Source organism: Limimaricola cinnabarinus (assembly GCF_002723615.1).
In the GTDB taxonomy this organism is placed as follows: Bacteria; Pseudomonadota; Alphaproteobacteria; order Rhodobacterales; family Rhodobacteraceae; genus Limimaricola; species Limimaricola cinnabarinus_B.
The window spans coordinates 1-54,449 of sequence record NZ_KZ304966.1; the positions used below are offsets into that span (position 1 = coordinate 1).

Here is a 54,449-nt window from a genome sequence, read left to right on the forward strand (position 1 = left end):
CCGCCGCCGAGCCGCCGCGTCAGGGCGAGGGCGAATGCAGCCGATCCCACCGACATCGCGATCGCCAGCAGGAAGCCGATGGATGCGCCCAGCGACTGCAGCACGAGGGCCAGCGTGATACAGAATACCGCGAGGCTGGACATGCCGAACAGGCTGGCATGCGCGGTGCGTGTGACCGCGATGACGCCGAGGTCGCGGTGTAGCGACAGGCCGATCGTCGCGAACCCGATCGGAAAGGCCAGGAGCGCGCCGGACAACCGGCTGCCGAAGGTCGAGGACAGGATGCTTATCAGCCCGACCAGCAGGCCCGCCGCGAGGCCGCGCAGCAGCAGCAGCAGGAAAGACCGCTGCCCGGCCCGCCCGGCTTGCGGTCGCACGAAACCGCGGCCCAGTCGCCATGCCAGCAGCGTCGCCAGCGCAAAGGACACTCCGCCGGTGGCGATGCCCGGCTCGACCGCGCCGAGCAGCAGAGCGGTCAGGATCCAGACGGTCGCCGCCAGAGCCAGCGTCGACACCGGTGCAAGCCGGGCGGGCGCGATCACGTAGATCAACAGGAACATCTGCGTCGCCGTCAGCGACAGCAGCGACAGCAGCGCGGAGTCCACGACAAAGGCCAGCGGCTGGTCGCGCAGCAGAAAAAAGTATCCCGGTCCCAGCACGATCGGCAGGCCTGCGAATATCCCCCCGAAAGCCGGCCCGGCCCGAGCGGCCAGTTCGACCACCAGAATGACGATGGCGCCGGTCCCCGCGACGCGCACGAGAAATTCGACCACCTGAACCGCATCCATCAGCGCGCCCCCCCGTTCCACTGCCGCGGGCGATCGCGGCCTGTGCCAGATGTCACGCGTCTCATCAGAAAATGTCGGACCGCTCGTACTGCACCGGCCAGTCGACGTTCCGAGCCTTCAGCGCATTGGCCGCCTTGAGGGGCCAGTGCGGATCGGCCAGCAGCCCAAGGCCGATCAGCACCAGCTCCGCCGCGCCATTGGCGACCACCGACTCGACCGGATCGGGGGCATTCAGAAGCCCGACCGCACCGGTGGCGATGCCAGCGGCCCGCCGCACCTCCTGCGCCTGCGGCACCGGCCAGCCGGATGCATAGGCATTTTGCGAAGCAGACAAGGTGGCCCGGCCGCCCTCGACCGACCGAAAGCGGACAGGACGGAACAGGTGCGGATGCGGGTCGCGCCGCAGGATGCGACGCCCATCCTCGCCCGACAGCCTCGCATCTGTTTTCGGTGAATCCTCTTGCATCAAGAGCCTCGAAGTGTTGGGCGGCGTGCCGCCATATATGGTGCAGTGAAACGCTCGATGCCATCAATGAGGCATGTCCGTCGCCAAGCCTGCTATTTGCAAGCAGCCATATGGCTTCCCTGTCGCCCGCCCGCCCGAAACGACTGAAGAGCCCCGCCTTCCGGGCCGCCATGCGCGGCTCAGCCCGGCAGGGGAATGTAGTCGTCGCGGTCGCCATCGGGCAGGTCGAACCGGCCCCGGCCCCAGTTGGCGGCGCGCCATTCCTCCTTGGCGTGCTCGATCTTGTCGCGGCTGGAGGAGACGAAGTTCCACCAGATGTAGCGCGGCCCGTTCAATGTCGCGCCTCCGAGCGCCATCAGCCGCGCGCCCTGCGGCCCGGCCTTCACCGCGATGCGGTCGCCGGGGCGGAACACCATCATGCGCCCGGCTTCGAACGCCTGTCCGGCGATGCTGACCGAGCCTTCGGTGATGTATAGCCCGCGGTCCTCATGATCGTCGGGCAAGGGAAACAGCGCCTCCGGGGCCAGCGTGACGTCGAGGTAGAACGTCTCCGACTGGAGCGTCGCCGGCGCGGTGCGGCCATAGGCAGAGCCGAGGATCAGCCGCGCCCTGACCCCGCCATCCTCGAACTCGGGCAGCGTTTCGGCGCCGTGATGCTCGAAATCGGGCGCCATGTCCTCCCGGTCCTCGGGCAGCGCGATCCAGGTCTGGATGCCGTAGAGCGCGCCGGGGCCCGAGCGCGCCGCGCTGCTGGTGCGCTCGGAATGGGTGACGCCGCGCCCGGCGACCATCCAGTTGACCGCGCCGGGGCGGATGATCTGATCGGTGCCGAGGCTGTCGCGGTGGTGTAAATCGCCCTGGTAGAGATAGGTGACCGTGCCGAGCCCGATATGCGGATGCGGGCGCACGTCGATGCCGTGGCCGGTCAGGAACTCGGCCGGACCGGCCTGGTCGAAGAAGATGAACGGCCCGACCATCTGCCGCCTGGGCGCCGGCAGGGCGCGGCGCACCTCGAAGCCGCCCAAGTCGCGGGCGCGCGGCACGATCAGGGTTTCGATGGCGTCGGCACCGACCTCGTCGGGGCAGACCGGGGCAAGCATGGGGTTCCAGCTCATGAGTGTTTCCTTTCCCCCCTACCCTATGTCGCCTCAAAGCGCCCGGCCACGGCCGAGCGGTTCGCGCTTCGCGAACGCGGGGTTCCGTCGACGCCGCTTTCCGAGCGCCCAAAGCGGCCCTAGCTTTGACCGCGATACAGCTTTGGAGGGCAAGACGATGTCCGGCATCCACCACGTCACGGCGATCACCCGCAAGGTGCAGGCCAATGTCGATTTCTACGCCGGCTTTCTCGGGCTGCGACTGGTCAAGCGCACCGGCGGGTTCGAGGATGCCGAACAGCTGCACCTGTTCTACGGCGATGCCGCAGGCAGCCCCGGCTCGCTGGTGACCTTCCTGGCCTGGGAGGACGGCGCGCCGGGGCGCGTGGGTCACGGACAGGTGGCGGAGATCGCGCTGGCCGTGCCGCGCGATGCGATCGGCAGCTGGTTGACCCGCGCCCTGGAGGCCGGGCTGCCGGTCGAGGGCCCGAGCCGCGAGTTCGGCGAGCCGGTGCTGCGCCTGAAGGACCCCGACCGCATCATCGTCAAGCTGGTGGGCAGCGACGCCCCGGCCACGGCCCCCTTGTCCGACCCCGCCGCGCCGACGCGGCTTCGGGCTGTGACATTGCTGAGCGAGGCGCCCGAGGCCAGCGGCGCCTTCATGGGCCGCTTCGGCTACCGCGAGGTGGCGCGCGAGGGGGGCACACGGCGCTGGGCCTCGGCGCGCGATGCGGTGGACATCCGCGATGCCTCGGGCTTCGTGCCGGGCATCCCCGGCACCGGCATCATCGATCACGTCGCCTTCCGGGCCGAGGATGCCGACGCCCTGCGCCGGATGCGGATCGCGCTGAAGGAGCATGAGGACGCGACGGCGGTGCATGACCGGAAATACTTCCTGTCGCTCTACGTTCGCGACCCCGCCGGCATTCTGATCGAACACGCCACGGACGGCCCCGGCATGGCCGTGGACGAGAACATGGACCATCTCGGAGAGACGCTCTTCGTGCCCGAGGGCGATGCCGCCCGAACCGGGGACCTGCGCGTCATGCTCCCGCAGATCGCCCTTCCGGGCGAGGAAAGGATCGTCATGCGAGACCTGCCCTTCACCCACCGCTTTCACCGGCCGGACCGGCCCAACGGCCATGTCATCCTGGCGCTGCACGGAACCGGCGGCAACGAGACCGACCTGTTCCCGCTCGCCGCGCGCATCGACCCGGAGGCGACGCTCCTCGGCCTGCGCGGCCGCTCCACCGAGGAAGGCGTCACCCGCTTCTTCCGGCGGCTCGACATGACCCGCTTCGACCAGGACGACATCCGCTCCGAGGCGGCGGTGTTCGATGCCTTTCTGGACCAGGCACGGGCAGCCTACGGCATCGACGCCGGGGCGATCACCGTTCTGGGCTATTCCAACGGCGCCAACTTCGCCGCCGCGGTGGCCGGGCTCCATCCCGCTGCAATCCGCCGGGCGATCCTGCTGCGCCCGCTGATGCCGCTGGAGGAGCTGCCGCAGGCCGATCTCTCGGGGTTGAAGCTCCTGACCGTCGCCGGGAGCGAGGACCCTTACGGCCGCCTCGCCCCGCGTCTCAACGACTGGGCCGAGGCCTCGGGGGCTGCGCTCGAGGCGCATATATTGCCGACCGGCCACGATCTCACGCAAGGCGATCTCGACCTTGCCCGCCAATGGCTGAGCCATGCCCACCCCCAAGGAGAGACGGAATGACCGACATCACCATCACCAAGGAAAACATCGACGCGCGCCACGGCCGTTACGTGGCGCGCGTGGCGGGGGTCGAGGGTGAGGGCGAGCTGACCTTCACCCGCCGCTCCGAGACGGTCATCAGCGCCGATCATACCGGCGTGCCCGAAGCCCTGTCGGGGCGCGGCGTGGCGAAGGCGCTCTATGCCTTCCTGCTCGACGATGCCCGCGAGAGCGGCTTTCGCATCATTCCGGTCTGCCCCTTCGTCAGGAAACTGTACGAGCGCCAGCGCCGCGATCCGGCCTCCGATGTCGAGCGCCTCTTCACCACCGCCCGGTCCTGACCCCACGATCAGGGAAGACACAGATGGCCAGGACCGATCCGCAAATAGATCACCTGCTGGCCTCGGAAAACCGCGTCCTGGCGCTGATCGACGACCGGCCCGAGCAATCCGGTCGCGGCTGCGGAACTGGGCGCGGGACTTCGTTCTCCCCGGCATGGGGCCGCCGAAAATCTCCCGGCGGCCCCGTCCCGATCAGTCGATCGGCTTGAGCTTGGCTTCGATGCCGGCGCGCCGGTCTTCGAGGAAGGGCGGCAGCGACAGGCCTTCGCCCATGGTCTCGAACGGCTCGTCGACGGCAAAGCCCGGCCCGTCGGTGGCGATCTCGAACAGGTTTCCGCCCGGCTCGCGGAAGTAGAGCGAGCGGAAATAATAGCGCTCGACCTCGCCCGAGGACGGCACGCGGAACTCCCGGAGCCGCCGGGCCCATTCGTGGATCGAGGCGATGTCCGGGGTGCGGAAGGCGACATGGTGCACCGCACCGGCGCCTTGGCGCGCCAGCGGCAGGCCGGGCTGGACCGCGACATGCAGCTCCGCCGCCGGGCCGCCATCGCCCATCTCGAAGACATGCACCCGACCGGCGCCGTCCGGGCTCGGATAGTCGCGCGCCTCGCGCATGTTCATCACCCGGGTCAGCACCGCCTTGGTGGGGGCAAGCTCCGGCACCGAGATGGTGATCGGCCCGAGGCCACGGATCTGGTGCTCTGCCGGCACCGGGCTTTGCGCCCAAGGGTGGCTTTCGCCGCCCTCATCCGCGGTCAGCCGGAAGCGCTGGCCCTCCGGGTCCTCGAAATCGAGCGTCGCGCGGCCGTCGAGCGTGGCGATCTCGCCCGTCTTCACGCCGCGGTCGCGCAGCCGCCCGGCCCAGTAATCGAGGCTGGCCTCGGTCACGCGAAGCCCGGTGCGGCTGATCGAACGGGTGCCGCGGCGTTCCGCCGGGGCCGGCCAATCGAAGAATGTCAGATCGGTTCCCGGGGAGCCGGCGCCATCGGCGAAGAACAGGTGATAGGCGCTGGTGTCGTCCTGGTTGACCGTCTTCTTGACCCGGCGCAGGCCGAGCGTGTCGGTGTAGAAACGGTTGGTCTGGGCGGCGTCGGCATTGATCGCCGTCAGGTGGTGGATGCCCGTCAGGTCCATGACGTCCTCCTTGTCATTGCGTTGACCGGAATATCGGCGGCGCCCGCGCCCCTTGCCAGACGGCCCTGCCGGATCGCCGCGTTCGGGAATTCCGAACGCCGGCGCGCGGTGCTACTCTCCGGCCATGCGCTATACCCTTGACGAAATGGAAACCTTCCTCGCCGTGATCGAGCTCGGCACGCTGACCGCCGCCGCGGCCCGGCTGAACATCGCGAAATCCGTTGTCAGCAAGCGGGTCTCGGACCTCGAACGCGCGCTCGGCGCGGCGCTGTTCCGCCGGCAGGCGGGGCGCATCACGCCGACCGAGGCCGCCGACCGGCTGGCCGAGCGCCTGCGCCCCGCGCTGGCCGCACTCACCGCCGCCACCGAGTCCGCGGCCTGGGAGATGGACGGCTCCATCCCGCTTCGCGGCATGCTGAAGATCTCGGCGCCGATGACCTTCGGCACGCAGCATCTGAGCACGCTGATCGCGCGCTTCGCCGCGCGTCACCCGGAGCTCGAATTCCGCATCGACTACGACGACCGCTACCATGACCTCGCCCAGGAGGGCTATGATCTGGGCCTGCGTATCGGCGAGGTGCAAGACAGCGCTCTGATCCGCCGAAAGCTTTGCGATGATCGGATGATGGTATGCGCCAGCCCCGCCTATCTCGCGGCGCGCGGCACGCCCGAGACGCCCGGGGACCTCGCCGATCACGGCTGCATCGGCTATGCCCATATGGCGAATGCCCGCTTCTGGCAGTTTTCGGAAGGCGGCCGGACGCTGTCCCCGGTGACGCGGACCCGGCTGACGGTGAACAACGGCGAGGCGATGCGGGAGCTGGCGGCGGGCGGGCTCGGCATCGCCATGTTGCCCGGCTTCATCGCCCAGCCCGCAATCGACCGCGGCGCGCTCGTTCCCCTGCTGTCTGGCTGGGACACCCGGACCCTGCCCATCGCCGCGGTCTGGCCGCCGATCCGGCCGGTGCCGGCAAAGCTGCGCGCTTTCGTCGATTTCCTCGCGGGCGAGCTGAAGGACGGCGCGCCCTGGCGGCCCGCCCCCTCGGCGCGCTGAACACCGCGACGGCGGCTCATGCCGCGCGCGGCAGAGGGCGGCCATGCGCCCGGAAGGGCTGGCGCAGCTTGCGGCAGGCCGGGGTTTGAAACGCCCCATTGACCATTGTACCTGCTAGCCAGCGAAATGAGGGTGGGCATCGTGGATCGGACAAGCTGGCGCGTCATTGTCATCGCATATTCGACAGGCGTACTTGCCGCCGCTCAGGTCGGCCGTGTCGCGCCGGCCGGCACCGCCCTGGTGGCCGAGTTCGATATCGGCCTCACGGTCCTGGGATGGATGGTGTCGCTGATCACGTTCGCTTCGGCCATCGGAGGTCTCGGAGCCGGGTTGATCATTCAAAGAACGGGTGCCCGCCGGATGTTGGTCACCGGAACGGTGCTTCTCGCCGTATCGGTGCTGTTGTCCGCCCTCGCGCCGACCGTATCCGTTCTTCTCTCGATGCGGATCCTGGAGGGTGTCGGGTATCTTTTCGTCACCGTCGCCGCCCCGACACTGATCGCGCATTCCGCGGCGTCCAGGGATATGGCGCCCGCGCTCGCCTTGTGGGGCACGTTCTTCACCTGCGGCATCAGCCTCGCGGCATTCGCCGGGGGGTGGATGTCGGATATCCTTGGCTGGCGCGTCTGGACCGGCCTCAATGGAGTCGCGATTGCCGCCATTCTTCCGGCCATATTGCGGTATGTCCCGGCCTCGCCGATCGCCGTCGAACGCGCCGCCAAGGCCCGGTTCGACTGGTCTTTGCCGAGAGCCATCTGGATTCTGGGCTTCGCGTTCTGGGGCGTCACGTTCACCGCGCTCACGATCCTGAGCATGATGCCTTCCTTCCTGAAGGAAATGCGGGAATTCGCGCCCAGCACCATTGGCAGCATCACGGGATTCGTCGCCATGTCCAGCATTCTGGGAAGCCTCGTCTACAGCTTTTCGACGAAACGCCTCAGGGCCAATACCGTGGTGCTCCTCACGGTCGCCGTCACCGCTCTGGCGATCTTTCCGGCCTTTTCGGCCGATACTCCGCAAATGCGCGGGGTCATGTTTACTGCGCTGGCCGTGGCAGGTACGGGCGTTCTCATCGCGCATGTCTTTGCCTCGGTGCCACGCATGGCGGGGCGGAATACAAGGATCGGGCCGGCGAACGGCCTTGTCGCACAGATCGGAAGCATCGGCTCGCTGCTCGGCCCGCCCGTGATCGGCGGCTTCGTGACCATGGCCGGATGGACCGCATTGCCGTTGCTCGTAGCGCTCAGCGCCCTCGTGTTCCTGGCCCTGGCCTATCTGGCCGAGCGCCACCATGCCGCCGACGAAATGCCCAAGGCGGTCATCTGACCGGATGCCCCGGCCGCCCTTGGCGGGCGATGTCGCGCAGGGCGGCGGAGGCCTGCTTCAGGCGCTCCGTGAACCGCCCATCCGGGACGCTTCAGCCGGTTTCGCCGATCGCCCGGAGGTACTTCGAAAGCTCCCGCTCAAGCTGGTGCTGCAAGATGGGCTTGCCGATGAAGGCGAGCGGCTCCACGACCGACAGGGCCTCGCGCGTCGCGTCGTCGAGATTGCCGCTGATGAAGATGCAGCGCACGCCCAGATCCTCGTAAAGCCAGCGGGAGGCCTCGATACCGGACGCGCCGTTCGCAAGCCGCAGATCCATGAGGGCGAGGTCGGGCGCCTGCGCGCGCGCGGCGCTCTTGCAGCTCTCAATGTCATGCGCCACGCCCGTCACCGCATGGCCCAGCTCCTCCACCTGGTCCTGAAGGTCGAGCGCGATGAAGAACTCGTCCTCCACGATCAGAACGCGCAGGCTCATCGGGGCGGGAGCGGCATCCGGATGACCACCCGGTAGCCGGACGCCGCAGGGTCCGTGCTCATGGAGCCGTCTAGTTGCCTGACAAGGCCGCTGATGATGCGCGTGCCAAGGCCCTTTCCGGCCCCCTCGGCCTTGCCGGTGCCATTGTCGGTCACCTCGAGCACGAAGGTTTCCTCTTCCAGGCGGGTCGCGACCTCGATGATCCCGCCCGCGACGCCGGCCAGCCCGTGCTTGATGGCGTTCGTCGCCAGTTCGTTCACGATCAGCGCGAGGGGGATCGCCTTGTCGGCCGGCAGGGAGATCTCGACCGGCGCGCAGCGGATCTTTACGCCGGCTGTCCCGGCGTCGCCGGCGGCGAGGTTGCCGCACAGCTCGCGCAGATAGGCCCCGAAGGCGACGGTCGACACCTCGTTCGAGCGATAGAGCATCTCATGCACCGAAGTGACCGCCCGGACCCGCGCGGCCACCCGTTCGAGCCGTTCGCGCACTTCGCCCTCCTCGGCCCTGTGCGCGTCGGTGTTGAGGATGCTGGCCACGAGCTGGAGGCTGTTCTTGATGCGGTGGTTCACCTCCGCGAGAAGCGCCTCCTTCTGCGCCAGCAGGCGGTCCCGCTCCTCCAGCGTCTGCGCCAGCTTCTCCTCCCGCTCCTTGGAGGCGGTGATATCGAGACTGACCACCACGAAACGGGGCAGCGCGTCGCGGTGATCCCGCACCAGCTCGCCTTGCACCGACAACCACCGCCGCGCGCCGTCTTCCCGCACCAGCCGGTGCGTGAAGGCCACGGTGGTATGTTCCGGGGCGCTCATTTCCTGTTCGAACGCGGCATGCACGCCGGCCCGGTCATCGGGATGGATCAGGGTGAAGAAGTCGGTCGCCGGCAGGGTGCCCTCCCGCTCCGGCAGGCCCAGCATGGCGGCGAAGGCCCGCGAGACATAGATGGTCTCCGTGCTGGGGTCGTATTCCCAGAAGGCGAGATCGTTGAGCCGCTGGGCCGACCGCAGGCGGATCGCCTCGTCACGGCGGAACAATACCTCTTCGGTGACGTCCCTGACATGATGGATCAGCGCCACGACCTTGCCCTCCCGCAGGACGGGCGTGTTGAGCGGCTTCCAGTAGCGCTCCTCGAAGCCGCCCCCCGCCCCCCGGATCGGGATGTCGTATTTCTGGATGGCCATCGCATGCGGCCGCCGCGTCGCGCGCGCCGTCTCCAGCGAGGCGCGCAGGTTGCGCACGCCATCGGCGGTCGGGTCCTCGGGATTGTCGGGAAACGCCTCGAACAGCCCGATCTCGACCAGATCCTCGCGCCGGGTCCTGGTCAGGTCGAGATACATCTGGTTGACGTCGACGATCCTGAATTGCGGATCGACGACCAGATAGCCATGCGGCGCGGCCGCGAACACCGCGTTGCGCAGAACCTCAGCATCCAGATCCCCTGAAGTTCCTGCCATTTCGGCTCCTTGTGCATGTCGAACCATGGGCAGCAACTTGTAGCCTTCGGGCCGGAAGGCAAGCCCGAGAATCGCGGCCGGGGGCGGGGCGGGGGCGGGGCGCGGTCCTTTTGCCCCGCCATGGCCCCGGCGCAGGGTGCGGCGGCCCTGCGCCGGCTTTCCGCGCCTAGCCGGTCGACACGGCCACGGGGCCGTCATCCGGGGCTTCCCCGTCCCCGCCGGATGGCAGGTGGCGCCGCCCCTTCTTTTCGCCCAGCATCAGCATCGCGGGCGTCACCACCAGCGTCAGAACGGTGGCGACCACGAGGCCGCCGGCAATGGCCGAGGACAGCTCGGTCCACCACTGGGTCGAGGGCGCGCCATAGACGATCTCGCGGGTGAAGAAGTTGATGTTGAGCCCGATCACCATCGGCATCAGCCCGAGCGCCGTGGTGATCGAGGTGAGCACCACCGGCCGCAGGCGCTGCGCGCCGGTGCGGATCGCCGCCTCATAGGGCGACATGCCGGCCTTCTTCAGGTCGTTATAGGTGTCGATCAGCACGATGTTGTTGTTCACCACGATGCCCGCCAGAGCGATCACCCCGATGCCGCCCATCACCACGCCGAAGGGACGCCCGGTGACGATCAGACCGAACAGCACGCCCGCGACCGAAAAGACGATCGCCGACATCACCACGAAGCTCTGGTAGAAGCTGTTGAACTGCGTCACCAGAATCGCGAACATCAGCAGGATCGCCGATATGAAGGCGCCGACGAGGAAGGTCATCGCATCCGCCTGGTCCTGCGCCTCGCCGCCGAAGGACCAATCGACCGTCTCGGGCAGCTTTGCCGCCTCGATCGCGCCGCGCAGCGCGGTGATCTGATCGTTGACCAGAAGCCCCGGCGCGACATTGGCCTCGATCGACACCACCCGGCGCTGGTCGATACGCTTGATCGTGCCGGTGCGCGGGCTCGGCTCGAAGGTGACGAAATTCGAGATCGGCACCAGGCCGGCATTGGTCGGCACGCGCAGCGATTGCAGCTCCTCCAGCGTCCGCGCATCCGAGGGAAAGCGCACGCGGATGTCGACCGAACCATCGGCGTCCGAGGGGCGGTAATCGGCCACGGTGATGCCTTGGGTCAGAAGCTGCACCGCCTGCCCCAGAAGCGACACGTCCGCGCCGAAGCGCGCGGCCTCCGAGCGGTTGACGCGGATGCTCCATTCGACGCCCGGCAGGGGCCGGGTGTCGGTGACGTCGGTGAAGCCGCCGATGCGGTCCATCTCCGCGCGGATCGTCTCGACCGCCGCGGCCTGCGCGGCCGGGTCGGTGCCGCGCACCTTGATGTTGACCGGCTTGCCCGCCGACGGCCCGCTCGACGCGGTCTGCACCTGCACGTCGATGCCCGCGATATCGGCCATCCCGGCCCGGATCTCCTCGCCGATCAGCTCGGCGCTGCGGCGCGTGTCCCATTCGGTCAGCTCGAGCTGGATGGTGCCGATGGTCTCCTCGTCGCCCTGCCCCGACCCGGCGGTGGAGCGGGCATAGACCGAGGCGATCTCGGGGCGGTCGACCAGGCGGCTCTCGACCTCGCGCACCAGCTGGTCGCGCTCATAGATCGAGAAATTGTCCCGCGCGCGGACCTGCACCTGCATGAAATCCGGCTCGACCGACGGAAAGAAGCTGACGCCATTGCCGAACTGGCCATAGGCGCCGAAGGCGGCGAGCAGGAAGGCGAAGGCGAACATCAGCGTCGCCCCGGGCCGCAGGACCGCCTTTTCCAGAAACCGCACATAGCCGCCGATGAAGCCCTTGAGCGCGCGCGGATCGCCGATCTCGGCGGCATGGAGCTTTGCCTTGTCGGCGGCCGATTGCGGCGGCCGCTTGCCGATGATCCCGCCCACGACGGGGATGAAGACCAGCGCCATGAACAGCGATGCGGTGAGCGTCAGGATCACCGTGATCGGCAGGAACTTCATGAATTCGCCCACCGTGCCCGACCAGAACAGCAGCGGAAAGAACACCGACAGCGTCGTCGCGGTCGAGGCGATGATCGGCCAGGCCATGCGCTTGGCCGCCGTGGCATAGGCCTCCTTGGGTGCCGCGCCCTCCTGCAGCTGGCGGTCGGCCAGCTCGGTGGTGACGATCGCGCCGTCGACCAGCATGCCGACCACGAGGATGAGCGAGAACAGCACCACGAGATTCATCGTGAAGCCCATCGCCAGAAGCAGCGTGACGCCCGCCAGAAACGCGCCCGGTATCGACAGCCCGACCAGCAGCGCCGAGCGGATGCCCAGCGCCCAGACGATGACGATCATCACCAGGATCACCGCGGCGATGACGTTGGCTTCGAGATCCGAGAGCATGGTCTTCACCTGCTTGCTCTCGTCCTGCATGTAATTGATGTCGACGCTGTCGGGCCAGCCGGCCCGCGCCTCGGCCACCACCTCCTTCACCTCGGCCACGGTCTCGATGACGTTCGAGCCGATCCGCTTCTTGACCTCGAGCGCCAGCGCCGGCTGGCCGTCGATCCGGGCAAAGCCCGACGGATCGGCAAAGGTGCGGCGGATGGTGGCGACGTCGCCGAAGGTGACGACCGTGTCGCCGCGCACCTTCACCGGAAGCGCCATGACATCCTCGATGTCGGAGATCAGCCCCGGCACCTTGAGCACGATGCGGCCCGCGCCGTTCTCGATCGCGCCTGCGGCGATCAGCCGGTTGTTGCGGCTGATCTGGCCGATCAGCTCCTCGAAGGAGAGGTTGTAGGTCTCGAAGATCGTCGGGTCGATCAGCACCTCCAGAAGCTCGCTGCGCGAGCCCGCGACATCGACCTCGAGCACGCCGCCCAGACCCTCGATCCGGTCCTGCAGATCCTCGGCCAGCTGGTTCAGCGTGCGCTCGGGCACCGGGCCCGACAGGATCGCGGTGAGGATGGGAAAGAGCGCGGTGTTGGTTTCGGTCACGGTGATGTCGTTGGCATCCTCGGGCAGCTCGCCCGCGGCGCGGTCGGCGGCCTCGCGCACGCTATCGAGCGCCTCGTCGGCGTCGAAGCCCGGCTCGAACTCCAGCATCACCGAGGCATGGCCCTCGCTGGCCGAGGCTTCCATCTTCTTGAGACCGGTCAGCGCGCCGAACTCGGTCTCCATCGGCTCGATCAGCAGCCGCTCGCTGTCTTGCGGCGAGATGCCTTCGAGCGTGGTGAAGACATAGACCACCGGGATCGGGATCTCGGGCGAGCTTTCCTTGGGGATCGCGCCATAGGAGAGCGCGCCGACGCTCAGGATCGCGACCAGCGCGAGGATGACGGTGCGGCTGCGGCTGAAGGCCGCGTCGATCAGCCCGTTCATTGCGCCGCGTCCCCGTCGCGGCTTGCCGAGGCGCCGAGGATCATCGCGCCGGGGGCCGCCTGCGCCTCGGGCGCCGCTTCCGCATCGCTGCGCGCATCGACCAGCTCGCCGTCATTCACGAAGCCCTGCCCGACGCTGATGATCCGCGCCCGCTCGGGCAGGCCGCCGATCCAGATGCCGTCGGTCTGCGCCCGGATGATCTCGATCTCCTGAAAGACGACGCGCTCCTCGTCATCGACCGTCTTGATGCCGAGCGTGCCGTCGGTGCCGAGCGACAGGATCGCGGGCGAGACGAAATGCGCGACCTGCTCGCCGGTGGCGATGCGCACCTGCGCGCTGATCCCGGCGGGGATCGCGCCATCGGCATTGGGCACCTCGACCTCGGCGGTGAAGGTGCGGGTCTGGGCATCGGCGCTGCGCCCGACGAAGCGGACCTCGCCCGTCGCGGTCTCTCCGGTGATGAAGGCGACCTGCGCCGCCTGCCCGACCTCGATATCGGCCAGCTGCTGCTGCGGGATCTGGATCGAGATGCTGAGCGGGGTGTTGTCGACGATGCGCGCCACCTGCGCGCCCGCATTGACGAATTCGCCCTCCTCGACCTCGAGCGCCTCGATCCGCCCGTCGAAGGGCGCGCGCACGATTGTGTCGGCCAGCGCCTCCTCGGCCGCCGTCACCGCGGCCTCGGCCGCCGCCAGCGTCGAGCGGGCCTGCGCCACGCGGTCGACGGTCGAGGTGCCGCGCTCCAGCAGCGTCTGCGCGTTGTCGAATTCGCGCTGGGCGCGGTTGCGTTCTTCCTGCGCGCGCTTGAGATCGGCATCGCCCTGCGCCGTCTCGAACCGCGCGATCACCTCGCCCGCCACGACCTCGGCGCCGCGCCGGACCGGCACTTCGGCGATCTGGCCGCCGGTCTCGGCAAGGATCTGCGTGTCGCGCTCGGCCAGCGCCTGGCCTTCGGCCACGAAGACCTGCGCCACCGCCTGCGCGACCGACTCCTGCACCGCGACCGCGACGCGGCGCGGGGCCTGTTCGGCGGGCGCTTCGGCTGTCTCGGGCTCGGAGGGCAGAACGAAGCCGCTGCCCATCCAGCCCAGCAACGCCAGCACCAGCGCGGCCGCCACGAATTTCGACTTCGACGCGCCCTTGTCGCTTTCGAAGCGCAGCGGCGCGCGCTCCGTCCCGGCCTCGGTCTCAGCTTGGGTGGTCATGGTCGATCTCCTGGTGCGTCGCGCCGATCCGCGCGGACGAAATGAAATAGCGGCCTTTCGGCGCGTGTCAGCGGTCGGGCGTCTTTTCCTGTACCGAAGCGATCGCGATGGCGATGCCGCGGTGAAACCGCGCATGGGCTTCGAGCCGGTCCCGCGTTTCGGCCGCCGTCTCGGGCAGGGTCGCGATGATGTCTTCGAACTTCCGGCAAACGGCGATGCGCCGCGCGCGGATCGGTCATCTCGCAGGCCCGGCCGGTCATTTTCGTCCTTTTTGAAACTGTCGTGGAAGCAGGCATCTAGTCACGCCCCCATATGTCGTCCAGAGGCTTCAGAAATTACTGAACGGAAAACCTGCCCGCCCGCGGGGCCGTCCCTTCGTTGCGCGCCGCGGGCGGGCCGGCCTGTGGAGACGCGCTGGACGATCCATGACCGGGGACATAGATCCCGCCCAAAGGAGCGCCCGCATGAAAGAGACGTCCCCCGGCGGCCTTGACGAGGTTCGCAGCGATTTCATCGAGAAGATCGGGCTGATCGCCCAGAACGACGGGCTGCCGCGCATCGCCGGGCGCATCTTCGCGCTGCTGCTCTTCGATGGCGAGATCGTCTCCTTCGGAGAGATCGCCGAACGGCTCCAGGTGAGCCGCGGCAGCGTCAGCTCGGCCACGCGGCTTCTCGAGGATCGCGGGCTGCTCAAGCGGGTCGGCAAGCCCGGTCAGCGGCAGGATTTCTTCCGCCTTGCCGACAACCCCTATCGCAACATGCTCGACAATATCGTGACCGGGCTCGACCGGGCGCGCGACGAGATCGGCGACACGCTGCAACAGCTGCCGCAGGACTGCCCCGAGATCCGCCGCAGGGTGCAGGATTACGCCCGCTTCTACGAGGTGATGGGCCGCGCCATCGACCAGTCGATCAAGACCCTCGAATAGCGCGGCATCCGCTCAGTCGCGGGCCTTTTCAAGAAGCGCGACCATCTCGCGGAACTTGGTGCGCTGCTCCTCGGCATCGCCCGACAGGATCGCCGTTTCGATGCAGTGGTTCGTGTGGTCCTCGATCAGCAGGCGCTCCACCGCCTTGAGCGCGGAGCGCACGGCCGCCGTCTGCACCAGCACGTCGACGCAGTAGCGATCTTCCTCGACCATGCGAGAGATGCCCCTGATCTGTCCCTCGAGCCGCGCCAGCCGCTTCTGGATCGCCGCCTTGTTTTTCTTGTCTTGCATGTCATTCGCCTCCGGCTTCGGGACCTTACGCCCGAATGGCGGCTCCTGCCATACGCGGCAGGGGCATTTTCGCGCCCTGCCCCCCTGTGCAGTTCTCGGGCATCCCCCATGCCGGCGCGGCGCCGATCATCCTGATCGCCGGACAGGACAGGACCGACGGGGCCTTCGGCCAGATCTTCGCGGGCGGCTTCTCGGGGCTTCGGCGCGGCGGGCCGATCGTGGCCCGGACGTCCTGATCCCCCGCCCCCTTCGCGGAGGGCGGATCGAGACCGGTGTGCAGGAATGCGGCACCGCGCAAGCCGATGCGCCGAACGAGGATGCGGGCGGGCGCGCGAGGCTGTAGAGATCCCCGGGCGGGGCGGCCGAAGGGGGGATGGCGCAGATGGGATCGTGGGGCGAGCCGGCGCTGTTCCTGGCGACGATCATCAACCAGCTTCCGATCGTCAGCGTCTTCGTGCCGACCGAGCCCGTCTATGTCTATCTCGGCACGCAGCTGCCGCAGGGCGGCTGGACCTCGCTTCTGATCTGCATGCTGGGCGCCTGGATCGGCGCGCAGGGCTCGTTCTGGCTCGGGCGGACCGCCGGGGCGCGGGTGCTGGCGCGGATGAACGCCGCCCCCGCCGCCATGGCCCGCGCCCGCCGCCTGTTCGAGCGGCGCGGCGCGCCCTTCGTGGTGCTGGCGCAGCTGATCTGGCCGATCGCCACGCTGAGCCAGGTGCTGGCCGGGGCCTGGGGCATGCGCCCGGCCACCTATCTCGCCGTCTCGGCGCTGGGCGCGCCGCTGGCGGTGCTGCAATACGCGGCGATCGGCTATGTCTCGGCCAGCGGGCTCGCGGCGCTCGGGCTGGCACCCGATGAGCCGCTTCTCGTCCTGCTCGGCCCCTACCGGCTGCTGATCGGTCTGGCGCTTTTGCTGCTGATCGGCTGGGCGCTGATCCTGCGCCGCGCCAAGCACGCGCTGCCGCTGCGCATCGCCTATGCGGCGCTGCTGGCGCTGGCGATGTTCGGCGCGGTCAATCTCGGCACGCTGACCGGCCGAACCGATGCGGCGGGGCGGCTCGCGCCGCTGCCGCTCGATCTCGCCTGCCGCGCGCTCGACGAGACGCTGATCGCGCGGGCGGGCGAGACGCCGCTGCACGCGGCGCAGCCGGTGAACCTCGCGCTGGTGGGCTTCGACGCGCCCGCATCATTGCTCGAAGGGCTGGGCTGGCTGCGCAACCGCACCTATGCGGGCGGCGATCTGGAGCCGACCGATATCCTGCGGCTCACCTATGAGGGCCTGCCCCCGGCTTCCTCGGTGCTGCTCGAAGGGATCGCCACCGATCTTGCCTGGCAGAAGGAGCGCGGCGTGGTGCCGCGCATGCAGCTGCGGCTCTGGCCGGTCGCGGTGCCCACGGGCGTGCCGCCGATCTACCTCGCCTCGGTCGGGCGGATCGACGCGGTGACGCTGCGGCTGGGCGGGCGGCTGCCGCTGCCGGTGCTGGCCTATGACCTCTTTCCCTTTACCGACAGCGCCCGCAACCGCGAGGCCGAGGCGATCACCCGCGCCATCCCCGGCGCGGATTGGCGGCTTTTGGGCCCTTCGGCCCTGCCCGGTGAGGAAAGCCAGTTCGAAAGCGACGGCCGCATCGCGGTGCTGCGCGCGCCCGGAGCGCCCGCCCTGCCCGAGATCTGCGGCGGGGCGGCCTCCGCCCGGGCCTCGGCCACGACGCGGGGCTGAGCCGCGGCCGTCGCAGCGCCCGCGCCCGCCCCGACCGCGGCCGGCTCTCAGCGCGTGGCGCGCACCTGTGCCAGCTGCCAGATGCTGCGGGTGAAGATGTCCTCGGTGCGGTACCGCGCCCCGGCATCATAGGGATAGACCACCCAGAAGGGGCCCTTCTCGCGCACCGGCATGGGCTCTCCATCCACCCGCGTCGCGACGATGGGCGAGGTCGGCTCGATCTCGTCGATCGGGATCTCCACCCGGTAGTCATTGAGCGCGACCAGCTCGACCTGCCCGGCTTCGCCACCGTCGAAGCCGACCTGCTCCAACAGCACGGCCAGCGGCACGCCGGAAAAATGCGTGCGCCCGTCGGTCCAGATCGTACCGGTCACGAACTCCGTCTGCGGCAGCGCGTCGAGCGCGTCGAGATCAAAGACCCTGACATTCTGGTCCGGCCCCGTGATGCGCAGCGCCAGCGGCTGTGCCGCGGCCAGGCTGGCGAGCGACGACAGGACGAGGGCCGCACAGGTGGTCTTGATGGTTCCCAGCATCGCGAATCATCTCCAAATCCATGTTTGAGCAGACTGCGCCAGAGACCGGTTTCGGGCCACTTCGCTTCGGAACAGGTTCCTATCCCTTGTGGTAGGCTCCGCTCAACGGGATACAACCGGCGCGCGCCCCGTAGTGACGCTGTGTCACAGGGGCCATCTTGCCCCGGGCGGCCAGGTCTTTGCCACTCGGCAAGACCGATCGGGTAAGGGTGCTGCAGGCCCTTCGGGCCGAAAGAGCAACAGCCGGAGACACCCATGCGCATCCTGATCGCCGACGACCACGACCTCGTGCGCGAGATGATGGCCGCCTTTCTCGAACGGGATGGCAGCATGCAGGTGACGCAATCGGCCAGCCATGACGACGCGATGCGCGAGCTGCACCGAACCGGGCCGTTCGAGCTGGTGCTGCTCGATTACCTGATGCCGGGCATGCGCGGGCTCCAAGGGCTGCGCCAGGCGCTCGCCCGGAGCGGCGGCAACCCGGTGGCGCTGATCTCCGGCACGGCGGGCCGCGGCATCGCCGAGGAGGCGCTCTCGGCCGGGGCGGCGGGATTTCTGCCCAAGACGATGCCGGTCCGCTCGCTGGTCAACGCCGTGAAGTTCATGGTGATGGGCGAGACCTATGTGCCGCACGGCTTCATGAGCGGCCAGGACACGCCGCCCTCGACCCTTTCCGGCCTGACCCCGCGCGAGCGGCAGGTGCTCGAAGGGCTCACATATGGCAAATCGAACAAGGAGATCGCGCTCGATCGCGGCATCAGCGAGGTCACCGTCAAGCTGCATGTCAAGACGCTGTGCCGCAAGCTCGGCGCGCGCAACCGCACGCAGGCGGCGATGATGTCGCGCGACCAGAGCCCGCTCTGACGCGCCGCGCAGGCGGGCGCCCCCCCCGGGCCGCGGCCCATGGCATGCCCCTGTCATCCGACATAGCATGGGTGCCGATTCGGGAACCGGGAGCGATGTCATGACGGTGTTGGAGCGCAACAACGTGAAGCTGGGCGGCCTGCCGGATGGCCCGCCGATGGTCTTCGTGCACGGCTTCGGCTGCGATCAGTCGATGTGGCGCGAGGTGACGCCCGCCTTCGCTGCGACCCGGCGCATCGTCACCTATGACCTGACCGGCATGGGCGGCTCGGAGCTTGCGGCCTATGACCCGCGCCGCCATGCCGATCTTCAGGCCCATGCCGACGAGCTGATCGAGATCCTCGATGCGCTGTCGCTGGGAGAGGTCTGCCTCGTGGGGCATTCGATCGGCGCCACGATCGCGCTTCTGGCGGCGAACCGCGCGCCCGACCGCGTCTCGCGGCTGGTGATGGTCTCGCCCAGCCCCGCCTTTCTGGAGGATGCCGAGGCCGGCTATCGCGGCGGCTTCGCGCGGGAGGAGATCGAGGGGCTGGTGGCGCTTCTCGATGAGAACCATCTCGGCTGGTCGATGCAGATGGCCCCCACCATCGCCGGCCAGCCCGCCGAGGATCCCTCGGCCGTGGAGCTGACGCAGAGCTTCTGCCGGACCGATCCGCAGATCATGAGCCATTTCGGACGGGTCACCTTCTTTGCCGACCGCCGCGCCGATTTCGAGAAGGCCGCCCGCCCGGCGCTGGTGCTGCATTGCGACAAGGACGCGCTGGTGCCGATGGCGGTGGCCGACTGGATGCGCGACAGGATGCCGGGCGCCACGGTCGAGGTGCTCGATGCGACCGGGCACTGCCCGCACATGACCGTGCCGGAAACGGTCGTCGCGGCGATGGGCGCGCATCTCGGGCCTGCCTGATGTCCTACATCGTCGGCGGCGGCTTCGACACGGCGGCAGAGCTGATCGAGGATGCGCCCTGCGGCATCGTCGTGACCGATCCCGACGGCCGGCTGCGCTATGTCAACGCGACGCTGGCGCATTGGCTCGGCCTGCCGCCGGGCGGCGACGCCGCGCGCCCGACGCTGGCCTCGCTGCTCACCGGGCCGGGGCGGATCTTCTACGACACGCATCTGGCGCCGATGATGCGGCTGCAGGGCTTTGCGCGCGAGATCTCCTGCCGGCTCGACACCGCCTCGGGCACGCCCCTGCCGGTGCTGCTGAGCGGCGTATCCCGGCGCGATGCCGAGGGGCGCTGCCTGCGCCATGATTTCACCGTCTTCGACGCCCGCGAGCGGCACGCCTATGAAAAGGCGCTGCAACAGGCCAAGCGCGAGGCCGACGAGCTGGCCGCGATCGTCAGCAGCTCTCCCAATGCCATATTGCGGGTCGATGCGGCGGGCCATGTCCGCAGCTGGAACGCGGGTGCCACGCGGCTGATCGGGCGCTCCGCCGAGGAGGCGGTCGGCCAGCCGGTGGCGCGGATCGTCGCGCTGACCGACCGGCCCGGCTGGTTCGCCGAAGAGATGAAGGGCGCCGGGCGGGGGGCCGAGATCGTCTTCGAGGCCAGCCAGCCCGACGGGCGCGAGCTCGAGGTCACGATGGCGCCGATCGGCACCCATGGCCTGCCCGGCGTCTCGGAGGACTGGTCGGTCATCCTGCGCGACATCACCCGCCGCAAGCATGCCGAGCGCCGGCTGAAGGTGATCCTGGGCGAGATGCGGCACCGCATGAAGAACACGCTGGGCGTGGTCGCGGGGCTGGCCCGGCAGACGCTGCCCAAGCCCCATGCCGAGAGCTTCGTCTCCCGGCTGCAGGCGCTGTCGGCGGCGCATGATGCGCTCGGCGCGGACGGGGCGGAGGACATGTCGGGCGGCGGGACGGCAGCCGATCTGCGCCTGCTGATCGACACCGCCGCGCGCACCGCGGGCGACCCGGCGCGCTTCGAGATCGACGGGCCGGCGGTGCGGCTCACGGCGCGGCAGGCGACATCGCTGTCGATGGCGCTGCACGAGCTGGTCACCAACGCGCTGAAATACGGCGCCCTGTCCTGCGAGTCGGGCCGGGTGCGGATCGACTACCGGCTCGACGAGGCGACGGGGCGGCTTTCGCTGCGCTGGCGCGAACGCGGCGGGCCGACGGTGGTGCCGCCGACCCGGCGCGGCTTCGGCACCAAGATGATCGGCATGGTGCTCAAGGCCGAGCTGGGCGGCGAGATCGATTTCGAATTCGCGCCCGAGGGCTTCAGCTTCGAAGTGGTCTTCCCGACCCGCTGAACCCGCTGACGCCTTCCGTCAGGCCCGCGCCAGCGCCTGCGCGATCTCATCGCGCCCCGCCCCCGCCGCCAGCAGCGCCGAAAGCAGCAGCCGCGCCTTGAGCCCCGGCAGCGTGCCGGTCAGCAGACCGCCCGCCTCGACCAGCGTGGTCGCGCCGCTGTCGCCGCCATAGACCGCGCGGGTGCGCCCTTCCACGCAGCGCGAGGCGATGAGCACCGGCACGCCCGCCGCATTCAGCCGTTGCACCGCCGCGCCGAAGCCGCGCGGCGCGTTGCCGCGCCCGAACCCCTCGATCACCACGCCGCGCACGCCGCGATCGGCGCAGAAATCGAGAAAGGCCGGCGTCGTGCCGAGCGCGAGCCTGAGCAGCTCCACCTCCTCGACCAGCCCCCGATCCGGCACCACCCGGCGCGGGCCGGGGTGGCGGTAGAGATGCACCTCGCCGAGATCGACCTCGCCCAGCTTGCCCAAGCCCGGCGAGCGGAAGGTATCGGTGCGCGATGCATGCATCTTGGTCACGTCGCGCGCGGCGTGGATCTCGCCCTCGAAGACGATCACCGCGCCGATGCCGCGCGCCTGCGGCGCGGCGGCCACGCGGATCGCATCGGCGATGTTGCGCGGCCCGTCGCTGTCGGGATCGCCCGCATGGCGCTGCGCCCCGGTGAAGACCACCGGCTTGTCGCCCGCCACGAGGATGTCGGCGAGATAGGCGCTTTCCTCCATCGTGTCGGTGCCATGGGTCACCACGACACCGGCGCAGCCGGGCTCCTGCAATGCCGCGCGGATCGCGGCGACGAGCCCATGCGCATCCGCCAAAGTGAGCGCGAAGCTGTTGAGTTCACGAAACTCCTCGACCCGGACCTCGATCCCGTCGAGCGGATCGTGCAGCTTTGCCAGAAGCGTGCTCCCGCCCAGCTCGGCGACGACCGCGCCCGCCGCTTCGGAATGCTGCGAGGCAATGGTGCCGCCCGTCGAAATCAGCGTGACCCCGGTCATGATCCGTCCTTCATAGCTGTCGGTTCTGGTGCCCGTGGCCGGACTCGAACCGGCACGCCCCAAGGAGCAGGAGATTTTAAGTCTCGTGTGTCTACCATTCCACCACACGGGCACGGGCGCAGGCTTACGACGCCGCGCGCGAGGGGTAAAGCCGTGGCCTGCGCATCGGCCCATGGCGGTCGCCCCGATCATGCGCCATGCTGCGCCTGCGCCGCGGGCGCACCACCAACCCCGAGGCCCCGATGTTCCCGATCCGCGACCACAACCCCTCGACCGGCACGCCCTATGTCACCTGGGCCCTGATCGCGATCAACATCGCGATCTACCTGTGGATGGTGGTCGCGCTCGACACGGGCGACGACCTGGCGCGGCTTTATTACGACTGGGCGATGATCCCGGTGCGGGTCTCGGCCGGCGAGAACCCGGTCTCGCTGCTCAGCTCGATCTTCCTGCATGGCGGGCTCTTTCACCTCGCGGGCAATATGCTGTTCCTGTTCATCTTCGGCGACAACATGGAGGAGCAGCTCGGCCATGGCGGCTTTGCGGCCTTCTATGCGGGCTCCGGCGTCGCGGCCAATCTCGTGCAGTTCGCGGCGGAGCCCTTCTCGCCCATTCCGACCATCGGCGCCTCCGGCGCGATCGCGGGCGTGATGGGCGGCTATCTGCTGCTGTTTCCGCGCGCGCGGATCGACATCCTGATCTTCCTGATCGTGTTCATCCGGCTGGTGCCGGTGCCCGCCTGGCTGGTGCTGGCGGTCTGGTTCGGGCTGCAGGTGCTGGGCGGGATCGGCATGGACGCGGCCACGGGCGGCGTGGCCTACTGGGCCCATGCGGGCGGCTTCGCGGTGGGGCTGGTGCTGGTGCTGCCGCTCTGGCTCAGGCGCGGCGGCCCGGCCTTCTGGAGCCGCACCCATGGCGCGCCGCCGCACGCCCCCGCCCCGCCCTTGGGGCGCAGCAACATTCCTGTCGTGAGGAGACGCAGATGACCATCCCCGAACCGCATCACCGTCTGAGCTGCCATTGCGGCGCGGTCGAGCTGCGCCTGCATCTTGCCGACGGGCTGAACACCGCGCGGCGTTGCGACTGTTCGTTCTGCCGCAGGCGCGGGGCGATCGCCGCCACGGTGCGGCTCGGTGAGCTGGAGGTGGTGCGCGGGGCCGAGAACCTCACGCTCTACCAATGGGGCACGAAGACCGCGCAGCATTGGTTCTGCGCCACCTGCGGGATCTATACCCATCACCGCAGGCGGTCGAACCCGAACGAATACGGCGTCAATGTCGGCGCGCTGGAGGGGGTGAACCCCTCCGAGCTTGGCGAGATCGCGTGGTCGGACGGGGTGAACCACCCCTCCGACCGCTAGCGGGTTCAGGCCGCGCGGGCGCGGACCAGCTTGGCGAATTTCTCGAAGATGTCGGCATTGGCGGCGACCACGTCGCCATGCTCGAGCGGATCGTGGCCCTCGCGGATCGCGCCGACGAAGCCGCCCGCCTCGGTGAGGATGATCATGCCCGCCGCGATGTCCCAGATCCTGGTCTCGCGCTCCCAGTAGCCCTCGGTGCGGCCCGCGGCCACATAGGCCATGTTGAGCGCCGAGGAGCCGTATTGCCGCAGCCCCGAGACCTCGGGGGCGATGCGGGCGAGATCCTGGATCATCGCGGGCAGCGTGCGCCGCCCGGCGCAGGGCACGCCGGTCGAGAAGATCGATTCGACGAGGCGATGGCGCGAGGAAACGCGCAGGCGGCCCTCGTTGAGCCATGCGCCCTCGCCCTTTTCGGCGTGGAACATCTCGTCCTTCACCGGGTCATAGATCACGCCGGCGACGATTCGGCCCTTGTGCTCCAGCGCGATCGAGATCGCCCAATGCGGCATGCCGTGCAGGAAGTTGGTGGTGCCGTCGATCGGATCGACGATCCAGCGGCGGGTCGGGTCCTCGCCCTCGATGGGGCCGCCCTCTTCGCCAAGGAAGCCATAGGAGGGCCGCGCCTCCATCAGCGCCTCGCGGATGGTCTGCTCGGCCTGACGGTCGGCGCGGGTGACGAAGTCGCCCGGTCCCTTGGTCGAGACCTGCAGCTGCTCGACCTCGGCGAAATCCTTGAGCAGCGCGCGACCGGCGCGGCGGGCGGTCTTCATCATCACGTTGAGATTGGCGGAACGGGCCATCGGGGCCTCCTCGGGCTTAGGGCTGTCAGGCCCACGGGGCCTTGAGATGTCACGGATCAAGGGGCCATAGCGGCTCCGCGCCATCCCGGCAAGGGGTCAGGCGGCGCCCTGCCTAGCCCCTTTGCAGCTTCACCGCCTCCTGCCGCGCCAGACGGGTGAAATGCGCGATATAGGGCCGCGAGGTGTCATCCGCGCGCGTCGCGGCAAAGAGCCTGCGCGTCTTGCCCTGCGCGGTGAGCGGCCGGGTCACGTAATCCGAATTGCTGCGCAGCTGTCGCACCACCCAGTCGGGCAGCACCGCGACGCCGCGGTTCGAGGCGACCAGAAGCAGGATCACCGCCGTCAGCTCGACCTGCCGGATCGCCGCGGGCTCCACCCGCGCGGGGATCAGAAGCTCGGTGAAGACGTCGAGCCGCGTGCGCTCCACCGGGTAGGTGATGAGCGTCTGATCGGCGAAATCCTCGGCCTCGATATGGGGCCTCTCGGCCAGCGGGTTCATCGACGAGGCGACGAAGACCGGCTCGTAGTCGAAGAGCGGCGTGAAATCGGTCTCGGGCAGCGGCTCGGGATCGGAGGAGATCACGAGGTCCACCATCTCGCGCCTGAGCGCGGGCAGCGCGTCGAAGGCCAGACCGGGGCGGATGTCGACATCGACCTCGGGCCAAGCCTTGCGGAACTGCTCCAGCACCGGCAGCAGCCACTCGAAGCAGGCGTGGCATTCGATCGCGATGTGCATCCGCCCCGACTTGCCCGCGATCAGCCCGGCGAACTCGGCCTCGAGATCGGCGACGCGCGGCAGGATGTCCTCGGCGGCGGCCAGGAGCTTCAGCCCGGCGGCCGAGAGCTTGAGCGGCTTGGAGCGGCGCACGAAAAGCTCGACCCCGGCCTGATCCTCGATGCCCTTGATCTGATGCGACAGCGCCGATTGTGTTATGTTCAGCAGGTCGGCCGCCCGCGCCAGCCCGCCGGTGTCGTGGATCGCCTTGATGGTGCGCAGATGGCGGAACTCGATATGCAAGTGAAACTCATGATCGTGGTGAGGGTTATGAATTTGTCTCACGTCCCCCCATCTGCGACAAGCTCCGCATCCCACAGGAGACCCGACATGACCCGCCCTGCCGTCAGTTTCGAATTCTTTCCGCCGAAGAACATCGAAGGCTCGTTCCGTCTTTGGGACACGGTGCAGGCGCTGGCTCCGATGGAGCCTGAATTCGTCTCGGTCACCTATGGCGCGGGCGGCACGACCCGCAAGCTGACCCACGAGGCGGTGGACGCGATCCACAAGAAGGCGGGGCTGCGGGTCGCCGCGCATCTGACCTGCGTCGAGGCCACGCGGGCCGAGACGATGGAGATCGTCGACGGCTACGCCAAGGCGGGCGTCGAGGAGATCGTGGCGCTCAGGGGAGACCCGCCGAAAGGCTCGGGCGGGTTTCGCGCCCACCCGGAGGGCTTCGCCGGTTCGGTCGAGCTGATCGAGGCGCTGGCCGCGCGCGGCAATTTCCGCATCCGTGTCGGCGCCTATCCCGAACGGCACCCCGACGCGGCGCATGAGCTCGCGGATGTCGAGCATCTCAAGCGCAAGTTCGACGCGGGCGCGCATAGCGCGATCACCCAGTTCTTCTTCGAGGCGGACACCTTCTTCCGCTTCCGCGACGCCTGCGTGAAGGCGGGGATCGAGGGGCCGATCATTCCCGGCATCCTGCCGATCGAGAACTGGAAGGGCGCGAAGAAATTCGCCGGCATGTGCGGCACCTCGATCCCGCAGGTCGTGGCCGACGGTTTCGAGCATGCGAAGGATCAGGCCGAGGCCGACCTGCTGGCCACGGCGCTGGCCACCGAGCTGTGCGACACGCTGATCGCGGGCGGGGCCGAGCACCTGCATTTCTACACGCTCAACAAGCCGGACCTGACGCGCGACGTCTGCCACGCGCTGGGCATCACGCCGAAAGCCGCGCTGAGCGAGGTGGCCTGAGCGCGACGGGGGGCCCGCCCGCACCCTGCCATTGAGGGCTCCGCCCACCGGTCTGCTATTGGGGGCTCCGCCCCCGGGCCTTCGGCCCTCCCCCGGCGTATTTGGAGAAAGATGAACCAGGGGAGCGCATCGCCCTCGTTCATCTTTCCATAAATACGCCCTACCCGGCCCGGACCCCGGCGCTACCCTCGGGATCATGGCCGATCTTCTGACCTTCACCGACCGGGGCATCTACTGCGAAGCGGGCGATTTTCATATCGACCCGTGGCTGCCCGTCGACCGCGCGCTCGTCACCCATGGCCATGCCGATCACGCGCATGAGGGCATGAACCGCTACCTCGCCACCGACATCGCCGCGCCGGTCATGCGGCACCGCTTGGGCGACATCTCTCTCGACACGATCCGCTATGGCGAGACGCGCACCATCGGCGACGTCACCGTGTCGTTTCATCCGGCGGGCCACGTCCCCGGCTCGGCCCAGATCCGGGTCGAGCGCAAGGGCGAGGTCTGGGTCGCCTCGGGCGATTACAAGACCATCGACGACGGCCTCTCCACCCCGTTCGAGCCGGTGCGCTGCGACGCCTTCATCACCGAATCCACCTTCGGCCTGCCGGTGTTCAAATGGACGCCGCAGGACGAGCTGGCGCGCGACCTCAACGCATGGTGGGCCGCCAACGCCGCCGAGGGGCGGTTTTCGCTGATCGGCTCCTATGCCTTGGGCAAGGCGCAGCGCATCCTGTCTCTGGCCGACACCTCGATCGGCCCGATCCTGACCCATGGCGCGGTCGAGAACACCAACGAGGTGCTGCGCGCCCAAGGCATCAAGCTCCCCGACACGATCCGCGTGACGCCCGAGACCGACCTGAAATCGCTGGCGGGCGGGCTTGTCGTGGCCACGCCCTCGGGGCTGGGCGGGCCGTGGTCGCGCCGCTTCAACCTGCCGGGCAAGCCCGCCTCCACCGCCTTTGCCAGCGGCTGGATGGCGCTCAGGGGCGTCCGGCGCAGGCGGGCGGCGGATCGCGGCTTCATCATGTCGGACCATGCCGACTGGCCGGGGCTCAATTCCGCGATCCGCGAAACCGGGGCCTCCCGCATCTTCGTCACCCATGGCTATACGAGCGTCTTTCGCCGCTGGCTGGAGAGCGAGGGCTATGACGCCCATGTCGTCTCGACCGAGTATTCCGGCGAACGCATCGATGCCGAGGACGAAAGCGGCGCCGAAGGCGAGGCGGCATGAAGCGCTTTGCCGAGCTGTTCCGCGCCGTCGACCAGACCACCCGCACCACCAGGAAGGTCGCGGCGATGGCCGAGTATTTCCGCGACGCGCCCGACGCCGACAAGCTCTGGACCGTCGCGCTCTTTTCGGGCCGCCGCCCGCGCCGCACCATCACCGCGACCGTGCTGCGCGAATGGGCGGCCGAGCGGGCGGGCATTCCGCTATGGCTGTTCGAGGAAGCCTATCCCATCGTCGGCGATCTCGCCGAGACGATCTCCCTCGTCCTGCCGCCCGCCGAGGCCGAAGAGGACCGCCCGCTCAGCCACTGGATCGGCGAGATCCGCCGCCTGTCCAAGGAGGACGAGCCCGCGCGCAAGGCGGGCATCCTCGCGGCATGGGACGCGCTGGGGCCGACCGAGCGGCTTCTCTTCACCAAGCTGCTGACGGGCAGCTTCCGCGTCGGCGTCAGCCAGAAGCTGATGACCCGTGCGCTGGCGCAGGCCACCGGGATCGACGAGGCGGAACTCACGCACCGGCTGATGGGGTCGTGGACGCCCGATGACATCTCGTGGCACGCGCTCGTCCACGAGCCCGACCCGACGGCGAGCCTGTCGCGCCCCTACCCCTTCTACCTCGCCTACCAGCTTGATGACCTGAAGGACCTCGGCGATCCCGGCGACTGGATGGCCGAGCGCAAATGGGACGGCATCCGCGGCCAGCTGATCCTGCGCGGCGGCGATCATCACCTCTGGTCGCGCGGCGAAGAGCTGATGACCGACCGCTTTCCCGAACTCGCGCGCATAAAGGATTTCCTGCCCATGGGCACGGTGATCGACGGCGAGGTGCTGGGCTGGGGCGACGAAGCGCCGCTCTCCTTCAACGCGCTGCAAAAGCGGATCGGGCGCAAGACCGTGCCGAAGAAGCTCCTGACCGAGGCGCCGGTGATCCTCATGGGCTACGACCTTCTGGAACAGGATGGCGAGGACATCCGCGCCCTGCCCTTTGCCGAGCGGCGCGCAAGGCTCGACGCGCTGGGGGCTGACCTGCCGCCCGAGGCGCCGTTCCGGCTGTCGCCGCTCGTGCCGGTCGAAAGCCTCGATCAGCTGGCCCAGGAGCGCGCGAAGTCGCGCGAGCTGATGGCCGAGGGGCTGATGCTCAAGCGCGCGGGCAGCCCCTATCTCGCGGGCCGCAAGAAGGGCGACTGGTGGAAGTGGAAGGTCGATCCGCTGACCATCGACGCGGTCATGGTCTATGCGCAGGCCGGATCGGGGCGGCGGGCCAACATGTTCACCGACTTCACCTTCGCGGTAAAGGACGGCAACGCGCTCGTCCCCTTCACCAAGGCCTATAGCGGGCTGACCGATGCCGAGTTCCGCAAGATCACCGCATGGGTGCGCAAAAACACGCTCGAACGCTACGGGCCGGTGCGGCATGTCAAACCGGAACATGTTTTCGAGATCGGCTTCGAAGGCATCCAGCCCAGCCCGCGCCACAAATCCGGCGTCAGCTTGCGCTTTCCGCGCATGCTGCGCTGGCGCCATGACAAGCCGCTCGACGAGATCAACACGCTGGGCGACCTGAAGGACATGCTCGCCGCCTATGGAGGGAACACCACCGCATGAGACAGGCCATCGCCGTGATCGCGGGCATCCTGCTCGCCTTGCTCTGCATCGCATCGCTGCTGCCGCTGGTGGAGACCGACACCTGGTGGATCCGCTATCTCGATTTCCCGCGCATGCAGTTCGCCGCCGGGATCGTGCTGGCCTGGGTCATCATGGCCGCTCTCGGCGGCATCGGCCACGGCGCGGCGCGCTGGCTCACCGTGCTGGCCATCGCCGCGCTGGCCTATCATGGCTGGCGGCTCTGGCCCTACCAGCCCATGGCCGCGAAGATGGACCCCGGCACCGCCACATGCGCGCCCGAAGACCGGATCAGCGTGCTTGTCGCCAATGTGCAGCGCTCCAACCGGCAGGCCGATGAAGTCATCGCGCTGGCCCGCGCGCAGGACCCGGACCTGTTCCTGGTGCTGGAAACCAATGGCTGGTGGGACGAGGCGCTGCAGGCGCTCGATGCCGATTACGCCCATCACATCCAGGACATCCCCTCCGACGCGACCTATTACGGCATGCATGTCTTCTCGCGCCATCCCTTCGCCAGCAGCGAGATGCGCTATCCCTTCGGCGCCGACACGCCGCTCTTCGACGGGGTGCTCGATCATCCCGCCGGGCAGATCCGCGTCTTCGGCCTGCATCCGCGCCCGCCGCATTACTTCCAGCCCTCCACCCTGCGCGACGCGACCATGCTGCAAGCCGCGATCGAGGCGCGCGACGAGACGCGGCCGACGCTGCTCGCCGGCGATTTCAACGCCGCCCCCTGGGAGCGCACCGCCCGCCGCACCCTGCGGCTGGGAGAGCTGATCGACCCGCGCGCCGGGCGCGGGCCGATGGTCAGCTTCGACGCCAATTCCTGGTGGATGAAATGGCCGCTCGACCAGATCCTCTGGACCCGGGGGCTGGCCATGGCCGATTTCGCCGTGCTGCCCGGCATCGGCTCGGATCATTACCCGCTGCGCGCCGATCTGTGCCTCGCGCAGGCGCCCGGGCAGCGGCTCGTGCCCGCGCGCGAGGACGATCCCGCCGAGGCGGAGGCCACGCTGGAGAAGGCCCGCGCCATGCGCGACGACGCCTTTGACGGCTGAGCGCGCCGCGACGGGTTGAGCCGCCCCGCCACCGACCATATCTTTTGCCTCCGTGATACCCGAACAGAAGGCTCATCCATGACCCAGACCCCCCGCTTCGACGCCGCGACCGAGACCGGGGGCCGCCCCTTGGGCAACCTGCCGGAATGGGACCTGACCGATCTCTACCCCGCGCCTGATTCAGCCGAGATCAAGAACGACATCGACTGGCTGGAGCAATCCTGCGCCGAATTCGCCGAGGATTACGAGGGCAAGCTCGCCACGCTCGACGCGGGCGGCCTGCTGGAAGCGGTGCAGCGCTACGAGCGGATCGACATCGTCGCCGGGCGGATCATGTCCTATGCGGGGCTGCGCTACTACCAGGAGACCACCGACGCCGAACGCGCCAAGTTCATGTCGGACTGCCAGGACCGGATCACCGCCTATACCACGCCGCTCGTCTTCTACGGGCTGGAATTCAACCGGCTCGACGAGGACCACCTCGAAACCCTGCTCGGCCAGAGCCAGGAGCTGAACCGCTACCGCCCCGTCTTCGAGCGGATGCGCGCGATGAAGCCCTACCAGCTCTCCGATGAGCTGGAGAAGTTCCTGCACGACCAGTCGAGCGTCGGTGCCGCCGCCTGGAACAAGGTGTTCGACGAGACCATCGCCGGCCTGACCTTCACCGTCGATGGCGAGGAGCTCGGCATCGAGGGCACGCTCAACCTGCTGACCGAGCAGGACCGCACCAAGCGCGAGGCCGCAACGCTCGAGCTGGCGCGGGTGTTCAAGACCCAGATCCGGCTGTTTGCGCGCATCCACAACACGCTCGCCAAGGACAAGGAGATCGAGGATCGCTGGCGCGGCATGCCGACGCCGCAGACCGGGCGGCACCTTGCCAACCATGTCGAGCCCGAGGTGGTCGAGGCGCTGCGCGACGCGGTGGTCGCGGCCTATCCGCGGCTGTCGCACCGCTATTACGAGCTCAAGGCCAAGTGGCTCGGTCTCGACCGGATGCAGGTCTGGGACCGCAACGCGCCGCTGCCGATGGAGACCGACCGCATCGTCGGCTGGGACGAGGCGCGCGCCATGGTCGAGGAGGCTTACGGCGACTTCGACCCGCGCATGGCCGAGCTGGCCAAGCCCTTCTTCGACGAGGGCTGGACCGATGCGGCGGTGAAGCCGGGCAAGGCGCCGGGCGCCTTCGCGCATCCCACCGTCTCGACCGTGCATCCCTACGTGATGCTGAACTACCTCGGAAAGCCGCGCGACGTGATGACGCTGGCGCATGAGCTGGGCCACGGCGTCCACCAGCGCCTCGCCGCCGGGCAAGGCGAGCTTCTCTCCTCCACCCCGCTGACGCTGGCGGAGACGGCGAGCGTGTTCGGCGAGATGCTGACCTTCCGCAAGCTGCTCGACAAGGCCAAGGACCAGAACGAGCGCAAGGTGCTCTTGGCGGGCAAGGTCGAGGACATGATCAACACGGTCGTGCGCCAGATCGCCTTCTATGATTTCGAGTGCAAGCTGCACGCGGCCCGCGCGCAGGGCGAGCTGACGCCGGACGACATCGACGCGCTGTGGATGAGCGTTCAGGCCGAGAGCCTCGGGCCGATCTTCGATTTCGCGCCGGGCTATGAGAGCTTCTGGGCCTATATCCCGCACTTCGTGCATTCGCCCTTCTACGTCTATGCCTATGCCTTCGGCGACGGGCTCGTGAACGCGCTCTACGCGGTCTACGAGGAGGGCGGCGAGGACTTCCAGGAAAAGTATTTCGAGATGCTGAAAGCGGGTGGCTCGAAGCATCACAAGGAGCTTCTGGCACCCTTCGGCCTCGATGCCTCGGACCCGGCCTTCTGGGATAAGGGGCTGTCGATGATCGAGGGGATGATCGACGAGCTGGAGAAGATGGAGGGCTGAGGCCCTTCGATCACCGAAAAGGGCGGGCCGGGCCTCCATGAGGCCCGGCCCGTTTCCGTCGTGGCCTAGGCCAGCATTTCCTTGACCACCTCGAAGGACGAGCTCAGCTCCTCGGCCTCGGGCCGGGCGATGGCCGGGGTCTGGCGCGACCATTCGCCCGTCACGGCGCAATGCAGCATGAAATGCGCCAGATCGGCGTGACGGGTGCGGATCAGCTCCTCGGGGATCACGTCGGGCACCACCACGTAATCGGCGGTCAGCGGCTCGGGCAGGAGCCAGCCGGGGCGCACGGCGGTCCAGTCGAGCGGGCTGGCGCGCAGCATCTCCTCCATCTCGCCCATCTGGTGCAGCACCCGGGTCAGCGCCGGGATGGCCGTGGTGCGAAACAGCAGCGGCCCGCGATCATGGGTGACGACGAAGCTCGCCGAGATGGTCACCAGCCGTGAGACGCCGCGCGCCTGCATCGCGTCGATCAGCTTGCGCGTGCCGGTGGTGTAAAGCGGCGGCGGGTCCATCAGCGTCGCCGGATCGCCCGGCACGCCCAGCGCCGAGATCACCGCATCGACGCCCTCCACGATCGGCCCGAGATCGTCCTCGATCACGTTCGCCGTCACCCGCTCGACATTATGGCCCGCGGGCGGGGCGTCGTCGGGCCATTTCATCTCGGCGGCGCGGACATGGTGGCCCTGCGCCACCGCCTGCTTCACGACCTCCCGGCCCGTCACGCCATGCGCGCCGAGCACGAGGATCTTCTTGGGATCGGACATCGCGGTTGCCTCCGGTTCTGTTCGCCGGATCAACCACCCATCCGCTCAGCCGTTCCCGCCCGCCGCATAGACCATGTCGATCATCGCCTGCGTGCCGCGGCTGAATTCCAGCGGGCAGGCATAGGCCGCGCCATGGATGGCGGCGGTGAAGGCCTCGACCTGCAGCTTGTAGTGATCGATCCCCGGCCAGCGCTCATGCACCACGCGCTTGCCCTCGGTCTCCAGCGTCATCTCGGCCTGGCCGAAGGTGTTGGCGTTGAACGGGCAGAGCATCTTCAACACGCCCTCATCGCCGTGAAACGTCACCTCCTGGCGCGGGAAGAGCCGCATGGAGACCATGCCGGAATAGTCGAAGCTCTCGAAATCCGCCGCGACCTGCGCATAGACGTCGACGCCGTTCTCGTAGCGGATATTGGCATGGCGGATCGCCACCGGCTCCTGCCCCGTCACGAAGCGCACCGAGCCGAAGGCATAGACGCCGATATCGGGCAACCCGCCGCCGCCGGTTTCGGGCTTGTTGCGGATATTGCCCGTTTCGGTGTTGTTGAAGCTGAACGCCGCCTCGACATGGCGCAGCTTGCCGATCGCGCCGCCCTGCACCAGCTCGCGCGCGCGGATCCATTGCGGGTGATGCACGATCATGTAGGCCTCGGCCGCCATCAGCCCGGTGGCGTCGCGCCTAGCGATCACCGCGTCGAACTCGGAGGCCTTCATGGCGAGCGGCTTTTCGCACAGCACATGCTTGCCCGCGTCGAGCGCCTTCAGCGTCCATTCGACATGCATGGCGTTGGGCAGCGGGATATAGACCGCGTCGATCTCCGCATCGTCGAGCAGCGCCTGGTAGTCGGCATGGACGCGCAGCCGCGGCTGGAAGGCGCGGAAGGGCGCGGCCTTGTCCGGCGAGGAAGTGGCCAGCGCCGCCAGCTCGGAGCCTTCGGCGGAATGGATCGCGCGGGCCATGGCGCCCAGCGCGAATTTCGAGGCGCCAAGGACGCCCCAGCGGATCGGTTCACTCATTTTCGGTCTTTCCCTCGCTGCGGGAAAGAAAAAACCCCTCCCCGTTTGCGGGGAAGGGTAATCATCGCGGGCCGGAGTGCAACGCTCAGGCGTTTTCGAGCATGCCGCGCTCGCGCGCCAGCTCCTGCATCCGCTTTTGCAGCTTCTCGAAGGCGCGCACCTCGATCTGGCGGATCCGCTCGCGGCTCACCTCGTACTGGCCGGACAATTCCTCAAGCGTCACCGCCTCGTCCTGCAGCCGCCGCTGCACGAGGATGTCGCGTTCGCGGTCGTTGAGCACGCCCATCGCCTCGGCCATCAGCTCGCGCCGCGCGTCGAGCTCGTCGCGCTCCTCGTAATCGGTGGCCTGGTCGGCGCTGTCGTCTTCGAGCCAGTCCTGCCACTGGGTGGCGCTGTCGGCATCCGAGCCGACCATGGCGTTGAGCGAGGCGTCGCCGCCCGACATGCGCCGGTTCATCGAGACGACCTCGTCCTCGGTCACGCCCAGATCGGTGGCGATCTGCTTGACGTTCTCGGGCCGCAGGTCGCCCTCCTCCAGCGCGCCGAGCCGGGCCTTGGCCTTGCGCAGGTTGAAGAACAGCTTCTTCTGGCCCGAGGTGGTGCCGAGCTTGACCATCGACCAAGAGCGCAGCACGTATTCCTGGATCGAGGCGCGGATCCACCACATCGCGTAGGTGGCGAGGCGGAAGCCCTTTTCGGGGTCGAACTTCTTGACCGCCTGCATCAGGCCGACATTGGCCTCGGAGATGACCTCGGCCTGCGGCAGGCCGTAGCCGCGATAGCCCATGGCGATCTTGGCGGCGAGCCGCAGATGCGAGGTGACGAGCTGGTGCGCGGCACCCGCATCCTCGTGATCGACCCAGCGCTTGGCCAGCATGTATTCCTGCTCGGGCTCCAGCATCGGGAACTTGCGGATTTCCTGCAGGTAACGGTTCAGCCCCTGCTCCGGCGACGGGGCGGGAAGATTCGTATAGGTCTCTGCCATGGGCCCCTCCTTTCGGATGTCTCTTGGACGCTCAGCGATACGGGTTCGGCGCCTGCCGGGCAAGCGCCCCTATCGCAACATGCTTGTGCAATGATGAACCCTCCGCCTCCCCGATACGAGAGAGCACGCGAGCGGCTCGATCATATGTGAATTTCGTTACGCCCCTTCAACCCCGAAGCGCGGCCAGGAGTTCCGCCATGTCGGCGGGCAAGGGGCTCTCGAAGCGCAGCTTTTCGCCGGTCGCGGGATGGGTGAAGCCGAGCGAGGCCGCGTGCAGCGCCTGCCGCCCGAAGCCCGCCGCCAGCGCCACCGCCTTTGCGCTATGGGTCTTTTCCGACATCTTGCGCCGCCCGCCATAGACCGGATCGCCGATCAGCGCATGGCCCACATGCGACATATGCACCCGGATCTGGTGCGTGCGCCCCGTCTCCAGCCGGCATTCGACCAGCGCCGAGGCGGCGAAGGCCTCGACCAGCTTGGCGCGCGTCACCGCGTGACGGCCCTGATCGAAGCTCACCGCCTGCCGCTGCCGGTCGGTGCGGTGGCGGCCCAGCAGGGTCTGGATCCTGAGCACAGAGCCGGTCTCGAAGCTCGCCCCCTTCACGCCGCGCAGGCGCGGGTCGTTGGGATCGGGCACGCCGTGGCACAGCGCGAGGTAATGCCGCTCGGCCGAGTGTTTCTCGAATTGCAGCGCCAGCCCCTGATGCGCGCGGTCGGTCTTGGCCACGACCAGAAGGCCGGAGGTGTCCTTGTCGATCCGGTGCACGATGCCGGGGCGCTTGGCGCCGCCCACGCCCGAGAGATCCTCGCCGCAATGATGGATCAGCGCGTTCACCAGCGTGCCGTCGGGGCTTCCGGGGGCGGGGTGGACGACCATGCCCGCGGGCTTGTCGATGACGATGAGGTCGTGATCCTCCCAGACCACGTCGAGCGGGATCTCCTGCGCGCCGATATGGCTCTCGGCGGCCTGCGGCACGGTGATCTCGATCCGTGCACCTTCGGCGATGGCCGCCTTGGCGTCGGTCGCCACCGCACCATCCACGCGCACCGCGCCCTCGGCCAGGAGCTTCGCGATGCGCGAGCGCGACAGCGTGGCCGCCTCTGGCACATCGCGGGCCAGCGCCTTATCAAGACGCGCCGGCGGATCTTCGGCGATGGTGAAACGGACGACAGTGGAGAGATCGGCCATGCAGGCTCCCGAGACAGACGGCCCGGTCATGATCCCGCCCGAGCTGAAATGGCTCAAATGGCTGGTGATCGCTCTGGCGGGCGTGATGATCGCGGGTTTCCTAGTGCTGATCGCGGCGATTGTCATCCGCTTCGATGCGGCCCCCGCCCTGCCGCTGCCCGAAAGCCTTGTCCTGCCCGAGGGGGCCGACCCCATGGCCTTCACCCAAGGCAAGGACTGGATCGCGGTGGTGACCACCGATGACCGCGTGCTGATCTTCGGGCGCGACGGCAGCCTGCGCCAGGAGATGGCGATCGAGTGAGCGCTCAGCGCTCGCAGAGCTTGACCAGCAGGTTGCCCAAGGCGCCGATGAACATGAAGAACGCGCCGGTGATGAAGAGCCAGACGCCCAGCGTCTTCCAGTCCATCCCGGTCCAGCTCGGGCTCTTCCCCTCGAACATCGGCAGGAAGAACACGCTCCCCACCAGAAAGGCCACGTTGCCGAACAGGCCGAGCGAGAGGTGAATCCACTCGTACTTTTGCACCACCGTCCTGATGACCGGGTGTATCATCTCGGCCCCCGTTCCCCTGCAACATTCGCTCGCGGCGGCCCAGATAGGGCAACGGCGCGCCGGGCCAAGGGCCGAGCAAATGCACGATGGGGGCAAAGGGAGGAGAGGTGGTACCGCCTCCCTGGCTTGAACAGGGGACCTCTGGATCCACAATCCAGCGCTCTAACCAACTGAGCTAAGGCGGCACTGGCGCGGGAATTAGACCCAGCGGGAGGGGATTGCAACCCCCCTGCCCCGGGTTTTGCCATGCTTCCGCGAGGTCGTCCGTCTTGCCCGACGCCCGCCCCGGCGCTAGGGACAGGCCAGCTTGCACAGGAGGCGACATGGGCATCGACACCGAACGCGACATCGAGGCGAACCTGCAGATCGGGCCGACCGATCACGGCATGGTGCGTCTGTTCATCGAAGCGGGCGCGACCGAGATCCCGATGGATTTCGACCCCGACGAGGCGGATGACATCGCCGAGGAGATCATGGCCGCGGCGCGCGCCGCGCGCGCGGTCAAGCCGAAGAAAGGTTGATCGCAGGATCGCGCGCCTTGTGCCAGCGCAGGGCGGCATGGCGCGCGAATTTCTGCAGCATCACCTTGCGCCGCGCGCCCGACAGCTTCGTCTCGGGCGCCATGGTGACGATCTCGGCGTCGTAGCCGTCGGCGATGATGACGCCGGTCTCCTCTGGCAGAAGATCGAGCGGGAAAGCATCGTCCACCGCCCAGAAGTAGCGGTCGCAATAGTCGAGATAGCCCTGCCACTTATGGTCGGAGGTGAAATCCGCGCGGCTCGACTTGCACTCGATGATCCAGATCTCGCCCTTGGGACCGAGCGCCATCACGTCGACGCGCAGCCCCGAGGCGGGCACGAATTCCTCGACCGTGACGAAGCCGTGGCCCAGCAGATGGCGGCAGACGCCGCGCGCCAGCATCTCGCCCGGCCTTGGCGCCGCGCGCGGCCGCGACAGCGCCTCGGCCGAGAGCGCGTCATCGGGCAGCAGCACCGCGCGGCGCTCCCCCTCTTCCCAGTCGTCCCAATCATCCGGCATGGGCGGCATGATGAACATATCGGAAACACGCCGCAAGCCGCGAAAGCCCGGGCGCGGCCCCTTGTCACGCCCGGGGCGCGATCCTAGATGTGGTGCCGGCGGGTTCTGCTCTTCTCGTGCCAAGGGGTCAAATTCCAGTGGCCTTAAGCAATTCCACGGGAGCTGGCTCTGTGCGGACCCTGGTTCGTTTACCTGGCGCCCACCTGTATACACAGGTCCCCGGGAATTCTCACCCCTACGGTCGCTGCGGTTCCCGCCACTTTCCTTCCTTTCAGGCCCGGCCGGCCCGGTCCGTGGCGAGCAGCCCGTAGATGAGCGAATCGCGCAGGCCCATATGGGTGTGCCATTCGGCCCGAAGCCGGCCCTCGCGCCGAAAGCCGAGCCGCTCCAGCAGCGCGATCGAGGCGGCGTTCTCGGGGTCGCAATCGGCGCAGATGCGCCGCTGCCCTTGCGCAAAGAGATGATCCACGACGCGTGCGACCGCCTCCTGCGCGAGCCCCTGCCCCTGCGCGTGCCGGGCCAGCAGGTAGCCGATCTCGGAAACGCCGCCCTGCGGCCTTTCGCCCGCGACGACAAAGCCGATCGCGCGGTCCTCGCCGGGCCGGGTGATCGCCCAGGCGCGCCGCCCCTCGGCCCGCGTGGCAAATCGCGCGCGCAGCTCGGATTCGGAGCCGAAGGGCGCGCGCGACCACCAGGCCATGACCTTCGGGTCCGACATCTCCGCGAACAGCTCGGCGGCATCGCCGGGCACCCGCGCGCGCAGCCGCAGCCGCGCCGTGGTGAGAAGCGGCGCCTCTTCGGACGGGTCGGGGTCGGTCTCGTCGGTCATGCGGCGCCTCCTTTGCAAAAAGGGCGCGGCCCGCGCCACGCCCCTTTCATCCACCTGTCGCCGCGCTGTTCAGAACGCCTCGGGCCGCGCCTCGCGCGCCATGTGGTCGAGCACCGCGTTGACGAATTTCGGCTCGCGCCCGTCGGGATAGAACGCCTTGGCGATCTCCACGAACTCGACGATCACCACCTTGGGCGGCGTCACCTTGCCGAGGAACTCCGCCCCCGCCGCGCGGAACAGCGCCCGCAGCGTCGGGTCGATCCGGGCGATCGGCCATTTGGCGACCAGCGCGCGATGCGTCATCTGGTCGATCTTGGCCTGCTCCTCGACCGCGCCCTCCATCAGGCCGCGGAAGGTGGCAAGATCGCCCTCCTCCCATTCGCCTTCCTCGTAGGTCGCGCCGAAGCGGTGCGTCTCGAATTCGCGCATCACGCGGTCGACGCTCTGCTCGGAGGCTTCCATCTGGAACAGCGCCTGCACCGCATACATGCGCGAGGCGGAGCGCATCCGCCGCTTCTGGGTGTTCGATTCGGCCATCAGCCCTCTCCCAGCCGGTCGGCGGTAAAGCCGAGGCCCTTGCTCTTGCCCTGCTGCTTGAGCTTGCGCGACAGCGCCACGAGATGCAGCGCCGCCGCGGCCGCGCCGCCGCCCTTGTTCTGCCCCTGCGGGTCGGCGCGCACCGCCGCCTGATCGTAATTCTCGACCGTCAGGATGCCATTGCCGATGCACAGCCCCTGCAGCCCCAGAAGCGTCAGCCCGCGCGAGCTGTCGTTGCAGACCGTGTCGTAATGCGTGGTCTCGCCCCGGATCACGCAGCCCAGTGCGACGAAGCCGTCATACTCGCCCATCCGCGCGGCGATGCCGATCGCCGAAGGCAGCTCCAGCGCGCCGGGCATCTCGACGACCTCGTAGCTGCCGCCCACCGCCTCGATCTCGGCCATGGCACCGGCGACGAGGCCGTCGGCGATGTCCTTGTAATAGGGGGCGACGACGATGAGGATCTTCGGGCCCTCGTCGAATTCGGGACGCGCGAGCGCGTGGTGGGTGGGGCCGGCCATCATCCGATCTCCGAGATCTTGCGCGTGTCGGTGATCTCGAGCCCGTAGGCGTCGAGCCCGACCACGCGGGGTTTGGGGGAATTGGTCAGCAGCACGATCTTCGACAGGCCGAGCGCCGAGAGGATCTGCGCGCCGAGCCCGTATTGGCGCAGCACATGCGGCGAATGTTCCTCGGTGGTGGCGAGCTTCATGTGCAGGTCGCGCAACAGCACCAGCACGCCGCGCCCCTCATCGGCGATGGCCTGCATCGCATCGCCGAATTCGGCGGCGCGGCCCTTGGGGCCGGTGCCGACGATGTCGAGCATCGGGTCGAGCGTGTGCATCCGCGTCAGCACCGGCGCATCGCCCGAGATGTCGCCCTTGATCAGCGCGATATGCTCGGCGCCCTGCGTGGTGTCGGTATAGATGCGCAAGGTCCAGTCGCCGCCGAACTCGCTCTCGATCTGCTGCTCGTCGCGCAGCTTCACGAGGTTGTCGTGGCGGCGGCGATAGGCGATCAGGTCGCTGATCGTGCCGATCTTGAGCGCGTGCTTCTGCGCGAAGGCCACGAGGTCGGGCAGACGGGCCATGGTCCCGTCCTCCTTCATGATCTCGCAGATCACGCCCGAGGGGTTGAGCCCCGCCAGCCGCGAGATGTCGACCGCGGCCTCGGTATGACCCGCGCGCACCAGAACCCCGCCCTCGCGCGCGCGCAAGGGAAAGACATGGCCCGGCGTGGCGATGTCGGCGGCGGTCTTGGAGGCGTCGATGGCGACGGCGACGGTGAGCGCGCGGTCCTGCGCCGAGATGCCGGTCGAGACGCCCTCGCGCGCCTCGATCGAGACGGTGAAGGCGGTCTCGTGGCGCGAGGAGTTGTTGGTCGACATCAGCGGCAGGCCCAGCGCGTCGATCCGGTCGCGCGGCAGCGACAGGCAGATCAGCCCGCGGCCATGCGTGGCCATGAAGTTGATCGCGTCGGGCGTCGCCATCTGCGCCGGGATCACCAGGTCGCCCTCGTTCTCGCGGTCCTCGTGATCGACGAGGATGAACATGCGGCCGTTGCGCGCATCGGCGATGATCTCTTCGATCGGGCTGATCGCGTCGGACCAGTCGCGTTCGACTTGGCCGGGGGTCTCGAAGCTGTCGGTCACTGGCGATTCCTGACGATTTGGGGCCATGGCGGGGATGCAGCTGCAGATAACGGCTGGGGGCGGTTTTGCAAAGCCCGCAAGGGCCGCGCGGGGACGAGCTTGCGCCGGGGCATGCTGCGGCTCAGCGCGGCGGCCATGCCCGCTTTGCGGCCATGAGCCCGGTGATCACGGCATCCAGCGCCGCGCGCGGCGCAATGGCGAGCATCAAGGGCGCCTCGGGGCGCAGCGTGACCGGCCCCGTCACCTCGTTCGAGGTGCCGATGCGCGCGGCGGGCGAGAAGACGAGGCCGTCGGTGGCCCAGCGCAGCCCCTGCGAGGCACAGCGCAGCGCGCCCATGGGAAACAGCGAAAACGGCGTGCCGGGCGCAAGATCGAGCACGATCTCGGGCGGGCAGAGAAAGACGAGGCTTTCGGCGCCGATCAGCAGGCAGCGCCGATCGGGCCGCGCGGCAAGGACATGAAAGGCGGCCAGCTCGTGATCGAGCCGCCCGCCGGTAAAGCCCACGGCGAGCACCAGCGGCGCGTCGATATTGCGCAGCGCCTTGTCGAAATCGGTGCTGTCCTGCTCGGCGATCTCGTGCAGCCGCCCGGCATAGAGGCGGGCGGCCTCGCCGAGGCTGTCCATGTCGCCGATCACCGCGCGCGGCGCGTGCCCCGCGGCCAGAGCATGGCGCGCGCCGCCATCGGCCGCGACAAGGCAGGGCGCGCGCCCCAGCGCGAGCGCCAGATCGCCCTCACCCAGCGCCCCGCCCCCCAAGAGCGTGACCGGCCCGTCGCACTGGACAATCGTCATGGGCATCCTCCATCATCCCGGTGAACCGAACGGTTCGCCGCGGTTTTGCCACGAAATCATCCCACGACCACCCATGTCGTGATCCTGATTCAAACCCATTCGCTGCTACATCGGATGGAACAGGGTAGAAAGCGAGCACTCAGATGGTTGGATCAAGCAAGATACTCACGGTGTCCTACGGGACCTTCTCCTGCACGCTGGAGGGGTTCGACGACTCGTTCGACACGATGAAGGCCATCGCAGAGTATTTCCGCGATCTGGCCTCGGACGACCGCTATTTCGGCGCCGAGCCGCCGACGCCGGATGCCGAGATGCTGGCGCGCATCGCCGAGCGCGAGGTGTCGCGCCGGGTCGAGGCGCGCACCGAAGGCAGCGGCATCATGCTGCGTACCGGCGAGGCGCTGCCCCCCGTGGCGCAGCCCGCGCCACAGGCGGCGCCGGTCGCCGCCCCGGCAGCCGCCCCGGAGCCCGCGCCCGAGCCGGAGCCCGAACCGGAACCGGAACAGGCCGCAGCTCCCCGTCCCGAAGCGCAGGCGGAGGAAGCTCCCGAGCCCGCTCGCGAGCCCGCCCGCCCCCAGCCGCCGCAGCAGCCCGTCGCGGAGGCCCCCGCGCCGCAACCGGCGCCCCCCGGCACCCGGCAGCGCCCGCCGCAGGACCCCGACAGCGTCGCGGCCAAGCTGCAGCGCATCCGCGCCGTGGTCGGCCGTCAGGCGAGCTTTGCCACCGAGGACGAGGAGGAGGACATCGCCCCCGCCGCCGCGCGCCCGGCCGCCGGCATGTTCGACACGGCGCCGAAGGCGGAAGCCAAACAGCAGGCGCGGCCCACGGGCGATACGGCAGATTCGAAGCCTGTCGAAGCCGCCCCCGAACCCCGCGCAAGGCCCGCCGAAACCGCCAAGCCGGCGGATACGCAGGAGGCCACCGCCCCGGCGCATCCGCCGCGGGCCCGCGTGGTGCGGATGCGCAAGGCCGATTTCGACCGCGCCGTCGCGCGGGGCGAAGCGCACCGGATGATCGAGACGCAATCCGGCGCGACGGCCCCCGACGAGGCCGAACCGACCGAAGCCGAGCCGGTGCGCGACACGGCCCGGACCGGTGCCGGTGCCGAAAGCGTAGCCGAAAGCGAGGCCGGGGCGGCAGCGCCCGAGGCCCGCGACGGGACGGATGCCGCCATCCTCGACGCCCTGTCGCGCCAGGAGGAGACCGAGGCGGCGGACGCAGCCTCCGCCGCGCCCACCGATGCGGAACTGTCGGAAGAGGCCGAACGCGCCCTGCTCGCGGAGCTTGCGGCGCTCGAGCGCGAAATGGGCTTCGAGCAGGACGGCCCGGCGCAGCGCGAGATGAGCCAGCACGACGAAACCCCGGCCGAAGCCGAGCCGCCGCGCGCCGCGCAGGCGGAGCCGGAGACCGCGCAGGCGGAGGAGGCCGACGAGGTCGAGCCTGAGGAAACGACCGAGGCTGGGGCCGAGACCGAAACCCACCTCGACTGGCAGGCCGAAGCGCAGACCGAGGCCGAAATGCCGGCGGAGTTCGAATTCAAGCCCCCGCAGCAGCAAGACCAGCAGCACGAGACCGAAGACTCGCAGGCCCCGCAAGAGCGGCGCACCAGCGCGGCGCAGCCGTCGGAGGCCACCGAGGAGGCCACCGGGGAGGCCCCCGAAGAGACCACCGGGGCGGCGCAGCAGGCCGGGCAGGCGCTGGGCACCGACGAGGCCGACATGTCGCGCATCCTCTCGGCCACCGCCGCGCGGATGGACGACCCCGAATCGGGCCGGCGGCGCGAGTCGATCTCGCAGATGAAAGCCGCCGTCGCCGCCACCGAGGCCGCGCGCCAGCTCGGCGAGGTCGCGCCCCGCGAGGCGACCGAGGAGGCCTTCCGCGACGATCTGCGCCAGGCCGTCCGCCCGCGCCGCCCCGTCCTGCCGACCCCCGAGACCGAGCAGGACGGCGCAACGCAGCCCCGCGCCGAGCGGCCCCGCCCCGCCCCGCTCAAGCTCGTCGCCTCGCAGCGGGTCGATCTCGCCGACGAGCCCGCCCGGAGCCGCAGCGTGCCGGTGCGCCCCCGCCGCGTCGCCGTCGCCACCTCCGAAGCACCGGCCGAGGAGCAGGCACAGCCCGCCGCGACGGCTGCGACCGAGGAGGCAGCCCCCCGCCGCGCCGAGGCCGTGCCCGCCGCCTCCGAGAGCTTCAGCGCCTTTGCCGAAAGGATGGGCGCGCAGGAACTGGGCGATCTGCTGGAGGCCGCCGCGGCCTATACCGCCTTTGTCGAAGGGGCCGAGGATTTCTCGCGCCCGCAGCTGATGGAGCGGGTCCGCGAGGTTTCGCCCGAGCCGATCAGCCGCGAGGACGGGCTGCGCAGCTTCGGCACGCTGCTGCGGCAGGGCATGCTCAAGCGGGTGCGCAGCGGCCGCTTCGCCGTGGCCGGATCGAGCCGCTTCAACCCCGAACGCCGCGCCGGCTGAGCCGCGCGCCAAATCCCATGAAAAAGGGCGGTGCCACGCGGCACCGCCCTTTTTCGTGCATCCATGAGCCGGAGGCTTCAGCGCTCGTCGCGCTCCTCCTCCGGGTCGGCCTTGCCGACACCGAGGAAGATCCGGCGGAAGGGCAGCGCCCAGACGAGGCCGAGGCCGACATAGATCGCCAGCTCGACGAGGATCGAGGGCCGCTCGATCATTCCGACCAGCGTGATCGCCACGACGATGTAGCCCGGCAGGCCGACCAGCAGGATCAGAAGCGACAGCCGCCGCCGGGCCTTCATCGAAAGCTTGCGCGCCATGCGGTCAGTCCGAGAAGGGATCGGTGACGAGAATCGTGTCCTCGCGCTCGGGGCTGGTCGAGACCATGGCCACCGGGCACTGGATCAGCTCCTCGATGCGACGGATGTACTTGATCGCCTGCGCCGGCAGATCGGCCCAGCTGCGCGCGCCGGCGGTCGATTCCTGCCAGCCGGGCATTTCCTCGTAGATCGGCGTGCAGCGCGCCTGCCGGTCGGCGGCGGTGGGCAGGTAGTCGTAATGCTCGCCGTCGAGCTCGTAGCCGGTGCAGATCTTCAGCGTCTCGAAGCCGTCGAGCACGTCGAGCTTGGTCAGCGAGATGCCCGACACGCCCGAGGTGGCGCAGGTCTGGCGCACGAGGCAGGCGTCGAACCAGCCGCAGCGGCGCTTGCGCCCCGTGGTGGTGCCGAATTCGTGGCCGCGCTCGCCGAGCCGCTGGCCGTCATCATCGTCGAGCTCGGTCGGGAACGGGCCTTCGCCGACGCGGGTGGTGTAGGCCTTGACGATGCCAAGCACGAAATCGATGGCGTTCGGGCCGAGGCCGGTGCCGGTGGCGGCCTGCCCCGCGATGACGTTCGAGGAGGTCACGAAGGGATAGGTGCCGAAATCGATGTCGAGAAGCGCGCCCTGCGCGCCCTCGAACAGGATGCGCTCGCCGGCGCGGCGGCGCTCGGTCAGCACCTTCCAGACGGGGGCCGCGTATTTCAGGATCTCGGGCGCGATCTCGCGCAGCTTGGCGATCACCGCGTCGCGGTCGATCGCCTCGAGCCCGAGCCCCGCGCGCAGCGCGTTGTGATGCACCAGCGCCCGGTCGACCCGAAGCTCCAGCGTCGCGTCGTCGGCCAGATCGGCCACGCGGATCGCGCGGCGGCCGACCTTGTCCTCATAGGCCGGGCCGATGCCGCGGCCGGTGGTGCCGATCTTGGCCACCGTGCTGAGGCCCTCGCGCGCGCGGTCGAGCTCGCCGTGGAACGGCAGGATGAGCGGCGTGTTCTCGGCGATCATCAGCGTCTTAGGCGTGATTTCCACGCCCTGCGCCCGCACCGTCTCGATCTCGTTCAGAAGATGCCACGGGTCGAGCACGACACCGTTGCCGATCACCGAGAGCTTGCCGCCGCGCACCACGCCCGAGGGCAGCGCGTGCAGCTTGTAGACCTCGCCCTCCACGACCAGCGTGTGGCCGGCGTTGTGCCCGCCCTGAAACCGCGCGATCACGTCGGCGCGTTCGGACAGCCAGTCCACGATCTTGCCCTTGCCTTCGTCGCCCCACTGGGTGCCGACGACCACCACATTCGCCATGGACGTGCCCTCTTTGGTCTTTCAATCCGGCGTCGCTATAGCGCCACGCGCGCCTTCGCGAAACCGCAAACTGGCCGCGCGCCTACTTCGGGGTTGCGACAGGGGCCACCCTCTTCTAGATACGGCGCGTTCCGCACCCACCCGCCCTACGCAGAGGTCCGCATGGAAAACGTCGTCCTGATCGTCCACCTGATCCTCGCATTGGCGCTGATCGGCGTGGTGCTGCTGCAGCGGTCCGAAGGCGGCGGCCTCGGCATGGGCGGCGGCGGCGGTGGCGGCGTGATGTCGGGCCGCGCGGCCGCGACCGCGCTGGGCAAGGTCACCTGGGGCCTCGCCGCGGCCTTCATCGTCACCTCGATCGCGCTGACGATCATCGCCGCCGAGAACTCGGCGGGCGGCTCGGTGCTCGACCGGCTGACCGGCGGCACGGCGACCGAGGAAGGCGCGCCCGCGACCGATCTGGGCGACAGCCTGCTGCCGCCCTCGGCCGGTGACGGCCCGGTCGTGCCGCTGGCCGACTGATCGGCTTATCCACAACCACTGGGCGTCGGCCGATTTCGGCCACATGATCTTGCGTCCCCGGTTGCGGTCACGGGCCGAATCCGGATATCCTCAAATCCCGTGATGCCGCGAAACCCACGTTTCGCGGCAGTCTTCCATTCGATACTGATTCGACGATCACGGGGTACTTCCGACCATGGCGCGTTACATCTTCATCACCGGCGGCGTTGTCTCCTCGCTCGGCAAGGGACTGGCCTCGGCGGCGCTGGGCGCGCTTTTGCAGGCGCGCGGCTACACGGTGCGGCTGCGCAAGCTCGACCCCTATCTCAACGTCGATCCCGGCACGATGAGCCCGTTCGAGCATGGCGAGGTCTTCGTCACCGATGACGGCGCCGAGACCGATCTCGACCTTGGCCATTACGAGCGCTTCACCGGCGTCGCGGCGCGGCGCACCGACAGCGTTTCCTCGGGCCGGATCTATTCCAACGTGCTGGAGAAGGAGCGCCGCGGCGATTACTTGGGCAAGACGATCCAGGTCATTCCGCACGTCACCAACGAGATCAAGGACTTCCTCTCGGTCGGCGCCGACGAGGTCGATTTCCAGCTTTGCGAGATCGGCGGCACGGTGGGCGACATCGAAGGCCTGCCCTTCTTCGAGGCGATCCGGCAATTCGCGCAGGAGCGGCCGCGCGGCCAGTGCATCTTCATGCATCTCACCCTGCTGCCCTATGTGGCGGCCTCGGGCGAGCTGAAGACCAAGCCGACGCAGCACTCGGTCAAGGAGCTGCGCTCGATCGGCATCGCGCCCGACGTGCTGGTCTGCCGCTCGGAGCATCCGATCCCGGAAAAGGAGCGCGAGAAGATCGGTCTCTTCTGCAACGTGCGCAAGGAGAGCGTGATCGCGGCCTATGACCTGAAGTCGATCTACGAGGCGCCGCTGGCCTATCACCGCGAAGGGCTCGACCAGGCCGTGCTCGATGCCTTCGGCATCGCGCCCGCCCCCAAGCCCAACCTCGCGCGCTGGCACGACGTGAACGAGCGTCTGACCCATGCCGAGGGCGAGGTCCGCGTCGCCATCGTCGGCAAATACGTGCAGCTCGAAGACGCCTACAAGTCGATCAAGGAGGCGCTGACCCATGGCGGCATGGCCAACAAGGTCCGGGTCAAGGTCGAATGGGTCGACAGCGAGGTCTTCGACCGCGAGGACCCGGCCCCCTATCTCGAAGGCTACCACGCCATCCTCGTGCCCGGCGGCTTCGGCGAGCGCGGCACCGAGGGCAAGATCAAGACCGCGCAATTCGCGCGCGAGCGCGGCATCCCCTATCTCGGCATCTGCCTTGGCATGCAGCTGGCGGTGATCGAGGCCGCGCGCAACGTCGCGGGCTTCAAGACCGCCGGCTCCGAGGAGTTCGACCACGAGGCGGGCAAGCGCCGCTTCGAGCCGGTGGTCTACCATCTCAAGGAATGGGTCCAGGGCAACCACGTGGTCGAACGCACGGTGACCGACGACAAGGGCGGCACCATGCGGCTCGGCGCCTATACGGCGGCGCTGGTCGAAGGCTCGAAGGTGGCCGAGGTCTACGGCGCCAGCCGGATCGAGGAGCGGCATCGTCACCGCTACGAGGTCGACACCAAGTATCGCGAAGCGCTCGAGGACAAGGGGCTGTGCTTTTCGGGCATGTCGCCCGATGGCCGCCTGCCCGAGATCGTCGAGTGGAAGGATCACCCCTGGTTCATCGGCGTGCAGTTCCACCCCGAGCTGAAATCGAAGCCCTTCGCGCCGCATCCGCTCTTTGCCGATTTCGTGCGCGCCGCCGTGGAAACCTCGCGGCTGGTGTAGAAGAACAAGGTGGTTGCCGGCGGCAACCACCTTTTTACCTTCTAGAAAACAGTGTCTTGCTGACCATCAATCTCGACTACGCAATCGTTGAAATCTTTTCCCCGATACTCGAGGATAAGTAGCGTGGTATCACTCGACACTCCATCAACCCAAAGCTGGATATAATCGTAGGCTTCTCCATCGCTTTCTACTGAAGACCACTCCTGACCGAATGTTCTTTCGTTCTGACGTAAGGACATGACCCAATCTTGTGGCTCGTCCCATAGGGCGCCAGATTTCAAGAAATCCACCCGGTTTCCAGATCCGTATTTTTGCGAAAGCGCTTCAGATACTCTTTCGAAATCTCTTTTCACGCCAGAACCATAGCGATCATTGCCGTATGGCTCTGAAATTGCGACAACGCGACATATTCCCAAGCCTTCAGTGTGCCAAACTGCATACTCTTTGAACAGCGGGTGAGGGTTAGGCGCTTGGTTTAATGAAGGTTTGTTTCCCTCTTCGGCCAAATCGAGATCACTGGCCGACCCGCCCATTTCTATCCCGAAGGGCCCCGCCGCGACGCCACTTGCGACCAAAAAGCTAATTAAGAATGTAGTCAGTCCCTTCAAACCTAAACCCTTTCATATTATCTCTTGCGTGCATTGCGCCCGAACAATACACGCAAAAAGTGATATGGCAAAGTTCTCCTTTAGTTTCAGAACCGGAAGTCGATCTGCCGGGTGATGCCGAGCCTTGCGCCGAACTGGTCGTCATCCTCGGTGATCGGGCTGTCGGCGGCGTCGTTCATCAGCCGGTCATAGGTGATCGCGCCGTCGAGACCCCAATCGTCGCTGAACTCGTAGATGCCGCCGACCTCGACACCGGCCGAGATCAGCCCGCCATCGGCCGCAAAGCCCGGCGCACCGAAATAGGTCTGCGCATAATCGTCCTCGGCAAAGAGCGCGCGCGGCCCGGCGCGCAGCGTCAGCCGCTCGGAGGGGTAGGAATAGACATCCGCGCCCAGCTCGGCCACGAAGCTTTCATGCCCGCCAAAGCCGCGCCGCAGATCGGCGAAGACGCCGAAATCGCGGGTGTCGTAGCCCACGCCCAGCCCCAGCTCCAGCGCCGCATCCACGTCGTCGAGCCCCGTCACCCCGTCGACATCCTCGGCGTCGCGCTCGGAGATATAGCGAAGCGAGCCGCGCAGGCCGAAGCCGGTCGAGACGAAATCGGGGTCGTCGCTGCCGATGTCGAAGGGGCCGAAGCGCAGCCGGTCGAGCGCGACGCCGAGATCGGGGCCGATCTCGTACTCATCCGAGCCGAAATATTCGGGCGAGCTGGCAAGCCCGCCGCGCAGGGTGAAGCCCAGCACCCGGCCCGGATCGGACGGCGTCGGGGCGGGGGCGGTCATGATCAGCGACTCGCCGGGAGGCTGGTCGAGCGAGGCGGCCATCGCGGGCAGCGGGCTGGCGACGAGAAGGGCGAAAAGCGGCAGGCGGCGCATGGTGGATCCTTTCGAGCGGGCTTGCAGGATGAAATACGACGCATGGGCCATGAGGCAAATCCTGCCTGCAGGCCGCGATGGGGCGTGACATGCAGGCCACGCGGCTTGCCCCGCCCCATCGCCGCCGCTACCAGCGCCACAGCGCAAAGGAGACACCCATGCTGTCCTACCAGCACGCCTATCACGCGGGCAATCTCGCCGATGTGCACAAGCACGCGGCGCTATCATGGATGCTCGACTACCTGCGCGCCAAGCCCAAGCCGCTGAGCTACATCGAAAGCCATGCGGGCCGGGCGCTCTACCGGCTCGACGCGGCGGAGGCCGAAAAGACCGGCGAGGCGGCGCAGGGCATCGCGAAGGTGGCGGGCTGGTTCGAGGCCGCCCATCCCTATGCCCGCGTGCTGGCCGAAACCCGCGCCGCCCATGGCGCGACGGCCTATCCCGGCTCGCCCGAGATCGCGGCGCGGCTCCTGCGCGCCGAGGACAGGCTGCACCTGGCCGAGCTGCATCCGCAGGAGCACGCCGCACTCGCCGCCGCCATGGGCGGGCGGGCGAAGGTGCATCGCCGCGACGGGCTGGAGATGGCGGTGGCGTTGACCCCGCCCGAGCCGCGGCGCGGGCTTTTGCTGATCGACCCGAGCTGGGAGATCAAGGAGGACTACCGACAGGTCCCGCAGGCGATTCGCCGCGTCGCCAAGAAATGGCCGGTGGGCTGCATCGTGCTGTGGTACCCGATCCTGCGCGACCGGCCGCACGCGCCGATGCTGCGCCAATTGGAGCGCGACATTCCCGAAGCCGTGCGCCACGAGGTCGCCTTTCCGCCCGCGCGGCCGGGCCATGGCATGACCGGCTCGGGGCTCTTCGTGGTCAACCCGCCCTACGGCTTTCACCAGCAGGCGCAATGGCTCACGGCGCGCTTCGCGACACTGGCGCCGCAGCCCTGACCCTTTCCCGCGGCGCGGGGCCGTCTATATAGGGCGCATGTTCGCAGATCTCCTCCGCCGCCTCACCGATCCCGGCCCGCAGCCGCTTCCCGATGCCGATGCGCGCCTCGCGCTCGGCGCCCTTCTGGTGCGGCTGGCCCGCGCCGACGGGGATTACAGCTCTGAGGAGGCGCGCCGCATCCACCGCATCCTCATGGCCCGCTACGGTCTGGACGAGGCCGAGGCCGCAAGCCTGCGCGCCGATTGCGAGGTGATGGAGGCCGAGGCCCCCGACACCGTCCGCTTCACCCGCGCCATCAAGGATGCGGTGAGCTACGAGGAGCGCGAGGCGGTGATCGAGGCGCTGTGGGAGATCGCGCTGGCCGACGGGCAGCGCGACGCCGAGGAAGACGCGCTGATGCGCATGGTCGCGCCGATGCTGGGCGTGTCGGACCCCGACAGCGCCCATGCGCGGCGGCGCGCGGCGGGGCGGCTCGGCCTCTAGCCCGTTTGCTCCCGCGTTTTCCGTGGCGTTGCTGACGCTGGGTCAGCGGCATCGTTCTTGTTGCATTTTCATTGAAAATGCCCCCTACTCCGTCGTCACACATGGGGTGCGAGGGCACGTGAACGACACCAATCCGGTCATCGAGATCCGCGATCTGCACAAGTCCTACGGGGCGCTCGAAGTGCTCAAGGGCGTCGATATCAGCGCGCCCGCGGGCCATGTCGTGTCGATGATCGGCTCGTCGGGCTCGGGCAAGTCGACGCTGCTGCGCTGCTGCAACCTGCTGGAGGACAGCCAGCAGGGCGAGGTCCTGTTCGAGGGCGAGCCGGTGCGCTGGAAGGGGACCGGGCTCGACCGCCGCCCCGCCGATGCGAAACAGGTCACCCGCATCCGCACCAACCTCGCCATGGTGTTCCAGCAGTTCAACCTCTGGGCCCATATGACGATCCTGCAGAACGTCATGGAGGCCCCGGTGACGGTGCTGGGCCGCGACAAGGCCGAGGTCGAGGCCAAGGCGCGCGAATATCTCGACAAGGTCGGCATCGGCGACAAGGCCGACGCCTGGCCCGCGCAGCTTTCGGGCGGCCAGCAGCAGCGCGCCGCGATCGCGCGCGCGCTGTGCATGGAGCCGCGCGCCTTGCTGTTCGACGAGCCGACCTCGGCGCTCGACCCCGAGCTGGAGCAGGAGGTGGTGCGCGTGATCAAGGATCTGGCCGAGGAAGGCCGCACCATGATCATCGTCACCCATGACATGCGCATGGCGCATGACGTGGCCGACCATGTCGTGTTCCTGCATCAGGGGCTGATCGAGGAGCAGGGCCCGCCCGCCGAGCTCTTCGGCAACCCGAAATCCGAGCGGCTGCAACAGTTCCTGTCGCATTCCGCCCCGCATCCGCAGCCCGCCTGAGAGCGGGCACGGCACCTTTCCCAACAGGAGACCACACCAAGATGAAGACGCTGATCCTCACGACCGCGGCGCTCGCGCTCACCGCCGGCGCCGCGCTGGCCGAAAGCCACAGCCAGACCGTGCGCCTTGGCACCGAGGGCGCCTACCCTCCGTACAACTTCCTCAACGATGCGGGCGAGGTCGATGGCTTCGAGCGCGAGTTGGGTGACGAGCTGTGCAAGCGCGCCGAGCTGACCTGCGAATGGGTCACCAACGACTGGGATTCGATCATCCCCAACCTCGTCTCGGGCAACTACGACACGATCATCGCCGGGATGAGCATCACCGACGAGCGTGACGAGGTCATCGACTTCACCCAGGCCTACTTCCCGCCCGCGGCCTCCGCCTATGCCGCGCCCTCCGAGGACGTGGACCTGACCGGCGGCGTCGTCTCCGCCCAGGCCACCACGATCCAGGCCGGCCATGTCGCCGATAGCGGCGCGGCGCTCCTGGAATTCGCCACCCCCGACGAGGCCGTGGCCGCGGTGCGCAACGGCGAGGCCGACGCGGTCTTCGCCGACAAGGACTTCCTCGCGCCGATCGTCGAGGCCTCGGGCGGCGAGCTGATGTTCGTGGGCGAGGACGTGGCGCTGGGCGACGGCATCGGTGTCGGCCTGCGCGAGAGCGATGGCGAGCTGCGCGAGACGCTCAACGCCGCGATCCAGTCGATGAAGGATGACGGCTCGCTCAACGAGCTTCTGGTCAAGTGGTTCGGCGAAGAGACCCAGACCTTCGAATGACACCTGACCGGGGCGGCCCTCGCGCCGCCCCGCCTGAAAGCCGCCCATGTTCGCATCCTGCGCCGACCCCGAAACGCTCTCCGGCCTGAGCTGGCTGACCTGCTACCTCACCACGGGCAAGCACATCGCCTTCTACTGGGCCTTCGGCACCGTGCTCTTGCTGCTCGCGGTGACGGCCCCGGTCGCGCTCGCCTTCGGCTTCGGCGGCGCCATGGCCGCGCGCTCGCGCATCGCGCCGCTGTCATGGCTGGGCAAGGGCTATATCGCCGTGGTGCGCGGCGTGCCCGACATCGCCTTCTTTCTGTTCTTCGTGATCGCGCTCGATCAGGGCATCGAATGGCTGCGCCACAAGGCGAAATGCCCCGACTGGGACCAGCCGATCCGCCAGGGCAACGATTTCATCGTCTGCGCCGAGGCCAAGATGCCGCTCTCCTCCTCGGCCCAATGGGTGCACGAGGTCTATGGCTTCTGGCTCGCCGTCTTCACCTTCGCCCTCGTCTTCGGCGCCTTTGCGGCCAACGTGCTCTTCGGCGCGATGCGCGCCGTGCCGCGCGCCCAGACCGAAACCGCCGAAGCCTATGGCATGAGCCGGGCGCAGGTCTTTCGCCGCGTGATCGTGCCGCAGATGTGGGTCTATGCCCTGCCCGGCCTGTCGAACCTGTGGATGGTGCTGATCAAGGCCTCGCCGCTGCTGTTCCTCTTGGGCGTCGAGGACATCGTCTACTGGGCGCGCGAGCTCGGCTCCACCAAGACGCCGCAATTCACCGCATACCCGCATGGCGACTGGCGGATGTGGTACTTCCTGTTCCTGCTGGTCTTCTATCTCGGCTTCACCCGCATCTCCGAGATCGTGCTCGACCGGATCATGCGGCGCCTGACCCATGGGCAGGCGACGCTGGGAAGCCACAAGCGCACCGGCCCCGTCGGCATGAGCAAGGCAGGCCCGCCATGAGCTGCTACGAAACCCTCATGGATTACGGGCTGCGCTCGCTCGGCTATGGCGAGCGGCTGCTGCCGCGTTCGGATTTCACCCTGTGCCAGCAATTCGTGCTGATCGGCTCTGGCATGATCTGGAACATCTATTTCGGCCTCGTGGCGCTGCTTTCGGGCTTTGCGCTCGCCACCGCGCTGGCGGTCGGCAAGGCGGCGTCCTCGCCATGGTTCCGCAAGCCCGCCGAATGGGTGATCTTCATCTTCCGCGGCTCGCCGCTCTTCATCCAGTTCTTCTTCGCCTATTTCCTGTTTCTCTCGCTCAAGGGGCAGGTGCCCGCCTTCGACGCGCTGACCTCGGCCTGGCTCGGCGCGGCGCTGGTGCTGTTTCTCAACACCGCCGCCTATTCGGGCGAGATCTTCTACGGCGCGCTGATGTCGGTGCCGCGCGGCGAGGTCGAGGCGGCGGATGCCTATGGGCTTTCGGGCTGGGCCAAGTTCCGCCGCGTGGTCTGGCCGACGACGCTGCGCCTTGCCTGGCCCGCCTATACCAACGAGGCGATCTTCCTGTTTCACGCCACCACGCTGGTGTTCTTCTCGGGCTTTCCGGCCTCGCGGCAAAAGGGCGACGCGCTCTACTACGCCTCCTATTTCGCCGACAAGACCTTCAACCCCTTCGTCCCCTACCCGATCCTCGCGGGCTATTTCGTGCTGCTGACGCTGGTGGTGATCGCGGTGATGGGGCTGATCGGCAAGCGGCTCAACCGGCACCTGCCAAACGCCGCGCCGACCCGCGCCAAAGGCTTTGGAATGCTGATGCGCTGAGCCCCGCTTGCCCCGGCCCGCGACGCGGTCTAGCTTTCGGGGAAATCCCACAGGACGGTGCTTCATGCAGATCGGCATACTCGAGACCGGCCACGCGCCAGACGTGCTGCGCCCGGAACTTGGCGACTATTCGGACCTGTTCGAGCGGCTGCTCGACGGGCATGGCTTCGCCTTTCGCCGCTACGACGTGGAGGCGATGGTCCTTCCGCAGGACATCGACGAATGCGACGGCTGGCTCATCACCGGCTCCAAGCACGGCGCCTATGAGGATCACGCCTTCATCGCGCCGCTGGAAAAGCTGATCCGCGAGATCCACGCAGCGAAGATGCCGCTGGTCGGCGTCTGCTTCGGCCACCAGATCATCGCGCAGGCGCTGGGCGGCCGGGTCGAGAAATTCGCGGGCGGCTGGTCGATCGGCCGCCAGCCCTATCACTTCG

Annotated in this window: 57 protein-coding genes, 2 tRNA genes and 1 other RNA gene (1 of these 60 running past the window's edge); 30 read left to right on the plus strand and 30 right to left on the minus strand. The window is 68.4% G+C overall.

Annotated features, from left to right (window positions below; all coding sequences use genetic code 11):
* The 3 genes from CJ301_RS13675 to CJ301_RS13685 form a co-directional block, all read right to left on the minus strand.
* Positions 1-788, minus strand: a 788-nt coding sequence (locus tag CJ301_RS13675; protein WP_099277949.1) for a hypothetical protein, incomplete at its 3' end; no start/stop codon positions are given.
* A gap of 64 nt (positions 789-852) precedes the next feature.
* Positions 853-1,257: a hypothetical protein gene (locus CJ301_RS13680; protein ID WP_162620533.1), complete on the minus strand. Its 405-nt coding sequence runs from the start codon at positions 1,255-1,257 to the stop codon at positions 853-855.
* Between the two features lie 176 nt (positions 1,258-1,433).
* Complete coding sequence (locus CJ301_RS13685) at positions 1,434-2,369, minus strand: pirin family protein (RefSeq protein ID WP_099277951.1); 936 nt, start codon at positions 2,367-2,369, stop codon at positions 1,434-1,436.
* 157 nt (positions 2,370-2,526) lie between these two features.
* Between CJ301_RS13685 and CJ301_RS13690 the strand changes: the two genes are divergently transcribed.
* Positions 2,527-4,068, plus strand: a complete 1,542-nt coding sequence (locus CJ301_RS13690) for an alpha/beta fold hydrolase (protein WP_099278013.1) — start codon at positions 2,527-2,529, stop codon at positions 4,066-4,068.
* Positions 4,065-4,388 (plus strand): GNAT family N-acetyltransferase, encoded by a 324-nt coding sequence (locus CJ301_RS13695; protein ID WP_099277952.1) that lies wholly within the window; start codon positions 4,065-4,067, stop codon positions 4,386-4,388. Before CJ301_RS13690 ends, CJ301_RS13695 begins: the two co-directional genes overlap by 4 nt.
* 192 nt (positions 4,389-4,580) lie before the next feature.
* Here CJ301_RS13695 and CJ301_RS13700 read toward each other — a convergent pair whose 3' ends face one another.
* Positions 4,581-5,522: a ring-cleaving dioxygenase gene (locus CJ301_RS13700; RefSeq protein WP_099277953.1), complete on the minus strand. Its 942-nt coding sequence runs from the start codon at positions 5,520-5,522 to the stop codon at positions 4,581-4,583.
* Between the two features lie 124 nt (positions 5,523-5,646).
* On the opposite strand from CJ301_RS13700, the gene CJ301_RS13705 reads away from it, so the two are divergent.
* Together CJ301_RS13705 and CJ301_RS13710 are read left to right on the plus strand one after the other, a co-directional pair.
* Entirely contained in the window at positions 5,647-6,576 is a 930-nt protein-coding gene (locus tag CJ301_RS13705; RefSeq protein ID WP_099277954.1) for a LysR family transcriptional regulator, read from the plus strand.
* 126 nt (positions 6,577-6,702) lie between these two features.
* On the plus strand, positions 6,703-7,902 hold the full coding sequence (locus tag CJ301_RS13710) for an MFS transporter (RefSeq protein WP_099277955.1): 1,200 nt from the start codon (positions 6,703-6,705) through the stop codon (positions 7,900-7,902).
* 91 nt (positions 7,903-7,993) lie between these two features.
* Here CJ301_RS13710 and CJ301_RS13715 read toward each other — a convergent pair whose 3' ends face one another.
* From CJ301_RS13715 to CJ301_RS13730, 4 genes are all read right to left on the minus strand, one after another.
* Positions 7,994-8,374, minus strand: coding sequence for a response regulator (locus tag CJ301_RS13715; protein WP_099277956.1), 381 nt, complete (start codon positions 8,372-8,374; stop codon positions 7,994-7,996).
* Complete coding sequence (locus CJ301_RS13720; protein WP_162620534.1) at positions 8,371-9,822, minus strand: sensor histidine kinase; 1,452 nt, start codon at positions 9,820-9,822, stop codon at positions 8,371-8,373. Before CJ301_RS13720 ends, CJ301_RS13715 begins: the two co-directional genes overlap by 4 nt.
* 166 nt (positions 9,823-9,988) lie before the next feature.
* Positions 9,989-13,147 (minus strand): efflux RND transporter permease subunit, encoded by a 3,159-nt coding sequence (locus CJ301_RS13725; RefSeq protein WP_099277958.1) that lies wholly within the window; start codon positions 13,145-13,147, stop codon positions 9,989-9,991.
* Positions 13,144-14,352 carry an efflux RND transporter periplasmic adaptor subunit gene (locus tag CJ301_RS13730; RefSeq protein WP_099277959.1) on the minus strand — a complete coding sequence of 403 codons (1,209 nt, stop codon included), beginning with the start codon at positions 14,350-14,352 and terminating at the stop codon, positions 13,144-13,146. The genes CJ301_RS13725 and CJ301_RS13730 overlap by 4 nt, the downstream gene beginning before the upstream one ends.
* A 464-nt stretch (positions 14,353-14,816) precedes the next feature.
* On the opposite strand from CJ301_RS13730, the gene CJ301_RS13735 reads away from it, so the two are divergent.
* The gene (locus CJ301_RS13735; protein WP_162620535.1) at positions 14,817-15,281 is read left to right on the plus strand and encodes a GbsR/MarR family transcriptional regulator; all 465 of its coding nucleotides are present in this window, start codon (positions 14,817-14,819) and stop codon (positions 15,279-15,281) included.
* A 12-nt stretch (positions 15,282-15,293) separates the two neighbouring features.
* Here CJ301_RS13735 and CJ301_RS13740 read toward each other — a convergent pair whose 3' ends face one another.
* On the minus strand, positions 15,294-15,572 hold the full coding sequence (locus CJ301_RS13740; protein WP_099277961.1) for a metal-sensitive transcriptional regulator: 279 nt from the start codon (positions 15,570-15,572) through the stop codon (positions 15,294-15,296).
* A gap of 86 nt (positions 15,573-15,658) precedes the next feature.
* Here CJ301_RS13740 and CJ301_RS18795 point away from each other — a divergent pair, with 86 nt between their 5' ends.
* Together CJ301_RS18795 and CJ301_RS13745 are read left to right on the plus strand one after the other, a co-directional pair.
* Positions 15,659-15,808, plus strand: a complete 150-nt coding sequence (locus CJ301_RS18795) for a hypothetical protein (RefSeq protein WP_162620536.1) — start codon at positions 15,659-15,661, stop codon at positions 15,806-15,808.
* A 137-nt stretch (positions 15,809-15,945) separates the two neighbouring features.
* Positions 15,946-17,292 (plus strand): VTT domain-containing protein, encoded by a 1,347-nt coding sequence (locus tag CJ301_RS13745; RefSeq protein ID WP_099277962.1) that lies wholly within the window; start codon positions 15,946-15,948, stop codon positions 17,290-17,292.
* A gap of 47 nt (positions 17,293-17,339) precedes the next feature.
* Here CJ301_RS13745 and CJ301_RS13750 read toward each other — a convergent pair whose 3' ends face one another.
* Positions 17,340-17,825, minus strand: a complete 486-nt coding sequence (locus CJ301_RS13750) for a molybdopterin-dependent oxidoreductase (RefSeq protein ID WP_099277963.1) — start codon at positions 17,823-17,825, stop codon at positions 17,340-17,342.
* A gap of 255 nt (positions 17,826-18,080) precedes the next feature.
* Between CJ301_RS13750 and CJ301_RS13755 the strand changes: the two genes are divergently transcribed.
* From CJ301_RS13755 to CJ301_RS13765, 3 genes are all read left to right on the plus strand, one after another.
* Positions 18,081-18,689, plus strand: coding sequence for a response regulator (locus CJ301_RS13755; protein ID WP_099277964.1), 609 nt, complete (start codon positions 18,081-18,083; stop codon positions 18,687-18,689).
* A 100-nt stretch (positions 18,690-18,789) separates the two neighbouring features.
* Positions 18,790-19,596 (plus strand): alpha/beta fold hydrolase, encoded by an 807-nt coding sequence (locus tag CJ301_RS13760; protein WP_099277965.1) that lies wholly within the window; start codon positions 18,790-18,792, stop codon positions 19,594-19,596.
* Positions 19,596-20,951 carry a sensor histidine kinase gene (locus CJ301_RS13765; protein ID WP_099277966.1) on the plus strand — a complete coding sequence of 452 codons (1,356 nt, stop codon included), beginning with the start codon at positions 19,596-19,598 and terminating at the stop codon, positions 20,949-20,951. Before CJ301_RS13760 ends, CJ301_RS13765 begins: the two co-directional genes overlap by 1 nt.
* Positions 20,952-20,969: 18 nt before the next feature.
* Here CJ301_RS13765 and CJ301_RS13770 read toward each other — a convergent pair whose 3' ends face one another.
* Both CJ301_RS13770 and CJ301_RS13775 read right to left on the minus strand, forming a co-directional pair.
* Positions 20,970-21,947 (minus strand): asparaginase, encoded by a 978-nt coding sequence (locus CJ301_RS13770; RefSeq protein WP_099277967.1) that lies wholly within the window; start codon positions 21,945-21,947, stop codon positions 20,970-20,972.
* A gap of 26 nt (positions 21,948-21,973) precedes the next feature.
* Positions 21,974-22,059: transfer RNA gene (locus CJ301_RS13775), tRNA-Leu, on the minus strand.
* Between the two features lie 130 nt (positions 22,060-22,189).
* On the opposite strand from CJ301_RS13775, the gene CJ301_RS13780 reads away from it, so the two are divergent.
* On the plus strand, positions 22,190-22,933 hold the full coding sequence (locus CJ301_RS13780) for a rhomboid family intramembrane serine protease (protein WP_099278014.1): 744 nt from the start codon (positions 22,190-22,192) through the stop codon (positions 22,931-22,933).
* Complete coding sequence (locus tag CJ301_RS13785) at positions 22,930-23,307, plus strand: GFA family protein (RefSeq protein ID WP_099277968.1); 378 nt, start codon at positions 22,930-22,932, stop codon at positions 23,305-23,307. Before CJ301_RS13780 ends, CJ301_RS13785 begins: the two co-directional genes overlap by 4 nt.
* A gap of 5 nt (positions 23,308-23,312) precedes the next feature.
* On the opposite strand, the gene CJ301_RS13790 is transcribed toward CJ301_RS13785, so the two are convergent.
* Together CJ301_RS13790 and CJ301_RS13795 are read right to left on the minus strand one after the other, a co-directional pair.
* Positions 23,313-24,107, minus strand: a complete 795-nt coding sequence (locus CJ301_RS13790; protein WP_099277969.1) for an inositol monophosphatase family protein — start codon at positions 24,105-24,107, stop codon at positions 23,313-23,315.
* Between the two features lie 112 nt (positions 24,108-24,219).
* Positions 24,220-25,125 (minus strand): LysR family transcriptional regulator, encoded by a 906-nt coding sequence (locus tag CJ301_RS13795; RefSeq protein ID WP_099277970.1) that lies wholly within the window; start codon positions 25,123-25,125, stop codon positions 24,220-24,222.
* 87 nt (positions 25,126-25,212) lie between these two features.
* On the opposite strand from CJ301_RS13795, the gene metF reads away from it, so the two are divergent.
* The 5 genes from metF (at position 25,213) to CJ301_RS13820 (ending at position 31,889) form a co-directional block, all read left to right on the plus strand.
* On the plus strand, positions 25,213-26,079 hold the full coding sequence (gene metF, locus CJ301_RS13800) for a methylenetetrahydrofolate reductase [NAD(P)H] (protein ID WP_099277971.1): 867 nt from the start codon (positions 25,213-25,215) through the stop codon (positions 26,077-26,079).
* Positions 26,080-26,275: 196 nt separating this feature from the next.
* The gene (locus CJ301_RS13805) at positions 26,276-27,316 is read left to right on the plus strand and encodes a ligase-associated DNA damage response exonuclease (protein ID WP_099277972.1); all 1,041 of its coding nucleotides are present in this window, start codon (positions 26,276-26,278) and stop codon (positions 27,314-27,316) included.
* Complete coding sequence (locus CJ301_RS13810; RefSeq protein WP_099277973.1) at positions 27,313-28,917, plus strand: ATP-dependent DNA ligase; 1,605 nt, start codon at positions 27,313-27,315, stop codon at positions 28,915-28,917. The genes CJ301_RS13805 and CJ301_RS13810 overlap by 4 nt, the downstream gene beginning before the upstream one ends.
* Entirely contained in the window at positions 28,914-29,993 is a 1,080-nt protein-coding gene (locus CJ301_RS13815) for an endonuclease/exonuclease/phosphatase family protein (RefSeq protein WP_099277974.1), read from the plus strand. Before CJ301_RS13810 ends, CJ301_RS13815 begins: the two co-directional genes overlap by 4 nt.
* Positions 29,994-30,071: 78 nt before the next feature.
* Positions 30,072-31,889 carry a M3 family oligoendopeptidase gene (locus tag CJ301_RS13820; RefSeq protein ID WP_099277975.1) on the plus strand — a complete coding sequence of 606 codons (1,818 nt, stop codon included), beginning with the start codon at positions 30,072-30,074 and terminating at the stop codon, positions 31,887-31,889.
* A 65-nt stretch (positions 31,890-31,954) separates the two neighbouring features.
* Here CJ301_RS13820 and CJ301_RS13825 read toward each other — a convergent pair whose 3' ends face one another.
* The 4 genes from CJ301_RS13825 to CJ301_RS13840 all read right to left on the minus strand — a co-directional run bounded on the left by CJ301_RS13825 (position 31,955) and on the right by CJ301_RS13840 (position 35,847).
* Positions 31,955-32,656, minus strand: a complete 702-nt coding sequence (locus tag CJ301_RS13825; protein WP_254050158.1) for an NAD(P)-dependent oxidoreductase — start codon at positions 32,654-32,656, stop codon at positions 31,955-31,957.
* A 45-nt stretch (positions 32,657-32,701) separates the two neighbouring features.
* On the minus strand, positions 32,702-33,673 hold the full coding sequence (locus CJ301_RS13830; protein WP_099277976.1) for a Gfo/Idh/MocA family protein: 972 nt from the start codon (positions 33,671-33,673) through the stop codon (positions 32,702-32,704).
* An 85-nt stretch (positions 33,674-33,758) separates the two neighbouring features.
* On the minus strand, positions 33,759-34,658 hold the full coding sequence (gene rpoH, locus CJ301_RS13835; protein ID WP_099277977.1) for an RNA polymerase sigma factor RpoH: 900 nt from the start codon (positions 34,656-34,658) through the stop codon (positions 33,759-33,761).
* Positions 34,659-34,824: 166 nt separating this feature from the next.
* Positions 34,825-35,847 (minus strand): RluA family pseudouridine synthase, encoded by a 1,023-nt coding sequence (locus CJ301_RS13840; RefSeq protein WP_099277978.1) that lies wholly within the window; start codon positions 35,845-35,847, stop codon positions 34,825-34,827.
* On the opposite strand from CJ301_RS13840, the gene CJ301_RS13845 reads away from it, so the two are divergent.
* The gene (locus CJ301_RS13845; protein ID WP_099277979.1) at positions 35,846-36,148 is read left to right on the plus strand and encodes a DUF6476 family protein; all 303 of its coding nucleotides are present in this window, start codon (positions 35,846-35,848) and stop codon (positions 36,146-36,148) included. The genes CJ301_RS13840 and CJ301_RS13845 overlap by 2 nt on opposite strands.
* Positions 36,149-36,152: 4 nt before the next feature.
* On the opposite strand, the gene CJ301_RS13850 is transcribed toward CJ301_RS13845, so the two are convergent.
* Both CJ301_RS13850 and CJ301_RS13855 read right to left on the minus strand, forming a co-directional pair.
* Complete coding sequence (locus CJ301_RS13850; RefSeq protein ID WP_099277980.1) at positions 36,153-36,398, minus strand: YrhK family protein; 246 nt, start codon at positions 36,396-36,398, stop codon at positions 36,153-36,155.
* A 108-nt stretch (positions 36,399-36,506) separates the two neighbouring features.
* A tRNA-His gene (locus CJ301_RS13855) sits at positions 36,507-36,583 on the minus strand.
* 138 nt (positions 36,584-36,721) lie between these two features.
* Between CJ301_RS13855 and CJ301_RS13860 the strand changes: the two genes are divergently transcribed.
* Positions 36,722-36,919, plus strand: coding sequence for a DUF6324 family protein (locus CJ301_RS13860; RefSeq protein ID WP_099277981.1), 198 nt, complete (start codon positions 36,722-36,724; stop codon positions 36,917-36,919).
* On the opposite strand, the gene CJ301_RS13865 is transcribed toward CJ301_RS13860, so the two are convergent.
* The gene (locus tag CJ301_RS13865) at positions 36,900-37,436 is read right to left on the minus strand and encodes an MmcB family DNA repair protein (protein ID WP_099278016.1); all 537 of its coding nucleotides are present in this window, start codon (positions 37,434-37,436) and stop codon (positions 36,900-36,902) included. The two genes, CJ301_RS13860 and CJ301_RS13865, sit on opposite strands and share 20 nt — an antisense overlap.
* Before the next feature lie 99 nt (positions 37,437-37,535).
* Between CJ301_RS13865 and ssrS the strand changes: the two genes are divergently transcribed.
* Positions 37,536-37,693, plus strand: a non-coding RNA gene (gene ssrS / locus CJ301_RS19395) — 6S RNA.
* A 14-nt stretch (positions 37,694-37,707) separates the two neighbouring features.
* On the opposite strand, the gene CJ301_RS13870 is transcribed toward ssrS, so the two are convergent.
* The 5 genes from CJ301_RS13870 to CJ301_RS13890 all read right to left on the minus strand — a co-directional run bounded on the left by CJ301_RS13870 (position 37,708) and on the right by CJ301_RS13890 (position 41,246).
* Positions 37,708-38,265, minus strand: coding sequence for a GNAT family N-acetyltransferase (locus CJ301_RS13870; RefSeq protein WP_099277982.1), 558 nt, complete (start codon positions 38,263-38,265; stop codon positions 37,708-37,710).
* Positions 38,266-38,334: 69 nt separating this feature from the next.
* The gene (gene nusB / locus CJ301_RS13875) at positions 38,335-38,802 is read right to left on the minus strand and encodes a transcription antitermination factor NusB (RefSeq protein WP_099277983.1); all 468 of its coding nucleotides are present in this window, start codon (positions 38,800-38,802) and stop codon (positions 38,335-38,337) included.
* Entirely contained in the window at positions 38,802-39,323 is a 522-nt protein-coding gene (locus CJ301_RS13880; RefSeq protein ID WP_099278017.1) for a 6,7-dimethyl-8-ribityllumazine synthase, read from the minus strand. The genes nusB and CJ301_RS13880 overlap by 1 nt, the downstream gene beginning before the upstream one ends.
* Complete coding sequence (gene ribB / locus CJ301_RS13885) at positions 39,323-40,480, minus strand: 3,4-dihydroxy-2-butanone-4-phosphate synthase (protein WP_099277984.1); 1,158 nt, start codon at positions 40,478-40,480, stop codon at positions 39,323-39,325. Before ribB ends, CJ301_RS13880 begins: the two co-directional genes overlap by 1 nt.
* A 94-nt stretch (positions 40,481-40,574) precedes the next feature.
* Positions 40,575-41,246: a thiamine diphosphokinase gene (locus CJ301_RS13890; RefSeq protein WP_437438420.1), complete on the minus strand. Its 672-nt coding sequence runs from the start codon at positions 41,244-41,246 to the stop codon at positions 40,575-40,577.
* Positions 41,247-41,389: 143 nt separating this feature from the next.
* Between CJ301_RS13890 and CJ301_RS13895 the strand changes: the two genes are divergently transcribed.
* On the plus strand, positions 41,390-43,708 hold the full coding sequence (locus tag CJ301_RS13895) for a hypothetical protein (protein ID WP_437438421.1): 2,319 nt from the start codon (positions 41,390-41,392) through the stop codon (positions 43,706-43,708).
* Positions 43,709-43,785: 77 nt separating this feature from the next.
* Here the strand turns inward: CJ301_RS13895 and CJ301_RS13900 are convergent, their stop codons facing one another.
* Positions 43,786-44,022: a DUF2842 domain-containing protein gene (locus CJ301_RS13900; RefSeq protein WP_099277987.1), complete on the minus strand. Its 237-nt coding sequence runs from the start codon at positions 44,020-44,022 to the stop codon at positions 43,786-43,788.
* A 4-nt stretch (positions 44,023-44,026) separates the two neighbouring features.
* Positions 44,027-45,319 carry an adenylosuccinate synthase gene (locus CJ301_RS13905; protein ID WP_099277988.1) on the minus strand — a complete coding sequence of 431 codons (1,293 nt, stop codon included), beginning with the start codon at positions 45,317-45,319 and terminating at the stop codon, positions 44,027-44,029.
* A 162-nt stretch (positions 45,320-45,481) separates the two neighbouring features.
* Here CJ301_RS13905 and secG point away from each other — a divergent pair, with 162 nt between their 5' ends.
* Together secG and CJ301_RS13915 are read left to right on the plus strand one after the other, a co-directional pair.
* Positions 45,482-45,841: a preprotein translocase subunit SecG gene (secG, locus tag CJ301_RS13910; RefSeq protein ID WP_099277989.1), complete on the plus strand. Its 360-nt coding sequence runs from the start codon at positions 45,482-45,484 to the stop codon at positions 45,839-45,841.
* Positions 45,842-46,016: 175 nt separating this feature from the next.
* Positions 46,017-47,660: a CTP synthase gene (locus CJ301_RS13915; protein ID WP_099277990.1), complete on the plus strand. Its 1,644-nt coding sequence runs from the start codon at positions 46,017-46,019 to the stop codon at positions 47,658-47,660.
* 41 nt (positions 47,661-47,701) lie between these two features.
* Here the strand turns inward: CJ301_RS13915 and CJ301_RS18800 are convergent, their stop codons facing one another.
* Together CJ301_RS18800 and CJ301_RS13920 are read right to left on the minus strand one after the other, a co-directional pair.
* Entirely contained in the window at positions 47,702-48,268 is a 567-nt protein-coding gene (locus tag CJ301_RS18800) for a hypothetical protein (protein WP_162620538.1), read from the minus strand.
* An 86-nt stretch (positions 48,269-48,354) separates the two neighbouring features.
* Positions 48,355-49,194, minus strand: a complete 840-nt coding sequence (locus CJ301_RS13920) for a MipA/OmpV family protein (protein WP_254050159.1) — start codon at positions 49,192-49,194, stop codon at positions 48,355-48,357.
* 107 nt (positions 49,195-49,301) lie between these two features.
* Here CJ301_RS13920 and CJ301_RS13925 point away from each other — a divergent pair, with 107 nt between their 5' ends.
* From CJ301_RS13925 to CJ301_RS13955, 7 genes are all read left to right on the plus strand, one after another.
* Positions 49,302-50,087: a 23S rRNA (adenine(2030)-N(6))-methyltransferase RlmJ gene (locus tag CJ301_RS13925; protein ID WP_099277992.1), complete on the plus strand. Its 786-nt coding sequence runs from the start codon at positions 49,302-49,304 to the stop codon at positions 50,085-50,087.
* A 37-nt stretch (positions 50,088-50,124) separates the two neighbouring features.
* Positions 50,125-50,571, plus strand: coding sequence for a TerB family tellurite resistance protein (locus CJ301_RS13930; protein ID WP_099277993.1), 447 nt, complete (start codon positions 50,125-50,127; stop codon positions 50,569-50,571).
* A 118-nt stretch (positions 50,572-50,689) separates the two neighbouring features.
* Positions 50,690-51,478 carry an ABC transporter ATP-binding protein gene (locus CJ301_RS13935; protein ID WP_099277994.1) on the plus strand — a complete coding sequence of 263 codons (789 nt, stop codon included), beginning with the start codon at positions 50,690-50,692 and terminating at the stop codon, positions 51,476-51,478.
* Positions 51,479-51,519: 41 nt separating this feature from the next.
* Complete coding sequence (locus CJ301_RS13940) at positions 51,520-52,257, plus strand: transporter substrate-binding domain-containing protein (RefSeq protein WP_099277995.1); 738 nt, start codon at positions 51,520-51,522, stop codon at positions 52,255-52,257.
* 46 nt (positions 52,258-52,303) lie between these two features.
* On the plus strand, positions 52,304-53,209 hold the full coding sequence (locus tag CJ301_RS13945; RefSeq protein WP_099277996.1) for an ABC transporter permease: 906 nt from the start codon (positions 52,304-52,306) through the stop codon (positions 53,207-53,209).
* Positions 53,206-54,012, plus strand: coding sequence for an ABC transporter permease (locus tag CJ301_RS13950; protein ID WP_099277997.1), 807 nt, complete (start codon positions 53,206-53,208; stop codon positions 54,010-54,012). The genes CJ301_RS13945 and CJ301_RS13950 overlap by 4 nt, the downstream gene beginning before the upstream one ends.
* A 64-nt stretch (positions 54,013-54,076) precedes the next feature.
* A protein-coding gene (locus CJ301_RS13955) for a type 1 glutamine amidotransferase (RefSeq protein ID WP_099277998.1) crosses the window boundary here: on the plus strand, positions 54,077-54,449 show its 5' portion. 305 nt of this gene lie beyond the right edge of the window; only the first 373 of its 678 coding nucleotides appear in the window; its start codon is at positions 54,077-54,079; its stop codon lies off the right edge, out of view.

Coding starts and splice junctions, on each gene's coding strand:
- CJ301_RS13850 (WP_099277980.1), bottom strand. CDS start 36,398: ATGATACACCCGGTCATCAGGACGGTGGTGCAAAAGTACGAGTGGATT.
- CJ301_RS13925 (WP_099277992.1), top strand. CDS start 49,302: ATGCTGTCCTACCAGCACGCCTATCACGCGGGCAATCTCGCCGATGTG.
- CJ301_RS13705 (WP_099277954.1), top strand. CDS start 5,647: ATGCGCTATACCCTTGACGAAATGGAAACCTTCCTCGCCGTGATCGAG.
- CJ301_RS13845 (WP_099277979.1), top strand. CDS start 35,846: ATGCAGGCTCCCGAGACAGACGGCCCGGTCATGATCCCGCCCGAGCTG.
- CJ301_RS13720 (WP_162620534.1), bottom strand. CDS start 9,822: ATGGCAGGAACTTCAGGGGATCTGGATGCTGAGGTTCTGCGCAACGCG.
- CJ301_RS13700 (WP_099277953.1), bottom strand. CDS start 5,522: ATGGACCTGACGGGCATCCACCACCTGACGGCGATCAATGCCGACGCC.
- CJ301_RS13815 (WP_099277974.1), top strand. CDS start 28,914: ATGAGACAGGCCATCGCCGTGATCGCGGGCATCCTGCTCGCCTTGCTC.
- CJ301_RS13830 (WP_099277976.1), bottom strand. CDS start 33,673: ATGAGTGAACCGATCCGCTGGGGCGTCCTTGGCGCCTCGAAATTCGCG.
- CJ301_RS13805 (WP_099277972.1), top strand. CDS start 26,276: ATGGCCGATCTTCTGACCTTCACCGACCGGGGCATCTACTGCGAAGCG.
- CJ301_RS13780 (WP_099278014.1), top strand. CDS start 22,190: ATGTTCCCGATCCGCGACCACAACCCCTCGACCGGCACGCCCTATGTC.
- secG (WP_099277989.1), top strand. CDS start 45,482: ATGGAAAACGTCGTCCTGATCGTCCACCTGATCCTCGCATTGGCGCTG.
- CJ301_RS13755 (WP_099277964.1), top strand. CDS start 18,081: ATGCGCATCCTGATCGCCGACGACCACGACCTCGTGCGCGAGATGATG.
- CJ301_RS13905 (WP_099277988.1), bottom strand. CDS start 45,319: ATGGCGAATGTGGTGGTCGTCGGCACCCAGTGGGGCGACGAAGGCAAG.
- CJ301_RS13750 (WP_099277963.1), bottom strand. CDS start 17,825: ATGCTGGGAACCATCAAGACCACCTGTGCGGCCCTCGTCCTGTCGTCG.
- ribB (WP_099277984.1), bottom strand. CDS start 40,480: ATGGCCCCAAATCGTCAGGAATCGCCAGTGACCGACAGCTTCGAGACC.
- CJ301_RS13865 (WP_099278016.1), bottom strand. CDS start 37,436: ATGCCGGATGATTGGGACGACTGGGAAGAGGGGGAGCGCCGCGCGGTG.
- CJ301_RS13725 (WP_099277958.1), bottom strand. CDS start 13,147: ATGAACGGGCTGATCGACGCGGCCTTCAGCCGCAGCCGCACCGTCATC.
- nusB (WP_099277983.1), bottom strand. CDS start 38,802: ATGGCCGAATCGAACACCCAGAAGCGGCGGATGCGCTCCGCCTCGCGC.
- CJ301_RS13900 (WP_099277987.1), bottom strand. CDS start 44,022: ATGGCGCGCAAGCTTTCGATGAAGGCCCGGCGGCGGCTGTCGCTTCTG.
- rpoH (WP_099277977.1), bottom strand. CDS start 34,658: ATGGCAGAGACCTATACGAATCTTCCCGCCCCGTCGCCGGAGCAGGGG.
- CJ301_RS13870 (WP_099277982.1), bottom strand. CDS start 38,265: ATGACCGACGAGACCGACCCCGACCCGTCCGAAGAGGCGCCGCTTCTC.
- CJ301_RS13715 (WP_099277956.1), bottom strand. CDS start 8,374: ATGAGCCTGCGCGTTCTGATCGTGGAGGACGAGTTCTTCATCGCGCTC.
- CJ301_RS13880 (WP_099278017.1), bottom strand. CDS start 39,323: ATGGCCGGCCCCACCCACCACGCGCTCGCGCGTCCCGAATTCGACGAG.
- CJ301_RS13765 (WP_099277966.1), top strand. CDS start 19,596: ATGTCCTACATCGTCGGCGGCGGCTTCGACACGGCGGCAGAGCTGATC.
- CJ301_RS13695 (WP_099277952.1), top strand. CDS start 4,065: ATGACCGACATCACCATCACCAAGGAAAACATCGACGCGCGCCACGGC.
- CJ301_RS13760 (WP_099277965.1), top strand. CDS start 18,790: ATGACGGTGTTGGAGCGCAACAACGTGAAGCTGGGCGGCCTGCCGGAT.
- metF (WP_099277971.1), top strand. CDS start 25,213: ATGACCCGCCCTGCCGTCAGTTTCGAATTCTTTCCGCCGAAGAACATC.
- CJ301_RS13895 (WP_437438421.1), top strand. CDS start 41,390: ATGGTTGGATCAAGCAAGATACTCACGGTGTCCTACGGGACCTTCTCC.
- CJ301_RS13860 (WP_099277981.1), top strand. CDS start 36,722: ATGGGCATCGACACCGAACGCGACATCGAGGCGAACCTGCAGATCGGG.
- CJ301_RS13685 (WP_099277951.1), bottom strand. CDS start 2,369: ATGAGCTGGAACCCCATGCTTGCCCCGGTCTGCCCCGACGAGGTCGGT.
- CJ301_RS13785 (WP_099277968.1), top strand. CDS start 22,930: ATGACCATCCCCGAACCGCATCACCGTCTGAGCTGCCATTGCGGCGCG.
- CJ301_RS13825 (WP_254050158.1), bottom strand. CDS start 32,656: ATGTCCGATCCCAAGAAGATCCTCGTGCTCGGCGCGCATGGCGTGACG.
- CJ301_RS13930 (WP_099277993.1), top strand. CDS start 50,125: ATGTTCGCAGATCTCCTCCGCCGCCTCACCGATCCCGGCCCGCAGCCG.
- CJ301_RS13950 (WP_099277997.1), top strand. CDS start 53,206: ATGAGCTGCTACGAAACCCTCATGGATTACGGGCTGCGCTCGCTCGGC.
- CJ301_RS13940 (WP_099277995.1), top strand. CDS start 51,520: ATGAAGACGCTGATCCTCACGACCGCGGCGCTCGCGCTCACCGCCGGC.
- CJ301_RS13690 (WP_099278013.1), top strand. CDS start 2,527: ATGTCCGGCATCCACCACGTCACGGCGATCACCCGCAAGGTGCAGGCC.
- CJ301_RS13920 (WP_254050159.1), bottom strand. CDS start 49,194: ATGGCCCATGCGTCGTATTTCATCCTGCAAGCCCGCTCGAAAGGATCC.
- CJ301_RS13745 (WP_099277962.1), top strand. CDS start 15,946: ATGGCGCAGATGGGATCGTGGGGCGAGCCGGCGCTGTTCCTGGCGACG.
- CJ301_RS13710 (WP_099277955.1), top strand. CDS start 6,703: ATGAGGGTGGGCATCGTGGATCGGACAAGCTGGCGCGTCATTGTCATC.
- CJ301_RS13915 (WP_099277990.1), top strand. CDS start 46,017: ATGGCGCGTTACATCTTCATCACCGGCGGCGTTGTCTCCTCGCTCGGC.
- CJ301_RS13730 (WP_099277959.1), bottom strand. CDS start 14,352: ATGACCACCCAAGCTGAGACCGAGGCCGGGACGGAGCGCGCGCCGCTG.
- CJ301_RS13740 (WP_099277961.1), bottom strand. CDS start 15,572: ATGCAAGACAAGAAAAACAAGGCGGCGATCCAGAAGCGGCTGGCGCGG.
- CJ301_RS13945 (WP_099277996.1), top strand. CDS start 52,304: ATGTTCGCATCCTGCGCCGACCCCGAAACGCTCTCCGGCCTGAGCTGG.
- CJ301_RS13820 (WP_099277975.1), top strand. CDS start 30,072: ATGACCCAGACCCCCCGCTTCGACGCCGCGACCGAGACCGGGGGCCGC.
- CJ301_RS13770 (WP_099277967.1), bottom strand. CDS start 21,947: ATGACCGGGGTCACGCTGATTTCGACGGGCGGCACCATTGCCTCGCAG.
- CJ301_RS13810 (WP_099277973.1), top strand. CDS start 27,313: ATGAAGCGCTTTGCCGAGCTGTTCCGCGCCGTCGACCAGACCACCCGC.
- CJ301_RS13890 (WP_437438420.1), bottom strand. CDS start 41,246: ATGACGATTGTCCAGTGCGACGGGCCGGTCACGCTCTTGGGGGGCGGG.
- CJ301_RS13790 (WP_099277969.1), bottom strand. CDS start 24,107: ATGGCCCGTTCCGCCAATCTCAACGTGATGATGAAGACCGCCCGCCGC.
- CJ301_RS13735 (WP_162620535.1), top strand. CDS start 14,817: ATGAAAGAGACGTCCCCCGGCGGCCTTGACGAGGTTCGCAGCGATTTC.
- CJ301_RS13840 (WP_099277978.1), bottom strand. CDS start 35,847: ATGGCCGATCTCTCCACTGTCGTCCGTTTCACCATCGCCGAAGATCCG.